The 54381-nt window shown below is 65.7% G+C and carries 61 protein-coding genes (2 of these 61 cut by a window edge); 40 read left to right on the plus strand and 21 right to left on the minus strand.

Going from position 1 to position 54381, the window contains the following annotated elements; translation table 11 throughout:
* Positions 1 to 891 carry the 3' portion of a Na+/H+ antiporter gene (locus tag J0A90_RS16125; RefSeq protein ID WP_035472653.1) on the plus strand. Its footprint begins 828 nt before the window's first position, so 891 of the gene's 1719 nt are visible here — the last part of the coding sequence; its start codon lies off the left edge, out of view; its stop codon occupies positions 889 to 891.
* Between the two features lie 136 nt (positions 892 to 1027).
* Positions 1028 to 1507, plus strand: coding sequence for a DUF302 domain-containing protein (locus J0A90_RS16130; protein ID WP_233076865.1), 480 nt, complete (start codon positions 1028 to 1030; stop codon positions 1505 to 1507).
* Positions 1508 to 1519: 12 nt separating this feature from the next.
* Here J0A90_RS16130 and J0A90_RS16135 read toward each other — a convergent pair whose 3' ends face one another.
* The 5 genes from J0A90_RS16135 to J0A90_RS16155 are packed head-to-tail and all read right to left on the minus strand — an operon-like array spanning position 1520 to position 6065.
* Positions 1520 to 2323 carry an SDR family NAD(P)-dependent oxidoreductase gene (locus tag J0A90_RS16135; RefSeq protein WP_207034382.1) on the minus strand — a complete coding sequence of 268 codons (804 nt, stop codon included), beginning with the start codon at positions 2321 to 2323 and terminating at the stop codon, positions 1520 to 1522.
* Positions 2320 to 2739: a PPC domain-containing DNA-binding protein gene (locus J0A90_RS16140; protein WP_233076867.1), complete on the minus strand. Its 420-nt coding sequence runs from the start codon at positions 2737 to 2739 to the stop codon at positions 2320 to 2322. Before J0A90_RS16140 ends, J0A90_RS16135 begins: the two co-directional genes overlap by 4 nt.
* Before the next feature lies 1 nt (position 2740).
* On the minus strand, positions 2741 to 3286 hold the full coding sequence (locus tag J0A90_RS16145) for a hypothetical protein (protein WP_233076869.1): 546 nt from the start codon (positions 3284 to 3286) through the stop codon (positions 2741 to 2743).
* On the minus strand, positions 3283 to 4899 hold the full coding sequence (locus J0A90_RS16150; protein WP_207034388.1) for an acyl-CoA synthetase: 1617 nt from the start codon (positions 4897 to 4899) through the stop codon (positions 3283 to 3285). Before J0A90_RS16150 ends, J0A90_RS16145 begins: the two co-directional genes overlap by 4 nt.
* Positions 4896 to 6065: an acetyl-CoA acetyltransferase gene (locus tag J0A90_RS16155; RefSeq protein ID WP_207034391.1), complete on the minus strand. Its 1170-nt coding sequence runs from the start codon at positions 6063 to 6065 to the stop codon at positions 4896 to 4898. Before J0A90_RS16155 ends, J0A90_RS16150 begins: the two co-directional genes overlap by 4 nt.
* A 139-nt stretch (positions 6066 to 6204) precedes the next feature.
* Between J0A90_RS16155 and J0A90_RS16160 the strand changes: the two genes are divergently transcribed.
* From J0A90_RS16160 to J0A90_RS16175, 4 genes are all read left to right on the plus strand, one after another.
* Complete coding sequence (locus tag J0A90_RS16160; RefSeq protein WP_207034394.1) at positions 6205 to 6990, plus strand: IclR family transcriptional regulator; 786 nt, start codon at positions 6205 to 6207, stop codon at positions 6988 to 6990.
* A 324-nt stretch (positions 6991 to 7314) separates the two neighbouring features.
* The gene (locus J0A90_RS16165) at positions 7315 to 8319 is read left to right on the plus strand and encodes a DctP family TRAP transporter solute-binding subunit (RefSeq protein ID WP_207034396.1); all 1005 of its coding nucleotides are present in this window, start codon (positions 7315 to 7317) and stop codon (positions 8317 to 8319) included.
* A gap of 30 nt (positions 8320 to 8349) precedes the next feature.
* Positions 8350 to 8826, plus strand: coding sequence for a TRAP transporter small permease (locus J0A90_RS16170; protein WP_207034399.1), 477 nt, complete (start codon positions 8350 to 8352; stop codon positions 8824 to 8826).
* Positions 8820 to 10148, plus strand: a complete 1329-nt coding sequence (locus J0A90_RS16175; protein ID WP_207034402.1) for a TRAP transporter large permease — start codon at positions 8820 to 8822, stop codon at positions 10146 to 10148. Before J0A90_RS16170 ends, J0A90_RS16175 begins: the two co-directional genes overlap by 7 nt.
* Before the next feature lie 130 nt (positions 10149 to 10278).
* On the opposite strand, the gene J0A90_RS16180 is transcribed toward J0A90_RS16175, so the two are convergent.
* The 3 genes from J0A90_RS16180 to J0A90_RS16190 are packed head-to-tail and all read right to left on the minus strand — an operon-like array spanning position 10279 to position 14217.
* A complete protein-coding gene (locus tag J0A90_RS16180; RefSeq protein ID WP_207034405.1) occupies positions 10279 to 12522 on the minus strand; it encodes a xanthine dehydrogenase family protein molybdopterin-binding subunit in 2244 nt (747 codons plus the stop codon).
* 22 nt (positions 12523 to 12544) lie between these two features.
* Positions 12545 to 13531 carry a xanthine dehydrogenase family protein subunit M gene (locus J0A90_RS16185; protein ID WP_207034407.1) on the minus strand — a complete coding sequence of 329 codons (987 nt, stop codon included), beginning with the start codon at positions 13529 to 13531 and terminating at the stop codon, positions 12545 to 12547.
* Positions 13528 to 14217: a (2Fe-2S)-binding protein gene (locus tag J0A90_RS16190; protein WP_233076870.1), complete on the minus strand. Its 690-nt coding sequence runs from the start codon at positions 14215 to 14217 to the stop codon at positions 13528 to 13530. The genes J0A90_RS16185 and J0A90_RS16190 overlap by 4 nt, the downstream gene beginning before the upstream one ends.
* 377 nt (positions 14218 to 14594) lie before the next feature.
* On the opposite strand from J0A90_RS16190, the gene J0A90_RS16195 reads away from it, so the two are divergent.
* The gene (locus tag J0A90_RS16195) at positions 14595 to 15365 is read left to right on the plus strand and encodes a MipA/OmpV family protein (protein WP_207034410.1); all 771 of its coding nucleotides are present in this window, start codon (positions 14595 to 14597) and stop codon (positions 15363 to 15365) included.
* 205 nt (positions 15366 to 15570) lie between these two features.
* On the opposite strand, the gene nadA is transcribed toward J0A90_RS16195, so the two are convergent.
* The 3 genes from nadA to polA form a co-directional block, all read right to left on the minus strand.
* Positions 15571 to 16620: a quinolinate synthase NadA gene (gene nadA / locus J0A90_RS16200; protein ID WP_207034413.1), complete on the minus strand. Its 1050-nt coding sequence runs from the start codon at positions 16618 to 16620 to the stop codon at positions 15571 to 15573.
* Positions 16621 to 16633: 13 nt separating this feature from the next.
* Positions 16634 to 18049, minus strand: coding sequence for an NADP-dependent phosphogluconate dehydrogenase (gndA, locus tag J0A90_RS16205; protein WP_207034416.1), 1416 nt, complete (start codon positions 18047 to 18049; stop codon positions 16634 to 16636).
* Positions 18050 to 18201: 152 nt separating this feature from the next.
* Positions 18202 to 20982: a DNA polymerase I gene (polA, locus tag J0A90_RS16210; RefSeq protein WP_207034420.1), complete on the minus strand. Its 2781-nt coding sequence runs from the start codon at positions 20980 to 20982 to the stop codon at positions 18202 to 18204.
* 222 nt (positions 20983 to 21204) lie between these two features.
* Here polA and J0A90_RS16215 point away from each other — a divergent pair, with 222 nt between their 5' ends.
* The 3 genes from J0A90_RS16215 to speA all read left to right on the plus strand — a co-directional run bounded on the left by J0A90_RS16215 (position 21205) and on the right by speA (position 24751).
* Entirely contained in the window at positions 21205 to 21537 is a 333-nt protein-coding gene (locus tag J0A90_RS16215; RefSeq protein ID WP_207034423.1) for a DUF2782 domain-containing protein, read from the plus strand.
* Positions 21538 to 21685: 148 nt separating this feature from the next.
* Complete coding sequence (locus tag J0A90_RS16220; RefSeq protein WP_207034426.1) at positions 21686 to 22633, plus strand: homoserine kinase; 948 nt, start codon at positions 21686 to 21688, stop codon at positions 22631 to 22633.
* Between the two features lie 210 nt (positions 22634 to 22843).
* Positions 22844 to 24751, plus strand: a complete 1908-nt coding sequence (gene speA / locus J0A90_RS16225; protein WP_035472623.1) for a biosynthetic arginine decarboxylase — start codon at positions 22844 to 22846, stop codon at positions 24749 to 24751.
* Positions 24752 to 24877: 126 nt separating this feature from the next.
* Here the strand turns inward: speA and J0A90_RS16230 are convergent, their stop codons facing one another.
* Positions 24878 to 25540 carry a fumarylacetoacetate hydrolase family protein gene (locus tag J0A90_RS16230; RefSeq protein ID WP_207034429.1) on the minus strand — a complete coding sequence of 221 codons (663 nt, stop codon included), beginning with the start codon at positions 25538 to 25540 and terminating at the stop codon, positions 24878 to 24880.
* 210 nt (positions 25541 to 25750) lie between these two features.
* On the minus strand, positions 25751 to 26698 hold the full coding sequence (gene thpD, locus J0A90_RS16235; RefSeq protein WP_207034432.1) for an ectoine hydroxylase: 948 nt from the start codon (positions 26696 to 26698) through the stop codon (positions 25751 to 25753).
* A 373-nt stretch (positions 26699 to 27071) separates the two neighbouring features.
* On the opposite strand from thpD, the gene J0A90_RS16240 reads away from it, so the two are divergent.
* The 13 genes from J0A90_RS16240 to J0A90_RS16300 all read left to right on the plus strand — a co-directional run bounded on the left by J0A90_RS16240 (position 27072) and on the right by J0A90_RS16300 (position 36271).
* Complete coding sequence (locus J0A90_RS16240) at positions 27072 to 27266, plus strand: hypothetical protein (RefSeq protein ID WP_035472617.1); 195 nt, start codon at positions 27072 to 27074, stop codon at positions 27264 to 27266.
* Positions 27267 to 28175: 909 nt separating this feature from the next.
* The gene (locus J0A90_RS16245; protein WP_207034434.1) at positions 28176 to 28385 is read left to right on the plus strand and encodes a tail protein X; all 210 of its coding nucleotides are present in this window, start codon (positions 28176 to 28178) and stop codon (positions 28383 to 28385) included.
* 82 nt (positions 28386 to 28467) lie between these two features.
* Positions 28468 to 28677 (plus strand): hypothetical protein, encoded by a 210-nt coding sequence (locus J0A90_RS16250; protein ID WP_035474355.1) that lies wholly within the window; start codon positions 28468 to 28470, stop codon positions 28675 to 28677.
* The gene (locus J0A90_RS16255) at positions 28674 to 29174 is read left to right on the plus strand and encodes a lysozyme (RefSeq protein ID WP_207034437.1); all 501 of its coding nucleotides are present in this window, start codon (positions 28674 to 28676) and stop codon (positions 29172 to 29174) included. Before J0A90_RS16250 ends, J0A90_RS16255 begins: the two co-directional genes overlap by 4 nt.
* Positions 29175 to 29191: 17 nt before the next feature.
* Positions 29192 to 29539: a hypothetical protein gene (locus tag J0A90_RS16260; protein WP_207034440.1), complete on the plus strand. Its 348-nt coding sequence runs from the start codon at positions 29192 to 29194 to the stop codon at positions 29537 to 29539.
* A complete protein-coding gene (locus J0A90_RS16265; protein ID WP_207034444.1) occupies positions 29532 to 29672 on the plus strand; it encodes a hypothetical protein in 141 nt (46 codons plus the stop codon). Before J0A90_RS16260 ends, J0A90_RS16265 begins: the two co-directional genes overlap by 8 nt.
* A complete protein-coding gene (locus tag J0A90_RS16270; protein ID WP_207034448.1) occupies positions 29647 to 30141 on the plus strand; it encodes a phage tail protein in 495 nt (164 codons plus the stop codon). Before J0A90_RS16265 ends, J0A90_RS16270 begins: the two co-directional genes overlap by 26 nt.
* Positions 30142 to 30368: 227 nt before the next feature.
* Positions 30369 to 31007 carry a phage baseplate assembly protein V gene (locus J0A90_RS16275; protein ID WP_207034450.1) on the plus strand — a complete coding sequence of 213 codons (639 nt, stop codon included), beginning with the start codon at positions 30369 to 30371 and terminating at the stop codon, positions 31005 to 31007.
* The gene (locus tag J0A90_RS16280; RefSeq protein ID WP_035474362.1) at positions 31007 to 31357 is read left to right on the plus strand and encodes a GPW/gp25 family protein; all 351 of its coding nucleotides are present in this window, start codon (positions 31007 to 31009) and stop codon (positions 31355 to 31357) included. The genes J0A90_RS16275 and J0A90_RS16280 overlap by 1 nt, the downstream gene beginning before the upstream one ends.
* Before the next feature lie 3 nt (positions 31358 to 31360).
* A complete protein-coding gene (locus J0A90_RS16285) occupies positions 31361 to 32260 on the plus strand; it encodes a baseplate J/gp47 family protein (RefSeq protein WP_207034453.1) in 900 nt (299 codons plus the stop codon).
* Positions 32253 to 32807: a phage tail protein I gene (locus J0A90_RS16290; protein ID WP_207034456.1), complete on the plus strand. Its 555-nt coding sequence runs from the start codon at positions 32253 to 32255 to the stop codon at positions 32805 to 32807. Before J0A90_RS16285 ends, J0A90_RS16290 begins: the two co-directional genes overlap by 8 nt.
* Before the next feature lie 10 nt (positions 32808 to 32817).
* Complete coding sequence (locus J0A90_RS16295) at positions 32818 to 35664, plus strand: hypothetical protein (RefSeq protein WP_207034458.1); 2847 nt, start codon at positions 32818 to 32820, stop codon at positions 35662 to 35664.
* Between the two features lies 1 nt (position 35665).
* Complete coding sequence (locus J0A90_RS16300) at positions 35666 to 36271, plus strand: DUF4376 domain-containing protein (RefSeq protein WP_207034461.1); 606 nt, start codon at positions 35666 to 35668, stop codon at positions 36269 to 36271.
* 126 nt (positions 36272 to 36397) lie between these two features.
* On the opposite strand, the gene J0A90_RS16305 is transcribed toward J0A90_RS16300, so the two are convergent.
* Positions 36398 to 37255: a hypothetical protein gene (locus tag J0A90_RS16305; protein ID WP_207034464.1), complete on the minus strand. Its 858-nt coding sequence runs from the start codon at positions 37253 to 37255 to the stop codon at positions 36398 to 36400.
* Between the two features lie 93 nt (positions 37256 to 37348).
* On the opposite strand from J0A90_RS16305, the gene J0A90_RS16310 reads away from it, so the two are divergent.
* The 9 genes from J0A90_RS16310 (at position 37349) to J0A90_RS16350 (ending at position 44274) form a co-directional block, all read left to right on the plus strand.
* Positions 37349 to 38533 (plus strand): phage tail sheath protein, encoded by a 1185-nt coding sequence (locus J0A90_RS16310; RefSeq protein ID WP_207034467.1) that lies wholly within the window; start codon positions 37349 to 37351, stop codon positions 38531 to 38533.
* Positions 38534 to 38573: 40 nt separating this feature from the next.
* The gene (locus J0A90_RS16315) at positions 38574 to 39086 is read left to right on the plus strand and encodes a phage major tail tube protein (protein ID WP_035474376.1); all 513 of its coding nucleotides are present in this window, start codon (positions 38574 to 38576) and stop codon (positions 39084 to 39086) included.
* 105 nt (positions 39087 to 39191) lie between these two features.
* Positions 39192 to 39551 carry a phage tail assembly protein gene (locus J0A90_RS16320; protein WP_207034470.1) on the plus strand — a complete coding sequence of 120 codons (360 nt, stop codon included), beginning with the start codon at positions 39192 to 39194 and terminating at the stop codon, positions 39549 to 39551.
* A 50-nt stretch (positions 39552 to 39601) separates the two neighbouring features.
* A complete protein-coding gene (locus tag J0A90_RS16325; RefSeq protein ID WP_207034473.1) occupies positions 39602 to 39766 on the plus strand; it encodes a GpE family phage tail protein in 165 nt (54 codons plus the stop codon).
* Entirely contained in the window at positions 39720 to 42098 is a 2379-nt protein-coding gene (locus tag J0A90_RS16330; RefSeq protein WP_207034475.1) for a phage tail tape measure protein, read from the plus strand. The genes J0A90_RS16325 and J0A90_RS16330 overlap by 47 nt, the downstream gene beginning before the upstream one ends.
* 27 nt (positions 42099 to 42125) lie before the next feature.
* Entirely contained in the window at positions 42126 to 42569 is a 444-nt protein-coding gene (locus J0A90_RS16335; protein ID WP_207034477.1) for a phage tail protein, read from the plus strand.
* Positions 42566 to 43567, plus strand: a complete 1002-nt coding sequence (locus J0A90_RS16340; RefSeq protein ID WP_207034479.1) for a contractile injection system protein, VgrG/Pvc8 family — start codon at positions 42566 to 42568, stop codon at positions 43565 to 43567. Before J0A90_RS16335 ends, J0A90_RS16340 begins: the two co-directional genes overlap by 4 nt.
* A gap of 84 nt (positions 43568 to 43651) precedes the next feature.
* Entirely contained in the window at positions 43652 to 43834 is a 183-nt protein-coding gene (locus J0A90_RS16345) for a type II toxin-antitoxin system HicA family toxin (RefSeq protein WP_207034570.1), read from the plus strand.
* Positions 43835 to 43854: 20 nt separating this feature from the next.
* Entirely contained in the window at positions 43855 to 44274 is a 420-nt protein-coding gene (locus tag J0A90_RS16350) for a type II toxin-antitoxin system HicB family antitoxin (protein WP_207034481.1), read from the plus strand.
* A 119-nt stretch (positions 44275 to 44393) separates the two neighbouring features.
* Here the strand turns inward: J0A90_RS16350 and J0A90_RS16355 are convergent, their stop codons facing one another.
* Positions 44394 to 45113, minus strand: a complete 720-nt coding sequence (locus J0A90_RS16355) for a hypothetical protein (RefSeq protein WP_233076871.1) — start codon at positions 45111 to 45113, stop codon at positions 44394 to 44396.
* 103 nt (positions 45114 to 45216) lie between these two features.
* On the opposite strand from J0A90_RS16355, the gene J0A90_RS18730 reads away from it, so the two are divergent.
* Genes J0A90_RS18730 through J0A90_RS16375 form a run of 3 tightly spaced genes read left to right on the plus strand, consistent with a single transcriptional unit; the run spans position 45217 to position 46928 of the window.
* Positions 45217 to 46299 carry an endonuclease gene (locus tag J0A90_RS18730; protein WP_207034483.1) on the plus strand — a complete coding sequence of 361 codons (1083 nt, stop codon included), beginning with the start codon at positions 45217 to 45219 and terminating at the stop codon, positions 46297 to 46299.
* A 44-nt stretch (positions 46300 to 46343) separates the two neighbouring features.
* A complete protein-coding gene (locus tag J0A90_RS16370) occupies positions 46344 to 46532 on the plus strand; it encodes a type II toxin-antitoxin system HicA family toxin (protein ID WP_207034485.1) in 189 nt (62 codons plus the stop codon).
* A gap of 3 nt (positions 46533 to 46535) precedes the next feature.
* Entirely contained in the window at positions 46536 to 46928 is a 393-nt protein-coding gene (locus tag J0A90_RS16375) for a type II toxin-antitoxin system HicB family antitoxin (RefSeq protein WP_207034487.1), read from the plus strand.
* A gap of 10 nt (positions 46929 to 46938) precedes the next feature.
* Here the strand turns inward: J0A90_RS16375 and J0A90_RS16380 are convergent, their stop codons facing one another.
* Complete coding sequence (locus J0A90_RS16380; protein WP_207034489.1) at positions 46939 to 47331, minus strand: LexA family transcriptional regulator; 393 nt, start codon at positions 47329 to 47331, stop codon at positions 46939 to 46941.
* 357 nt (positions 47332 to 47688) lie between these two features.
* Here J0A90_RS16380 and J0A90_RS16385 point away from each other — a divergent pair, with 357 nt between their 5' ends.
* Together J0A90_RS16385 and J0A90_RS16390 are read left to right on the plus strand one after the other, a co-directional pair.
* Positions 47689 to 48504 carry a transglutaminase family protein gene (locus tag J0A90_RS16385; RefSeq protein ID WP_207034491.1) on the plus strand — a complete coding sequence of 272 codons (816 nt, stop codon included), beginning with the start codon at positions 47689 to 47691 and terminating at the stop codon, positions 48502 to 48504.
* A gap of 935 nt (positions 48505 to 49439) precedes the next feature.
* Positions 49440 to 49601 (plus strand): hypothetical protein, encoded by a 162-nt coding sequence (locus J0A90_RS16390; RefSeq protein WP_207034493.1) that lies wholly within the window; start codon positions 49440 to 49442, stop codon positions 49599 to 49601.
* Here J0A90_RS16390 and J0A90_RS18785 read toward each other — a convergent pair.
* The gene (locus J0A90_RS18785; protein ID WP_370635805.1) at positions 49570 to 49710 is read right to left on the minus strand and encodes a hypothetical protein; all 141 of its coding nucleotides are present in this window, start codon (positions 49708 to 49710) and stop codon (positions 49570 to 49572) included. The genes J0A90_RS16390 and J0A90_RS18785 overlap by 32 nt on opposite strands.
* A gap of 165 nt (positions 49711 to 49875) precedes the next feature.
* On the opposite strand from J0A90_RS18785, the gene J0A90_RS16395 reads away from it, so the two are divergent.
* Positions 49876 to 50646, plus strand: a complete 771-nt coding sequence (locus tag J0A90_RS16395; protein WP_207034494.1) for a hypothetical protein — start codon at positions 49876 to 49878, stop codon at positions 50644 to 50646.
* Here J0A90_RS16395 and J0A90_RS16400 read toward each other — a convergent pair.
* From J0A90_RS16400 to J0A90_RS18790, 4 genes are all read right to left on the minus strand, one after another.
* Positions 50633 to 51661: a DUF4917 family protein gene (locus J0A90_RS16400; protein ID WP_207034497.1), complete on the minus strand. Its 1029-nt coding sequence runs from the start codon at positions 51659 to 51661 to the stop codon at positions 50633 to 50635. The genes J0A90_RS16395 and J0A90_RS16400 overlap by 14 nt on opposite strands.
* Before the next feature lie 349 nt (positions 51662 to 52010).
* Positions 52011 to 52352, minus strand: a complete 342-nt coding sequence (locus J0A90_RS16405; RefSeq protein WP_207034499.1) for a hypothetical protein — start codon at positions 52350 to 52352, stop codon at positions 52011 to 52013.
* A gap of 14 nt (positions 52353 to 52366) precedes the next feature.
* Positions 52367 to 52726: a hypothetical protein gene (locus J0A90_RS16410; protein ID WP_207034501.1), complete on the minus strand. Its 360-nt coding sequence runs from the start codon at positions 52724 to 52726 to the stop codon at positions 52367 to 52369.
* Between the two features lie 200 nt (positions 52727 to 52926).
* A complete protein-coding gene (locus J0A90_RS18790) occupies positions 52927 to 53679 on the minus strand; it encodes a LexA family transcriptional regulator (protein ID WP_207034503.1) in 753 nt (250 codons plus the stop codon).
* A gap of 135 nt (positions 53680 to 53814) precedes the next feature.
* On the opposite strand from J0A90_RS18790, the gene J0A90_RS16420 reads away from it, so the two are divergent.
* Positions 53815 to 54042 carry a hypothetical protein gene (locus J0A90_RS16420; RefSeq protein WP_207034505.1) on the plus strand — a complete coding sequence of 76 codons (228 nt, stop codon included), beginning with the start codon at positions 53815 to 53817 and terminating at the stop codon, positions 54040 to 54042.
* A 125-nt stretch (positions 54043 to 54167) separates the two neighbouring features.
* On the plus strand, positions 54168 to 54381 hold the start of the coding sequence (locus tag J0A90_RS16425) for an ogr/Delta-like zinc finger family protein (protein WP_207034507.1). 341 nt of this gene lie beyond the right edge of the window; 214 of the gene's 555 nt are visible here — the first part of the coding sequence; its start codon is at positions 54168 to 54170; its stop codon lies off the right edge, out of view.

Here is a 54381-nt window from a genome sequence, read left to right on the forward strand (position 1 = left end):
ATGCTGGAGTTCGTGCTCAACGCCCTGGTGTTCCTGCTGCTCGGCTTCCAGCTGCCGGCGATCATCAATGGCGCCCTCGACCACTCGCTGCACGACATCGGCGACTACGAGTTCCTGCGCCTGCTCGGCTACGTGGCGATCATCTCGCTGGCGCTGCTGCTGTCGCGCTTCCTGTGGATCTGGCTGGCCAGCGAGGTCGGGCTGGCGCTGACCCGGCTGCGCGGCCTGATCCATGGCCGCCCGCGGCTGCCGACGCCGGACGGCAATGGCCGCCTGTCCCTGCGCCTGATGCTGGCGGCGACTCTGGCGGGTATCCGCGGCACCATCACGCTGGCCGCAGCGCTGTCGCTGCCGCACCTGATGGAGAACGGCACCCCCTTCCCCAACCGTGAGCTGCTGATTTTCCTCGCCACTGGGGTGATCCTGTTCACCCTGATCACCGGCAGCATCGGCCTGCCACTGGTGCTGCGCAATCTGAAGCTGCCCCGCGATACTCGCGAGTTCGACGAGGAGCGCCGCGCGCGCATTGCCGGCGCCGAGGCGGCGATCTACCGTATCGAACGCTTCCACCACGACCGTACCGGCGAATTCGCGCGAGCCCAGACCAACGACGAAACGATCATCGCCTTCAACGACATCAGCTCACAGCTGATGGCCTACTATCGCGAGCGCATGGCGCTGCACTCCACCGAGACCGCCACCCCGCAGCTCGCCACCAGCCGTGAGCTTGAGCGCGAAACGCGGCTGGAAGCGCTGCGTGCCGAGCGCCGTGAGTACTACAAGCTTCGCCAGCGCCACCGAATCAACGACAATGTGCTCAGAAAGCTGGTGCGCGAGGTCGACCTCGCCGAGGCCGCGCTGACCAGCGACCAGGGCCAGCCGGCTCACTGAACCGCGACATGGGACCGCACCCGCCTTGCACGCCTGGGCGGCCGGCCCCAGATCGACTACCACCATGGCCAACTGTCGTTCACGCGCGTGAAGGCAGAGTGTTCGATACCGACAGGAGAGAGGGATGAGACGACCGATGTCACGCTGGATCACCGCCGCGAGCCTGGCGCTCGCGAGCCTTGCCACCGTCACCGCCGCCAGCGCCCAGGAGACGCAGGCAGCCGCGACGGTGCCGGGCTTGGTCGCCACCCCGGTCGAGGGCAGCGTGCACCAGGTGGCCGGCCGCTTCGCCGACAACGTGCGCACCAGCGGCATGACCATCTTCGCGCGCATCGATCATCGCCAGGGCGCAATGTCCCGCGACATGGCCATGCTGCCCAACGAAGTGATCGTGTTCGGCAACCCCAAGACCTCGACGCCCCTGATGCAGTGCGCAGCCACCGCCGGCATTGACCTGCCGATGAAGGCGCTGATCTGGCAGGACAGCGACGGCCAGACCTGGCTCGGCTACGACGACCCGCAGTGGATCGCCACCCGCCACGGCGTCGGCGACTGCCCCGCGGTCGCCCCGCTCAGCCGCGAAATGCAGGCGCTGGTCGAGGCGACCAAGTCGTGATGGCAGCGGGCGTCAGGCACGCAGCCCGGCGCTGCTGAAGCCACCGTCCACCGCGAGAACCTGGCCGGTCACGTAGGAGGCTTCGTCGGAGAGCAGGAAGGCGACCACGCTGGCGACCTCAGCGGGCTGGCCGTAGCGCCGGAGCGACACCCGCTCGTGCCACTGCGCGCGCACCTCGTCAGTATGAATGGCGCGCGCCAGCGGCGTATCGATCGGCCCGGGCGCCACCGCATTGACCCGGATCCCCTGAGCGCCCAGCTCGCAGGCCATGACCCGCGTCAGCGCATCCTGCCCCGCCTTGGAGGCGCCGTAGGCGCTGCGCCCCTTGTTGCCGCAGCTGCCGGAGATCGACGAGATATTGACCACACACCCCGGCAACCCGCGCTCGAGCCAGTAGCGCGCCAGCGTCCGCGAAACCACGAAGGAGCCGACCACGTTGACCTCGAGGATACGGCGAAACTCCGCCACCTCGGTGTCGATGGTGGCCTTGTCGATGCCGATCCCGGCACTGTTGACCAGCGCGGTAAGCCGATAATGCGCGGCCAGGGCGTCGACCGCCGCCGATACCGCGTCTTCGTCGGCCACGTCGCAGGCGCAGACGGCGTGGTCGGGCAGGTTGAGTTCGGCGCACGCCCTGGCCAGCCCCTCGGCCGAGCGATCCAGCAGGCAGACATCCCACCCGCGCGCCTTGAGCAGCGACGCGATCGCCAGGCCGATGCCCGATGCGCCACCGGTGATCACTGCCGCCCCGCCGGTCGCGGCCTGCGCTGGAGAGTTTACGGCACTCGTCGAGTTCATCTTACGCTCTTGGCTCATGCCGCTGTCTCCGCATCCGGTAACCACTCTTCCAGCGTCACCTCGAAGGTCACGCAGACCGGGTTCCAGCCCGCCAGAAAGGGGCCACCGTAGACATTGCCCTGCGTGTCGGCGACGATCCCTGCCAGCGCTGCTACCGGCGCGCCGTCCGGTCCCGAGCGGACCTCACCGGCAATACTCACCACCTCAACGGCGGGCCCGGAGACCTGCTGGTAACCACCGTCGCGTAGTCCGAGGCTGGCATCTATCAGACTCCCAAGGCCTCCGCGCACGAAGGCGTGGCGGAACCCCTCGGCGAGGCAGAGCTTCTCCACTCCCTGTACCAAATCCTCGTTGGGCGCGATGCGTGCGTAGGCGACCCGCCCCATGCGGCCGGTCTCGGTGGTCGCAACCCGTGTCGTATCTGCGTTGGCCATCTCAGGACTCCTTGAAGGGCTTCAACAGAGGGATATTGGTCTCGTCGTCGAGGGCCTGGCGCAGCTCGAAGCCCTCCAGCGCGGTCACCAGCACCGGAATCGGCTGTGCGCCGACGATCGAGGCCTGCGGCACGATGTGCCCACCCTTGACCTCGCCGCTCGCGACGCGCACCGACGCATGACAGTGCACCAGGGCCTTGCCCTGCATGTCTTTGCCCAGGGTGGCGTTGCCGAACACCAGATAGGCCGCTCCCGCGTCGATCGGCGGGGAGTAGGCGATGACCGCATGGCCGCTGGGATCAGGGGGTGCCACACAGTACTCGAGGCGCGCGAACTGGCCGCCGAGGATGGTGGTCGAGGCGCTGGTCACGCCGATATCCGCCAGCGGCCGCACCAAGGCGTCGTAGAGCGACAGCCCCGGCGTCAGCAGCAGCCGTATGTGGCGACCGCTCTGGTGATGCATGCTGTGAATGCGCACCGGGCTGAAACGCCCGACATGGCGCAGCATGCGCGGGCGGTGATAGCCGGCGTGACGCGACTGGGTCATGGGGTTGCCTCCCGGCGCTCTAACGCCTGCCGCACGAGCTGCTTGGTGATCTTGCCGTAACTGGACTTGGGCAGGCTGTCGAACAGGTGATAGCGCCGCGGCACCTTGTAACTCGCCACGTGCGCCTTGACCCAGCCTTCGAGCGCCGCGAGATCGAGCTCGGCCCCCTCCCGAGGGACCACCGCCGCCACGCCGATCTCGCCCCAGCGCGGGTCCGGCATGCCCACCACTGCGACCTCGCGGATATCCGGATGGGTGAGCATTTTCTCCTCGATCTCGCGCGGGTAGATATTGGAGCCGCCGGAGATGTACATGTCCGACGCCCGCCCGGTGATGTAGAGAAAGCCTTCGTCGTCGAGATGGCCCAGGTCCCCGGTCCGGAACCAGCCGTTGCGGAACGACTTGGCGTTGGCCTCCGGGTTGGCATAGTAGCCGGCGAAAACGCCGAGGCCGCAGACACAGATCTCGCCGCTCTCATGCGGCGGCAGTTCACGGCCGGTCTCGTCCTGGATAGAGACCTGCATCGCGGTACGGTCATAGCCACAGGTGCCCACCTTGAAGCAGGCGTCATCGGCGCTGTGCAGCTGCGGTGGCAGCACGGTGATATTGCCGGTTACTTCGCCCAGCCCGTAGTACTGCACCAGCACCGGCCCCAGGCGCGCCAGCGCACGCTGCTGATCGGCGCGGTACATCGGCGCACCAGCGTAGATCACGTAGCGCAGTGAAGCCGCCGAGTAACGCTCGGCCGCGGGGTCCTCCACCAGCAGCTTGACGATGGTGGGCACGGTGAACAGGTTGGTGATGCGATGGGCATCGATCAGCGCGAAGATCTCCTCGGCGTCGAACCCCGGCGCGCTCGGCAGTACGGTCTTCACGCCCCGCGCCAGCTGGGTCAGATAGTGGATCCCCGAGCCGTGGGAGAGCGGCGCCACCACCAGGCTGGCGTCACTCGCCTGATCGGTGCCCGGCATCAGATCGCACAGGTGGTTGGTGACGATGAAGCCCATCTGGCCGTGGGTGAGCACCGCCGCCTTGGACTTGCCGGTGGTGCCGGAGGTGAAGAAGAACCAGCACGGGTCGTCGTGCTCGACGTCGATGTTGGCGCAGGTCTGCCCCAGATGCGCCGCCACCAAGGCCTCGTAGTCGAGGTCGCCGCCCTCTGGCGCCTCGCCGAGACGGAGGGTCAGACGCAGCGCCGGGTCGGCTGCCGCCATGGCCTGCCGATGGGGCTCGAACTCTGGCCCCACCACCAGCATCTTCGCCTGGGTCAGTTCGGCGAGCCAGGCCGCCTCTTCCGGCGCGATACGGAAGTTGGCCGGCGCCCAGATCGCCCCCAGCCGAAAAGCGGCGAGCTGCGTCTCGATCATCTCGAAGCCGTTGCGGCTCTGCACCAGCAGGCGATCACCCTTTTCCAGCCCGTGTGCCCGCAGCCCCAGCGCCAAGGCGCTGACGCGTTGATCCAGCGCCCGCCAGGAGAGCGTCCTGTCACCCATCACCAGCGCCGGTGCCTCGGGGTAGCGCCGCGCCGCCTGGGTGAGAAAGTGCGCCAGATTCATCACCCGCCGGCTCACCGGCGCGAGACCGCCCAAGGGATGCTGCCGGGTATCGCTCATCGCACGCGCTCCAGGATGCTGACGTAGTTGGCCACCGCGGCGCCGCCCATGTTGAACACGCCGGCGAGGCCGGCCCCGGGAATCTGCATGTCAGCGGCCTCGTGCATCAGTTGCATGCAAGCCAGCACGTGCATCGACACGCCGGTCGCCCCTACCGGATGCCCCTTGGCCTTGAGCCCACCGGAAGGATTGACCGGCAGGCGCCCATCCTTGTGGGTCCAGCCCTCGCGGATCGCACGATACCCTTCGCCCCGCGGCGTCAGCCCCATGGCCTCGTACTCGATCAGCTCGGCGATGGTGAAGCAGTCGTGGGTCTCGACCAGATCGAGATCATTCAGGCCGAGTCCGGCCTGATCCAGCGCCCCCCGCCAGGCCCGCGCCGCCCCCTCGAAGGCGGTCGAATCGCGACGACTCAGCGCCAACACGTCGTTGGCCTGCACCCGAGCGCGAAAGCCGATCGCCCGGTGCAGCGCCTGCGCGGTCTGTGGATCCGCCAGCACCAGCGCGGCGGCGCCATCGGAGATCATCGAGCAGTCGGTACGCCGTAGCGGATCGGCCACCAGCGGATTGCCCTCATCGGCCCGGTTGCAACGTTCGAAGCCGAGATCGCGGCGCACATGGGCCAGCGGATTGGCGACGCCGTTGGCGTGATTCTTGGCCGCGATCATGGCCATCTCCTCGCGGCGGTCGCCGTAGCGTGCGAAGTAGTCGCTGGCGATGCGCGCGAAAACGCCGGGAAAGCCCCCCGGGGCCTGCTCCTCACGGCGGTAGCTGGCCCCCAGCAGGATCTCGCCTACCGCGGCCGAGGGCAGCGCCGTCATCTTTTCCGCACCGATCACCAGCGCGATCCTGCCACGGCCGGACTCGATAAAGTCCATGCCCGCATGAATCGCCGCGGAACCGGTGGCGCAGGCGTTCTCCAGCCGCGTGGCCGGGGTCGAGGCCAGTGCCGGCTCGCCCATGCCGACCAGCGCAGCCTGAAAATCCTGCGGCGAGAAGCCATTGTTCATGACGCCTACGAAGATGGCATCGACGGCCTCCGGGGTGATCCCGGCGTGCGCCAGGGCCTGGGGGGTAACCTGCGCCATCATGGCTTCGGTATCGGCCTCGGGGCGCTTGCCGAACGGCAGATGAGCCCAGCCGACAATCGTGGCTTGCGTTGACATGCTTTCTCCACGTTCCATAAAATGGAACAACAAATGGCGATATAAATTACGCTATTCGCTGATTAGAGGGCATTCAACCGAAAGATGGCCGTTATATACCAAATAATTAGGCCACATTATGGAACGATAGGAGCCAACCATGAACTCAGGCCATATCCAGGGTGCGCAGTCCACCTATCGCACCCTGCAGGTCCTGCGTGCCATTGCCGGAGAGCTGGGCAGCGGCGTGTCGCTGGCCTACATCACCCAGCGCACGGGACTCTCCAAGCCCACGGTTCACCGATTGCTACAGGCGCTCATGGCAGAGGGCATGGTCGAGAAGAGCGATGAAGAGGGTTATTTCCTGGGGCCGGAGTGTTACGCCCTGGGGGTGATCGCCAACCAGCGCTATGGCCTGAGGGAGATCGCGGCGACGCCGGTCGCGCGCATTGCCGCCGACACCGGCGATAGCGCCTTTTTCTGCCTGCGCAGCGAGTGGCACTCGCTCTGCCTCATCCGGGAAGATGGCAGCTACCCGATCAAGACCCACGTACTGCAGCCCGGCACGCGCCTGCCGCTGGGCGTGGGTGGTGCCGGCATCGCGATGCTGGCCGCGATGAGCGACGACGAGGTGGAGCAGTGTCTGGCCGCCAATGCCGAGGAGTGCGCGGCACACTTCCCCAACGACCAGCGCGCGGATCACCTGCCGCGTATCGCCGAGTGCCGCGCCCTGGGCTACGGCATCAATCGTGGCTCGGTGGTTGCGGGCTCCTGGGGCATCGGCGCCGCCGTGCGCGACCGCCACGGGCGTGTGCTCGGCGCGCTCTCGGTGGCGGCGATCGAGAGTCGCCTGCAGCCCCAGCGCCAGCGCGAGCTCGGCCCGCGCCTGATCGAGGCCGCCAGAACGCTGGAAGCCAAGATCCATCGCGCTCAGCGCATGCGCTGAGCGCTGACCTCACCCCCCCCCGAGAGCAGCGATCCGCTGGACCCGCAGCGACACATCCAGCCTGTGCCGACCCCTGTCGATAGCCACACCAAAATCCATAATATGGAATCAATAGGTAGACAGCCAATATCTAGCGATTACAAAGGCGACTCGAAATACGCCCATGAAAACCATTTATTATCTTTTAAAAACAATAGCTTTTTTAACATTCTCGGCATCTGAAAACACCTTTACAACCATCGTCCAATTCCCCACCACGGCCGGCTCGTCCACCCTGCCATCGACACGCAAAAATAATTCCATTCTACGGAACGCGAGAACCCCATGATCAAGCGCACGTTGATTCCGCTGGCCGTTGCCGCATGCACCATCCTGCTCTCGCTCTCGGCGCATGCCGAGACCTATCGCCTGACCCACAACACCTCCGACGCTACCTCCTGGCAGAAGGGCGCCGAGAAGTTCAACGAACTGCTCAAGCAGGCGTCCGACGGCGATATCGGCGTGCGTATCTTCCCCAATGCCGTACTCTCCGGCGGTGATCAGATGAAGCAGGCGGAGATGGTGGGCCGTGGCGATATCGACTTCGTGATCACCTCGGCGATCAACGTCACCCCGCTGATTCCCGAGATGGCGGTGTTCTCGCTGCCCTATCTGTTCTCCAACTATGCCCAGGTGGACAACGCCATTCAGGGCGCCCCGGGGGACGCGGTGAAGGAGATCGCCCGCGACAATGGCATCGAGATCCTCGCCTGGGGCGAGAACGGCTTTCGCGAGCTGACCAATAGCGTCAAGCCGGTCTCCTCGCCCGCAGACCTGCGTGGCATGAAGATCCGCGTGGCCGGTCCGATGTACATCGATGTGTTCGATGCCCTCGGTGCCAACCCGCAGCAGATCCAGTGGACCGAGACTTTCTCGGCACTACAGCAGGGCGTGGTCGATGGCCAGGAGAATCCGGTGGGCTCGATCATCGTGCCGCAGCGGCTCTATGAAGTGCAGAAGTATCTGACCGAGTGGCACTACTCCTACGACCCGATTTTCATCGGGGTCAGCGAGAAACGCTGGAACGGTTGGGACGCCAAGACTCAGGCGCTGGTGACCAAGGCCGCGCAGGAGGCCATGGCCTATCAGCGCGGCCTGGCGCGCGACCAGACCCGCAGCGGTGTCGAGACGCTCAAGCAGCACGGCATGACCATCACTACGCTCGACGCTGAACAACTGGCGGCATTCAAGCAGGCCACCAGCAAGGTTTATGACCAGTGGGCGGCACGTGTCGGCGAGGATCTGGTCACGCAGTTCGAACAAGCGGTCAACGATACCCCCAGCCAGTAACTCGACGATCAACACGGGAGCAAGACGCTGATGCGATCGGCCTGGCAGCATTTCGAGGAAGTGATCTGCGGCTGCGTGTTTCTCGGCATGACGCTGTTGGGCTTCGTCAATGTCGTGGTGCGCAATCTCACCAACTACTCGCTGGCGTCGACCCAGGAGCTGATCATCAACGGCATGGTGCTGCTGACGGTATTCGGCGCGGCGATCGCGGCCAAGCGCGGCCAGCATCTGGCGGTGACGGTGCTCTACGATATCGCCCCCGCCCGCTTCAAGCGCGTGCTGGTGGTGGTCTCGACCCTGCTGGTGCTGGTGACGCTGGTGCTGTGTACGCTCTTTACCGTGACCCTGCTCGATCACCAGTACACCAGCGGGGTGGTGTCCAGCGCCCTGCAGGTGCCGCAGTGGTACTACACGCTGATCCTACCGCTGGGCTTCGTCATGTTGATGATTCGCCAACTGGAGCTGGCGATCGCCGAGCTGCGCCGTCCGGGAGGTGTCGCATGCTAGACCTCTCCGCCGGTACCCAGATGATCATCCTGTTCTTCGTGCTGGTCCTGATCCGTGTGCCGGTGGCTTTCAGCCTGGCACTGTCAGCCATGGCGGCGATGTACGTCATGGGCTTCGGGCTCGACATGGTGGGCGACCTGATCGTTTCCGGCATCGCCAAGTACTCGCTGCTGGCGATTCCGTTCTTCATCCTCGCCGGCAACATCATGGGGATCACCGGTATCGCCGAGAAGATGATAAATTTCTTCCGCACCCTGGTCGGAGGGCTGCCCGGTGGCATGGGGTTGGTCGGCACCGTGGTGTGCCTGTTCTGGGGCGCGGTGAGCGGTTCGGGGCCGGCCTCGGTGGCGGCGATCGGGCCGCTGATCATCCGCGGCATGGTCGCCGACGGATACTCTCGCGCCTTTGCCGCAGGCCTGGTCTGCACCGGCGCGGCGCTGTCACTGATCATTCCGCCCTCGATCGGCCTGGTGATCTACGGCATCCTCGCCGGCACCTCGATCTCGGATCTGTTCCTGGCCGCGATCCTGCCGGGCCTGATGCTTGGGGTGCTGATGCTGTGCGCGCTGCCGTTCGCGCGGCTGAGCGCCACGCCGCCCTCGGCGAGCGAAAGCGCCAGCGCGGATGCCGCCTTTCTGCGCGCGGTAGGCGAAGGCAGCGGCCAGCCCTACGCCACGCGCTTGCTGCGCGCCTTCCGCGAGGCGTTCTGGGGTCTGCTGACGCCGGTGGTCATTCTGGGTGGCATCTATGGCGGTCTGTTCACCCCCACCGAAGCGGCGATCGTGGCCACCGTCTTCGCCATGTTCGTGGGCTTTTTCATCTATCGCACGCTCAGCCTGCGGGCGCTGTTCGCCTGCGTGGCGGCCTCGGCGGGGTCTTCCGCGGTGGTCATGCTGGTGGTGGCCTTCGCCAGTCTGTTCGGCTGGGTGGTGGTGGTCGATGGGCTGGTCGGCGACTACTCCGATGCGCTGCTGGGCATCAGCCAGAGCCCCTGGGTGATCGTGCTGATGATGCTGATCATTCTGCTGCTGGCGGGGATGTTCATGGATGCCATCACCATCATGTTCATCACCCTGCCGATCTTCATGCCTGTGGTGCAGCAGTTGGGGCTCGACCCGACCTGGTTCGGTGTGGCCTTGATGACGGCACTCTCCATCGGCCTGATCACCCCGCCTGTGGGCATCAACCTGTTCGTCGCCGCCAATATCACCGGCCTGCCGCTGGGCCAGATCGCGCGCGGCGTGGTGCCCTTCCTGATCGTGTCACTGATCGGGCTGCTGATCGTAGCTTATGTGCCGGCGATCTCGCTGATCGCACTCTAAGAGGGTGTCTACAAACTGCCTGCGCTCGGCAGCACGACTCCAGCGCACGGGCGTATCGACACCGACGACGACAAATACCAAGACAAAGACGCCGGCCCTATGGCCGGCGTCGATGCGTTCTGGATCTGACTCAGGCCGTACGCGCCTCGGGCACGTCATCCATCAGCTTGTCGAGGGTGATCGGCAGCTCGCGGATCCGCTTGCCGGTGGCGTGGTGAACCGCGTTGGCCACGGCGGCGGCAAGCCCGGTGATGCCGATCTCGCCGATGCCGCGGGCGCCGTATTCGTTGAAGCGGGTGTCGGGGTAGTCGAGCAGAATGACATCGACCTCGGGCTGGTCGGCGTGGACCGGCACCACGTACTCGGCATAGTCGTTGTTGACCGGACGGCCATTGCGGGCATCGTACTCGGTCGCCTCGAACAGCCCCATGCCGATACCCATGACGATCGCGCCTTCGACCTGATTGCGCGCAGTGGTTTCGTTGATCACCCGGCCGACATCGATGGCGCTGACCACGCGGGCCACGCGCAGATGCGAGATGCCCGGGTCCCAGCGCACCTCGACGAAGTGCGCGCCGAAGGAGCGGTAGGAGTACTGTGCATCAGCCCCCTCGGTGTGGGCTTCACCGTCGGCGCTGCCGTAGCGCGCGGCGCCAAGGATGTCGGCAAAGCTCACCTGTTTGCCAGCGGCGTTGCGCAGGCCGCCCTCGGCGACCTCGAGCTCGTCGCTGGCGACCCCGGCGAAGGCACCATTGGCGCCGGTGGCGTAGCGCTTGATCTCGTCCAGGGCGACCCGCGTGGCCTTGGCGATCGCCGGCAGCGTGGTCGCGGTGGCCCAGGAGCCACCGGAGACCGGGCCATCCGGGTAGGAGGAGTCCCCCAGTTCGACAGTGATCCGCTCCAGCGGCAGGCCGGTGAGATCGCTCACCGCCTGGGCAACGATGGTGTAGGTGCCGGTGCCGATGTCCTGGGTGGCGCAGGAGGCAAACGCTGTCCCGTCGGCACGCAGCGAGACCCGCGCGTCGCACGGGCGCTTGAGCGCCTCCCAGTTGCACGCCGCCATGCCGTAGCCGACGATCTCGCGACCCTGACGCATGCTGCCGATCTCGGGATTGCGCGCGGCCCAGCCGAAGCGCTCGGCGGCGCGCTGGGTCGCCTCGACGATATGGTTGCTGGAGAAGTCGAGGTCTTTGCTCTCGTCGCGCTCGGCGTAGTTGTCGAGGCGAAAATCGAGCGGGTCGACGCCGGCCGCGGCGGCCATCTCATCCACCGCCGACTCCAGCGCGAACAGCCCCGGCGCGGCACCTGGAGCGCGCATCGAGGTGGGCGTACCGCGATTCACCTGGGTCGTTGCATGACTGACCGTGAGATTGGGGCAGCTGTAGAGACTCTTGGTCACGCTGCCGCAGGTCTCGACGTACTGGTCGGTGAACGAGGTGGTGTTGATCGATTCGTGACGCAGCGAAACCAGCTTGCCGCTGCCATCGGTGGCCAGGCGCAGGCGCTGGCGCGTCTCCGGGCGGTGGCCGGTGGTGGTGAACATCTGCGCCCGCGGCACCATCAGCTGTACCGGGCGCCCCAGCTCACGCGCGGCGGCGGCGGTGGCCACGGCGTGGGGCCAGGTCCACAGCTTGCTGCCGAAACCGGAGCCGATATAGGGCGCGTGCACGGTGACCCGCTCCGGCGGGATGGCGAAAATCTTGGAGAGCGCGTTACGCGCCATCACCACGCCCTGGGAGGCATCGAAAATGGTGAGATGGTCGCGCTCCCACCACGCCGTGGAGGCGTGCATCTCCATCGGGTTGTGGGTCTCCACCGGGGTGCGGTAGGTCACGTCGATGTGCCGGGCAGCGCTGTCGAAGGCTGCCGCGGCATCGCCGCGCGAGTGATTGCCGCTGCCGCTTTGGGTGCCGTGGGCGGCGACGCCCTGTTCGAGATTGGCGAGTGCCGCGTCTTCGGCATAGCTGACGTCGACCTCACGCGCCGCCGCGCGGGCGTTCTCGAAGGTATCCGCCACCACCAGCGCCACGAACTGGCCGGCGTAGTAGATGCGCTCGTCCTCGAACGGCAGACGCGTCTCCTCGACCTTGTTGCCCTGGGCAAAGCTCGACGGCGAGCGGTAGAGCTTGGGGAAGTGCCCGTGGTGGAAGACCTCGATCACGCCGGGCATCCGACGCGCGCGTTCAACGCTCAGTTGGGTCACCTTGCCGCTGGCGATGGTGCTGAAAACCCCGTAGCCGTAGGTGAGACCGGCGGGCAGTTGATCGGCGGCGTAGTGGGCGCGCCCCGAGAGCTTGTCGGGGCCGTCGATACGCGGCACACCGGCACCGATGATCTTACTGAAGTGCGGGTCGCTGGGCTTGTCGTCACTCATCTGGATCTCTCCTCGCCGCGGCTCAGGCAGTGGTCAGGTCGGTCAGGTTGCGCACGATCGCCTGCTGGCCGAGGGGAATCTTGTAGGCGTTATGGGCATAGGCGGTGGCATGCGCGAAAGCGCGCTTGGCGGCATCGGCAAAGCGCTGCTCGCTCGCCGGCTGGCCCTTGAGCGCCGCCTCGACCTCCGGCACCCGCCACGGCTTGGTGCCGACGCCACCCAACGCCACCCGCGCTTCACCAATGGTGTCGCCGTCGAGCGTCACGATCACTGCGCTGGAGGCGAGCGCGAACTGATACGACTGGCGGTCGCGCAGCTTGAGATAAGCCGAGCGGCTGCCGGCGAGCGGCGCGTCGAGCACCACGTGGGTGATCAGCTCGCCGGGTGCCAGCGCATGTTCGCGCTGCGGCGTGTCGCCAGGCAGCAGATGGAAGTCGGCGAAGTCGATCTCGCGCCGGCCCTCCGGGCCCTCGACCTGCACCTTGGCGCCGATCGCCGCCATCGCCACGCACATGTCCGACGGATGCGCGGCGATGCAGCTGTCGCTGGTACCGAGCACCGCATGGACCGAGCGGTTGACGCCACCGATGGCGGCACAGCCGCTGCCCGGCTCGCGCTTGTTGCAGGCCGAGACGCCGTCGCGGAAATAGGGGCAGCGCACCCGCTGCATCAGGTTGCCGCCGGTGGTGGCCTTGTTGCGCAGCTGGGTCGAGGCGCCCGCCAGCAGCGCCTGAGACAGCACGGCGTAATCCGCGACGACACGCTGGTCGCGGGCCAGCGCGGTGTTGGTCACCATGGCGCCGATGCGCAGACGGCCGTCGTCCAGGCGCTCGATGCGGTCCAGCGCCACGCCGTTGATATCGACCAGCTTGCGCGGCTGCATCACGTCCAGCTTGACCAGATCGAGCAGCGTGGTGCCGCCGGCCAGAAAGGCCGCCTGGTCATCGCTGCCGTGTGCCGCGATCGCGGCCGCCGGGCTCTCCGCCCGGGCATAATCGAAGGCTCTCATGCCGGATCTCCTGCAAGCTTGCCACGCGCCGACTGGATCGCCGCGACGATGTTCTTGTAGGCGCCACAGCGGCAGATGTTGCCGCTCATCGCCTCGCGCACCTCGGCATCGCTGGTGCCGATCGCCGGGTCGTTGAGAATCGCCACCGCGCTCATCATCTGACCCGCGGTGCAGTAGCCACACTGGTAGGCATCGTGCTCGAGAAAGGCCTGCTGGATCGGGTGGCGCTGGCCGTTCTTCTCCAGCCCTTCGACCGTGGTGATCTCGTCGCCGTCGTGGCTGACCGCCAGGCTCAGGCAGGCGTTGATCGCGGTACCGTTGACCAGCAGCGTGCAGGCACCGCACTGGCCATGATCGCAGCCCTTCTTGGTGCCGGTGAGTCCCAGCCCGTGGCGCAGGGCGTCGAGCAGGATGACGTTGGGCGTCACGTCGAGCCGATGCGTCTGGCCGTTGACGCTCAGCGTGATGCGCTGCTTGCCCTCTGCAGGCGGGGCATCGGTCTGGGTCTGCGGCTGGTCCGGCGACCCGGCATAGCTGACCTGAGACAGCGCCGGTGCCGCCGCAATAGCGAGACCGGAGGCCCCCGCAGACTGCAGGAACCGCCGCCGCGCGGGAGAGCGAGGCTGGGTGTCGCCGCGGGGGTCGAAATGATCGACGCCCGGCGCGGTGCGCTCGTTGTCATCCATGTCTGAGATCCTCATCAAGGCTGTGCCGCTACCGGCATCTTTGTCTTTTCAGCGTGGCGTTCTGGATGGTCGTACCAACGTTTCTTGCCGCCACCGCCAGCCTGGCTTGACGCTGTCGGAGGCGACGGGGCTGCACCGGGCGTGTCAGGCACCGCAGCACAGCTGGTGTTGGTCGCATCGTCGGGAAAGCGGCAGGTAAAGGAGGCGTAGTGCTTCACTGAACTTAGGAAAAGTGCGGCAACAATGCCAAATCATTGGCGTAATTCGCGCGATTCGCGCAGAAATGGGCATCTTCCGCAGGCCCGCGACGCATCTGGCCTTTTGCTCGGGCCTGCCGTATGTTTTCGCCCAACTGCATCGTCACAGGGATCAGAGAGATGAGTGCTTCACTTCATGGTGTCCGTCTACTGGCGCTCGCCGTCGGCCTTTCCACCGCCGCCGCGGCCAACGCGGCCCAGCCGACCTGGGAAGGCAGCGTCGGCGCCGGGGCGATCTATGCCCCGGACTATCTGGGTAGCGACGACTACGAGTGGAACGCCTGGCCGTCGCTGGATGCGACCTACGGCGATACCTTCTTCGTCAGCGTGACCGACGGCATCGGCTGGAATCTGGTACGCGAGGGCAAGTGGCGGGTCGCGCCCTTCATCGGCTACACCTTCGGCCGCGACGACACCGGCGACATCCGCGCCCTGGATCAGGTCGACGGCGGCGCCACCGTCGGCCTGCGCGCCAGCTATCTCGACGACACCTGGCGCTACAGCGCCGCCGCCGAAACGCCGTTCACCGGTGACATCGACGGCTATCGGGTCAAGTTCGCGGCGACCCACGTCGCCCGCCTCGGCGAGCGCGCCGCCTTCATCGTCGGCCCGCGCTTCAGCTACACCAGCGCGGCCTGGACCGACGACCTGTTCGGCGTCTCGACGGGCGAAAGCGCGCGCTCGGGGATTCGTGCCTACGATCCGAACGATGGCTACTTCACCCTCGGCGCCGATGCCACTCTAAGCTACTACCTTACCCGCCAGTGGTCGATCACCGGCCTGGTCGGCGTGGCGCGCCTCACCGGCGACGCCGAGGACAGCCCGATCGTCGACGATCTCGGCGACGCCACCCAGTGGCGCGCGGGGGCTTTCATCAACTATCACTTCTAACGCCTAGCACGGGTGACAGAAAGTACTGGTGACAGAAAGCACGGGTGACACCGAGCACCGGTGACATCGCCAGGGGCGAGCCACGCCGCCCCATCGGCAAAAACGCCCGCCCCGGGGTAACCGGGGCGGGCGTTTTCGTCTTTCCAATGACAGCGCTGGGGTTAATGCCAAAAATCGGCGAGCGAAGTGCGTTCTCTTACCCAGCCTAACGGCGCTTCAACTCGGCACCGAACTCGAGCATCCGATTCAGCGGGATCAGCGCCTGGCGTGCGATCTCGGGGTCGACATGGATTTCCTGACCGCAGCCGTTGGCGTCTGCCAGCACCGCCAGGGTGTTCTCGAGACCGTTCATCGCCATCCACGGGCAGTTGGCGCAGCTTTTACAGGTGGCGCCATTACCCGCGGTGGGTGCGGCCATGAAGGTCTTGTCCGGCATCAGCTGCTGCATCTTGTAGAAGATGCCGCGATCGGTGGCAACGATGAAGCTGGGGTTGTCGAGCTTCTGAGCCGCGCTGATCAGCTGCGAGGTGGAGCCAACCACATCGGCGATCTCCACCACCGAGGCGGGTGATTCCGGGTGCACCAACACGGCGGCCTGCGGGTGCAGCGCCTTGAGATCGAGGATCCCCTTGGCCTTGAACTCATCATGGACGATGCACTCGCCCTCCCAGCAGAGCACGTCTGCCCCGGTTCGCTCGCGCACATAGTGGCCCAGATGACGATCCGGCGCCCACAGGATCTTTTCGCCCTGGCGGTCGAGGTGATCGATCAGCTCCACCGCGATCGACGAGGTCACTACCCAGTCGGCACGCGCCTTCACCGCCGCCGAAGTGTTGGCATAGACCACCACGGTGCGCTCCGGATGCTGATCGCAGAAGGCGGAGAAGGTATCCGCCGGACAGCCAATGTCCAGCGAGCAGGTCGCCTCCAGCGTAGGCATGAACACCCGCTTCTCGGGGCTCAGGATCTTGGCGGTCTCGCCCATGAAGCGCACCCCGGCAACGATTAGCGTGGTCGCCGGGTGATCCTTGCCGAAGCGCGCCATCTCCAGCGAGTCGGCGACGCAGCCACCGGTCGCTTCCGCCAGCGCCTGGATCTCGGGATCGGTGTAGTAGTGCGCGACCAGCACCGCGTTACGCGCCTTCAACTGCGCCGCGATACGCGCCCGATAGTGCGCCTTGGCCTCTTCGTCGAGCGCCGGCTGCGCCTGGCCCGCCAGATGCTCGCGAACGCGTTCCCGCTCCCGCTCCGCCATCGCTTCGTCTCCGTCAGTCCTGCAACCACTCGGTATGGAAGGTCCCTTCGCGATCGACACGCTTGTAGGTGTGAGCGCCGAAGAAGTCGCGCTGGGCCTGGATCAGATTGGCCGGCAGTTTCTCGCTGCGATAGCTGTCGTAGTAGGCGATCGCCGAGGAGAAGGTCGGCACCGGGATGCCATTCTGGACGGCATGAGCGATCACATCGCGCAGCGCCTGCTGGTAGTTGCCGGCGATTTCACCGAAGTACGGCGCCATCAGCAGGTTCTTGAGCTCGGGGTTCTCCTGATAGGCGTCGGTGATCTTCTGCAGGAAACGCGCGCGGATGATGCAGCCGGCGCGGAACAGCTTGGCCACCTCACCGTAGTTCAGGTCCCAGCCATGATCTTCGGAGGCGGCGCGCATCTGAGCGAAGCCCTGGGCGTAGGAGGCGATCTTGCTGAAGAAGAGCGCCTTTCGCACCTTCTCGATGAACTCGGCCTTGTCACCCTCGAAGGTCTTCTGCGCCGGGCCCTTGAGCACCTTGGACGCTGCGACACGCTCGTCCTTCAGCGCCGAGATGAAGCGCGCGAAGACCGACTCGGTGATCAGCGGCAGCGGCACGCCGAGATCCAGCGCGCTCTTGCTGGTCCACTTGCCGGTGCCCTTCTGCCCCGCCGAGTCGAGGATGATATCGACCACGTCGTGATCGCTCTGGTCATCCTGCTTGGTGAAGATCTTGGCGGTGATATCGATCAGGTAGCTGTCGAGTTCGCCTTCGTTCCACTCACTGAACACGTCGGCCAGCTCGGCATTGGAGAGCCCCAGCGAGCCCTTGAGGATCGCGTAGGCCTCGGCGATCAGCTGCATGTCGCCATATTCGATGCCGTTGTGAACCATCTTGACGTAGTGGCCGGCACCGTCCGGGCCGACATAGGCCACGCAGGGCTCGCCGTCGTCGGCACGCGCGGCGATCTTCTCGAGGATCGGCGCCACCATGTCGTAGGCTTCCTTCTGCCCCCCCGGCATGATCGACGGCCCTTTCAGCGCGCCCTCCTCGCCACCGGAGACGCCGGTGCCGATGAAGTTGAAGCCCGCTTCGGAAAGCTCCTTGTTGCGGCGGATGGTGTCCTCGAACGGGGTATTGCCGCCGTCGATCAGGATGTCACCCTGGTCGAGATGCGGCTTGAGCGACTCGATCGTCTTGTCGGTGGCATCGCCGGCCTTGACCATCAGCAGAATGCGCCGCGGGGTCTCCAGCGACGCCACGAACTCCTCGACGCTGTAGAACGGCTTGAGCTTGCTGTCGCCGTTCTCGGCCATCACCTCGTCGGTCTTCTCCGCCGAGCGATTGTAGATCGACACCGTATAGCCGCGACTCTCGATGTTGAGCGCCAGATTGCGCCCCATGACGGCCATGCCGACCACGCCGATTTGCTGTTTGGCCATGGAATTGATGCTCCTTGCAAAAATGAAGCCGCCACGCGGCGATGAACGTCACCCGCTGACGGATGCTCCCTATTGTAAGGCAGAGCGGGCGTTCCGCCGAATCGCCCGCTGCCCCGCCCGGCACCGCCGGCTGGAGACTAACCCGCCGGGGCTCAGTGCGCCTCGTCCCAGTTGGCGCCGCTATTGGCGTCGACGATCAGCGGCACCTTGAGTTCGGCGGCGCACTGCATACGCTGGCGCACCGCAGCGATGAAGTCGTCGCTCTGCGCCTCGGCGACCTCGAAGACCAGTTCGTCGTGCACCTGCATCACCATCCAGGCGTCGAATTCGGCCTGGCCCTTGGCCGGGTTGAGCCAGTGGTGCACGTCGATCATGGCGAGCTTGATGATGTCCGCCGCGGTGCCCTGCATCGGCGCGTTGATCGCGGTGCGTTCGGCGGCCTGGCGCCGGGCGTGATTCTGCGCCTTGATCTCCGGCAGGTAGAGCCGGCGCCCGAACACCGTCTCCACGAAGCCATCTTCCGCCGCCTGGGCGCGAATCCTGTCCATGAAGGTGGCGACGTTGGGGTAGCGATCGAAGTAGCGGTCGATATAGGTCTGCGCCTGACCGCGCTCGATGTGCAGCTGCTTGCCCAGGCCCCAGGCGCTCATGCCATAGATCAGCCCGAAGTTGATCGCCTTGGCACTGCGTCGCTGATCCACGGTGACCTTCTCCAGCGCCACGCCGAAGACCTCGGCGGCAGTGGCGGCGTGGATGTCCTGATCGTTGGCGAAGGCATCGAGCAGGCCCTTGTCATCGGAGAGGTGCGCCATGATGCGCAGCTCGATCTGCGAGTAGTCGGCGGCGACGATGCGGTAGCCGTCGCGGGCGACGAACGCCTGGCGGATCTTGCGCCCCTCTTCGGTGCGGATGGGGATGTTCTGCAGATTGGGGTCGGACGACGACAGACGCCCGGTGGCGGTGACCGCCTGGTGATAGCTGGTGTGCAGCCGCCCGGTAGCCGGGTTGACCAGCCGCGGCAGTTTGTCGGTGTAGGTCGACTTGAGCTTGGTCATGCCGCGGTGGGCCATGATCAGCTTGGGCAGCGGGTAGTCCAGTGCCAGTTCCTCGAGCACCGCTTCGGCGGTACTCGGTGCGCCCTTGGGCGTCTTCTTGATCACCGGGATCTTCTGTTCGTCGAACAGGATCTCGGCGAGCTGCTTGGGCGAGCCGAGGTTGAACTCCCGGCCCGCCAGTTCAAAGGCTTCGCTCTCGAGCTCGCGAATGCGGGTTTCCAGCGCCTGGCTCTGAGCATGCAGGCGCGCCGGGTCGAGGGCCACGCCGCCGCGCTCCATATGCGACAGCACCGGAATCAGCGGCCGCTCGATGCGATCGAGCACCTCGGCCAGGCGCCCTTCCGCTTCGAGCTTGGGCCGCAGCTCACGATGCAGGCGCAGGGTGATATCGACGTCCTCGCAGGCGTAGGGCACCGCCTCCTCGAGACCGATCTGATCGAAGGTGAGCTGCTTGGCACCCTTGCCGGCGATCTCTTCGAAGCTGATCGTCTTCTCTCCGAGGTACTTGAGCGCCAGCGAATCCATGTCGTGTCGCGTCGCGGTGGAGTTCAAGACGTAGGACTCGAGCATGGTGTCGATCAGCTCGCCGGCGACCCGGATGTCGTAGCGCGCCAGTACCGAGATGTCGTACTTGAGGTTCTGCCCGATCTTGGCAATGTCGGGGTTTTCGAGCAGCGGCTTGAGCGCCGCCAGCACTGCCTCGCGGTCGAGCTGGTCGGGGGCATCCAGATAGGTGTGGGCCACCGGAATGTAGGCCGCCTCGTGCGGCTCGAGCGCCAGCCCGATGCCGACGATGTCGGCCTCCATGTAGTTGAGGCTGGTGGTCTCGAGATCGAAGCAGAACGCCTCGCTTGCCGCCAGGCGCTCGACCCAGGCGTCGAACTCCGCCTGGGTGAGCAGGGTGTGATCCTCGCGCGAGGGGCTAGTTAGCGCCGGATCCTCGTCGACGCTGTCGCTCGCCACCGCACTGCCCGAGGCGACGTCGTCCACGCCCTCGTCCTTGCCGTCGAGCAGCTCGCCCAGCCAGTTCTTGAACTCGAGCCGGGTATACAGCGCCTTCAGGGCCTCGCGGTCGGGCTCGGCCAGGTGCAGCTCGTCGAGCCCCACCGGCAGCTCACAGTCGGTCTTGATCGTGGCCAGGCGATAGGAGAGAAAAGCCTGCTCGCGGTTGGCTTCGAGCTTCTTGGGCAGCGTCTTGGCACCGCGGAAATCGAGCGTGGTGACGCGCTCGAGATCGGCGTAGATGGTGTCGAGGCCGCCGCCCATGCCCTGGAGCAGGCCGAGCGCGGTCTTCTCGCCGACCCCGGGGACGCCGGGGATGTTGTCGACCTTGTCACCCATCAGCGCCAGATAGTCGATGATCAGTTCGGGCGGTATGCCGAACTTCGCCTCCACCCCGGCCACGTCGAGGGTTTCGTCCTTCATCGTGTTGACCAGGGTGATATGGGCGTTGACCAGTTGGGCCATGTCCTTATCGCCGGTGGAAATCACCGCATCGCGCCCGGATTCGGTAGCAAGCCGGGCCAGCGTGCCGATAACGTCGTCCGCCTCGACCCCCTCGATGCACAAAAGCGGCAGACCGAGCGCTCTGACACAGTCGTGCAGCGGCTCGACCTGGGGCCGCAGATCGTCCGGCATCGGCGGCCGGTGGGCCTTGTACTCGGCGTAGATCTCGTCGCGAAAGGTCTTGCCCTTGGCGTCGAACACCACCGCCATCGGGCTCAGCGGATACTGCTTGATCAGGCTCTTGAGCATCGCCAGCACCCCACGCACTGCACCGGTCGGCTGACCGTCGGAGGTCGACAGCGGCGGCAGGGCGTGAAAGGCGCGATAGAGATAGGAGGAACCGTCGACGAGGACGATGGGGGCATCTGCCATGAGCTGGGGCATCCGTGACTGGCTTTCGATGGTCTCATGATACGCAAGGCGCCGCTCGGCGTCAGGGCGCACCGCCGGCAATCGGGAATCCCCACCCGTGCCGGTGGTCGAAGCAGATGCGAAGAGCCGCGATCCAGCGCTAGACTGGGCCGCGCAGGCACCCGCTGCCGCCGGGAAGCACTTTCGCCGCCCGTGGTAGCCGCGCTATCGGAGGTCATTGCCATGCCCAAGACGACATTGCACACGCTGCTTCAGGCGCTGCGCCACCCGCTGCCGGGCGTGCTGCTGGCCGCTATGCTGGTCGCGACCACACTGGCTACGACCGCGCTGACACCCATGGCGCTGGCGCAGAACACGCCGACGCCCCAGGTCACCACCCACAGTGATGCCCAGCAGACGGTCTCGGAGTATCGGCTCAACGGCAAGCTCTACGCCATTCGTGTGGCACCCAAATCGGGGCAGGCCTACTTCCTCTACGACGCCGACGGCGACGGCAACTACCAGCGTCGCGATACCGATACCGTACCGGTGCCCGAGTGGGTGCAGCGCGAGTGAGGCTCGTAAGGCGTAGCGGCGACGCGCGCGTGGGCCGCCAACTGAATGAAGGCTACGATGCAAACGGTCGCAGCGACGCACGCGAGGTAGGAGCGCGCCGCCGCAACCGCTACAATGCGCGGTTTCCGCTCCCAGATCCGATATTGCCATGGCCGTATTCACTCCCCTCGACGATGCCCAGGTCGCTGACTTCCTCACGCGCTACACCGTCGGCGACTTTGTCGCGCTGAAAGGCGTCCCCCAGGGCACCGAGAACAGCACTTTCTTCGTGACCACCGACCAGGGTGAGTGGGTGCTGACGCTGTTCGAACAGGGCGAGTTTGAGGATCTGCCGTTCTTCGTCGATCTGCTCGACTATCTGGACGCCCAGGGCCTGCCGGTGCCGGGGCCGGTCCACGACCGCCAAGGGGTCGCCCTGCAGCGCCTCGCCGGCCGCCCGGCGCTGCTGTTTCCGCGTATGCCCGGCAGCCACCCCAGCGCCCCCAACCTGGCCCAGTGTGCCGCGCTCGGCGATGCGTTGGGGCGCATGCATCAGGTGTCGCAGCGCTTCACCGGCCAGCGCGACAATCCGCGCAACCTGGCCTGGCTGGAGCGCCGCCATCGCGAAGTGCTGCCCCATCTCGATAGCCGCGACCAAGCGCTGATGCGCGAAGAGATCACCGCCTACGCTGCGGCCTTCACCGATGCCGAGCTGCCGCGCGGCGCCATCCATGGCGACCTGTTCCGCGACAACACCCTCTACGACGGTGACCGCCTCGGCGGCATCATCGACTTCTACAACGGCTGCACCGGCGAGCTACTGTTCGATCTGGCGATTGTGATCAACGACTGGACCAGCGATGCCGCGGGCGAGATCGACCGCGCGCGTTACGACGCCATCCTCGGCGCCTATCTGGCTCACCGCCCGCTGAGCGCTGCCGAACGCGCGCTGTGGCCGCTGATGCTGCGCATGACCGCGCTGCGCTACTGGCTGTCGCGCCTGCTGGTGATCCACGTCGACCCGCCGGCGCACGACATCACCCCCCACGATCCGGCGCGCTTCCGCACCCTGCTGATGCGGCGGCTCGAGGGCGTAGTCCCGCCGCTGCCGGCGTGAGCGCCGGACGCGTTTTCGACTAGGCTAGTGTGGCGCCGTAACCGCGGCTCAGGCTGTGACGCGGCGCCGAATCCGCGCGGCCGCGCCGTGGCTTTTTTCCTGAAATTCATGGTTCCCGACACAGTGCAACGGCATAATGCGCGCCATCGTCGCCCGGCGCGCTAGCTGTCTTGTCGCCGGGATTTCACCGCCGGTCCACCGGAGAGCGTCATGCCGAATCCTTCTCCCGCCGCACAGGCCCGCCGCACCTACAATATCGATCAGTGGGGCAGTGGCTATTTCGACGTCGACGACCAGGGCCGCACGCTGGTCAGGCCGCTGGGCAGCGAAGTGCCCGGCCCCAGCATGGTGCTCGATACTCTGGTCGACAAGCTGCGCGACGCCGGCCTGCGCCTGCCAGTGCTGGTGCGCTTCATCGACATCCTGCACGACCGGGTCGAGCAGCTGTGCATGGCCTTCGATCAGGCGATGCAGGAAGAGCGCTACCAGGGCGGCTATACCGCGGTCTATCCGATCAAGGTCAACCAGCAGCGCCGCGTGGTCGAGGAGATCCTGGCCACCCAGGAGCGCGGTCACGGTCGAGTCGGTCTGGAAGCCGGCAGCAAGCCGGAGCTGATGGCGGTGCTGGCACTCTCCGGCGACGGCCCTTCGGTGATCATCTGCAACGGCTACAAGGATCGCGAATACATCCGCCTGGCGCTGATGGGCGAGAAGCTCGGCCACAAGGTCTACCTGGTGGTGGAGAAGTACTCCGAGCTGAGCCTGATCCTGGAGGAGGCGGAGAAGCTCCAGGTGCGGCCGCGTATCGGCGTGCGCGCGCGCCTCTCCTCGGTGGGCAAGGGCAAGTGGCAGGACACCGGCGGCGAGAAGTCGAAATTCGGTCTCACCGCGACCCAGATCCTGACCATCACCGAGCGCCTGCGCGACGCCGGTGCCCTCGCTAGCCTGCAACTGGTGCACTTCCACCTGGGCTCGCAGATCGCCAATATCCGCGACATCCAGCGCGGCCTGCGCGAGTGCGCGCGCTTCTATCACAGCCTGCGCGAACTCGGCGCGCCGATCGATACCGTCGACGTCGGCGGTGGGCTGGGCGTGGATTACGAAGGCACGCGTTCGCGCAGTTTCTGCTCGATCAACTACTCCATGCGCGAGTACGCCAGCAACGTGGTGTGGGCCTTCAGCCAGATCTGCAACACCCACGAGCTGCCGCATCCGCAGATCATCTCCGAGTCCGGACGCGCCCTGACCGCTCACCATGCGGTGCTGGTGACCAATGTCATCGGCGAAGAGCGCATGGGCCACATCGAACCGGAGCGCCGGGTCGGAGAGGACCCGCACGTCGACGAGCTGTGGCGGGTCTATGACCGGCTCGAAGGCATGCGCGAGCCGCGCGACCTAGTCGAGGCCTACCACGACGTGGTGCAGGCAGTGGGCGAGCTGCAGGATCGCTTCGTCATGGGGCTGGCCGATATCCAGGCCCGCGCCGAGGGCGAGTCGGTCTACTTCGCGGCCTGCCAGCGCCTGCGCGACCGGCTCGACGGCCGCAACCGCGCCCATCGCGACATCGCCGACGAGCTGGCCGAGAAGCTCGCCGACAAGCTGTTCGTCAACTTCTCGCTGTTCCAGTCGCTGCCGGACGTCTGGGGTATCGACCAGGTCTTCCCGGTGCTGCCGCTGACCGGACTCGACCACACGCCGACCCGGCGCGGCGTGATCCAGGACATCACCTGCGACTCCGACGGGCGGATAGATCTCTACGTCGACGGCCAGGGGCTCGAGAGCACGCTGCCGCTACCCGAATGGGACGATGACGACGACAAGCTGCTGGGGCTGTTCCTGGTCGGCGCCTATCAGGAGATCCTGGGCGATCTGCACAATCTGTTCGGCGATACCGACTCGGTCGACGTGGCGCTGGATGACAACGGCGAGTGGCGCCTCTCCCACGTGCAGCAGGGCGATACCGTGGCCGCGGTGCTGGGCTACGTCAACTTCGACGCCGAGGCGCTCAAGCAGCAGCTCACCGAGCAGTTGATCGCCAGCCCGCTGAGCGTCGAGGAACGCGAGCAGTTCGTCGAAGAACTCTCCGCCGGCCTGAGCGGCTACACCTATCTGGAGTGAGACGCCGACCCAGTCTCATGACAGATGCAAAAAACCGCGACGAGATCGCGGTTTTTTGTGCCCGGCAGTCTGCCGTGCCCGGCGGCTCTTGCGTCTGGCGTCAGTGCCCCGGCACCGGCAGACGCCTCAGCGGGTACGCGTGCCGATATCCAGCCCCAGCGACAGCGACAGGCCGAGCACCGCTTCCCGCGGCAGCTTGCCGACGCCGGCCGGGGTGCCGGTCAGCACCACATCGCCGGGTTCGAGGGTGAAGGTGCGGGTCATCTCTTCGAGCAGCGCGGGGACCGTGAACAGCATGTCGCTAAGCTTGCCGCTCTGCTGGCGCTGGCCGTTGATATCCAGATGGAAAGAGACACTGGCCCAATCGGTATCGGCATCCACCGGCACGAAGCGCGACAGCGGACAGGCACCATCGAACGCCTTGGCGCGCTCCCACGGGTGGCCTTTCTCCTTGAGCGCCGACTGCACGTCGCGCAGGGTGAGGTCCAGCGCCAGGCCGGCCCCGGCGATGCCGGCGAGCGCTTCCGCCGCACTCGCCGCGCTCAGACGCTCGCCGATCAGCAGCGCCAGTTCGGTCTCGAAGTGCACCTCACCATGGGTGAACTGCTGGGCGATCGGCGATTCGAGTTCCACCGCGCTGGTCGCCGGCTTCATGAACAGCAGCGGTGAACTGGGAACCGGGTTGTTGAGCTCGGCGGCGTGCTCGGCGTAATTGCGCCCCACGCACAGAATCTTGCCCAGTGGATACCCAGTTTCGCTGCCGTCGACGAAGCGCGTGGTGAAAGCCATGCTCTACTCCCCTGCCAGTGGTGGAACCGCAAGAAGTGCGCCGAAGGCAATACGAAAAACCGCCGTCGACGCAGACTCGACGAGTCTAGCCTCAACGGCGGTCGATGGCATCACGCCTGGCGGCGAGCCTGGCTCTCTATACTATCTATCGAAAAGCAGAACCGGGCAGCGGCGCACTATCGAAGAGCAGAGCCAGGCCGCGGCGCGTCGTCAGTGGGTCACGCCCTGGGGTGTCCACACCTCATCCGGCGCATGGGCCAGAAACGCCGGACGCGGCTGCTTGGCCCCGAACGGGCGCACGCAGGCGTTGTCGCGACGGTTGAAGACGAAGAAGGCGTTGCTGCGCGGGTCCGGCGACATATTGGCGTTGGAGCCATGCAGGGTGTTGCAGTCGAACAGCAGCAGCCCGCCGGCAGCGCCGGTCGGCGCCTGAATGCCATTGGCTTCGATCAGCTCGCGCAGGGCGTTCTGGCTCGGCACGCCGAACTCCTGCTGCTTGAGCGAGCGCTTGTGGTTGTCGTCCGGCGTCTCACCCAGGCAGTGCACGAACACCTTGTGCGAGCCCGGCACCAGCATCAACGGGCCGTTGAAGTGATGATTGTCGGTGAGCACGATCGAGGCGCTGACGGCGTGCATCTCGGGCATGCCGTCCTCGGCGTGCCAGGTCTCGAAGTCCGAGTGCCAGTTGAAGCCCTTGCCGTGAAAGCCAGGCTTGTAGTTGATCCGCGACTGATGCACGTAGACGTCGCCGCCCACGATCTGACGTGCTCGCCCGGTCAGGCGCGGGTCCGCCGCCAGCTGCGCGAAGCGCTGCGACAGAAAATGCACAGCGAACAGTGAGCGGATCTCCTGGCTGTCCGGCTCGGTAATGGCAAAGTCGCGGTCGCGAAAATCATCCCGCGCCAGCAGCGCGGCGAGCTCCTCGCACAGCGCAGCGACTTCGTCGTGGCCCAGGAAGTTGGGCTCGAACAGGAAGCCATCGCGCTCGAAGGCGTCCAGTTGGGTGGCGTCGAGTGGCCCGTCCAGATGGCGGCCCTTGATGACTGCTTCCTGACGCTCACGCCAGAGCGCTTCCTGCGACCGGCGCAAACGTGTCGGATAGCGATCCTGCTTCGTCCACGTGTCCTGCTTACGGGGGGATGCGGTCTGTACTGACATCCAATCACCTCCAAGTTTGTGATCAGGTTTCAGATCCAGTCCTCGGCAGTCGTGCCGATAGGTGGGTCGAGTGGAATTTCCTCATCTGACATCAAAAGGAACTCAAGCCTAGAAAAGTCGGCCAGAATTGCAACCGCCTGCCCGGGTCAGCCCCGGGCCGCTATCGGCGCTGCGCTTCTGCGACCGTTCCGGCCAGGCCACCGTGGCAGGCCCGCCCTGGGCCCGCGATAACGTAAAGCAAGAAAATGTCAGCTGGGTGCCCCGCGATCTGACGCAGGAACCGATAGATGGGGGCGGGGTCGTGCTCGACGTCATCAAGCTTTCATCCGGGGCAGCCACACTCCGCCCTGCCGTTTTCCGGGGGAGGTCAGCCATGATCTGCGTCACACTCGATATGCAGTGCTCGCTGTGCGGCAGCGACCGTTTCCACCTGCCGACGCAGCCCGGGGAGAGCCCCCATGTGCGCTGCGCCAACTGTACCGCCGTGAAGTGCCAGACGCTGGCGCTGGAGTCGACCTTGATGGCGTCTCGCCGCGAACAGACGCCGCCGCGTCATCGCGCAGCATGACAAATCTTTCAGCGTGCCAATGAGCCGACTATCAGCACACGCCCGCGGCACGACTGACGACCTGGCTGCCCACGGCGCCAGCGAGTTGTTACGGCACCGAATCACTCGACGACGGCGCCGCTTCGCGCTCGGGTGACTTCCCCCTCTCCCCGACGGGGCTGCCGTGCCCGGAAGCGCTCTCCCTTGACATCTCCCCAGCCCCGAGATCGCGATAGGGTCGCATCGGCCGCGGCGTAGGCTGGCCATAGAAGACATGAAAGGGCTCCGCGATCAGCGTTTCGGGAGGACGCGGCACGTCTCCAAAGCGGCAGCGGAATTCGGCACAATCACCGGCCAGCGCGGCTGCACTCTGTCCCACACAGCCGAGCACCAAGAGAACGGCAAGCGTCTTCATCCCACCTCCTGATTCGCGTTCATCGCCCACCTAGACGCGAGCGAGTATAGGCTCGTCGGCTCCCTCACGAAGGACGATAAACCTGCGACTCGGCGGCCGATCTCCCTCCCATACCGCCCCGCCACGAGCGGATTTTTCGCCTAGAAGCGGCAAGACCTACTGATTACAAGACAACGCCACTATTGATAGAAAACAAAGGCTTATCTTCTCCCCGACTACGCATGTCCCGTCGCTGCCGCGCGCTGGCGCGAAGAGTATGGGGGAAGTGTTCATCATCTTTCCCGCCCGCCTGGCGCGCTGTTCCCGTGCTCTGGTTCCCGCTCGTGATCGCGCTCCGCCCACCGCGTGGCACGCTGCTTTCGCTTGACTGGGTTGTCGCCGGGCGGTGGACGTTCGCGCTGGATTGAGGCCGGCGGGCGGGCGTCGCACTCTCGGGGGATCGTGAGGTGCCGGGGTGCCCGCGCCGCTCATCGGCACGGGCCCCGGGCGAGTCGAGTGCCAAGCCGGGAGTACGCATGCCGCGAACCGTGTCGAGTCTTCAGGGCGATACCGTCGATCGCCTGTGTCAGCGCCATTATGGGCGTACCGATCTGGTGGTGCAGGTGCTGACGCACAACCCCGGGCTGTGCGCGCTGGGCCCGCGGCTGCCGAGCGCCACGCCGGTGGTGCTGCCGGATATCGCTTCGCCGTCACCCACGCCGCGGGTGATCGAGCTGTGGCGCTGAGCCCGGCCCGATCAGCGCTTCTTTCATCCCGTCGCGGGCCGGTGTGAGCGTCATACCGGCCCGCGTCGACGCAGGAATCGGCATGGCCCATCAGTCGAATATCACCACCGAGGCAATCAAGACCACGCCGCCTGCGCTCGTCTCGCTGCTGCATGCCGGCGGCATGACGCCGTCGGATTGGGTCACGGTGCTGACCCTGGCCTATCTGGCGCTGCAGATCGGGCTGATCGTGCCCAAGTATCTCGGCAATCTGCGCGAGTGGTGGGCGCGTATCCGGCGGAGGCGTTCATGAACCACTGGAAACGCTGGCTCGGCGGCGCGGGCATCGGCGGCGCCTGCGGCCTGGCACTGTCGCTCTCGATCAATGTGGTCAAGCACTACGAAGGCACCGAGCTGCAGGCGTATCCCGACCCTGTCGGCATCCCGACGATCTGCACCGGCCACACCGGGCCGACGGTCGCGCTGAACCAGACCCGAACCACCCAGGAGTGCGAGGCGCTGCTGGCCGGCGACCTGGGCGCGGCGTTCGCGGCCATCGACCGCAACGTCGCCCCGGCGATCAACGCCACGCTGCCGCCAACCCGCCGGGCGGCGCTGGCCTCGTTCATCTTCAACGTCGGCGAGGGGGCGTTTCGCGACTCGACCCTGCTGGCCAGGCTGAACGCAGGCGACACGCGCGCCGCCTGCGATCAGCTTGCGCGCTGGGTCTATGCCGGTGGCCGCAAGCTGCCGGGGCTGGTCGAGCGCCGTGCGGCGGAGCGCGAGCTGTGCCTGGCGGGGCTGGAGTGACGGCGCGCACGCTCGTCATGCTCACCGTCCTGGCGATCGCCGCAGGCACAGGCTGGTTCAGCCGCGGCTGGTTCGAGGATGCCCAGCGTCTCACCGCCCTTGAAGCCGCCCAGGCGGCGACCGATCGGGCGCTGTCGCGGGAGTCCGTCATCGCCGGGGTGGTGGAAGCGCGGCTCTCGACCCTGGACGCCAATCAACGGGTCATCGACCGCGGAGTGATTCGTGAAATTCAGAAACCGATTTACCGCCGCGTCTGCCTTGAGCCTGACGCTGTGCGCCTGCTCAACGACGCCGCCGCCGGCCGCGCTCCCGATCCAGCAGACGCTGCTGACCCGCTGCCCGACGACGCTGCCGCCGTTGAGTGACGGCAGCGGCGCCAGCGTGGTGCTGACGCTGCGCGACTGGGCGGCGCAGTACCACGCCTGCGCGATTCGACATAACGGACTGGTGACCACCCTGGAGGAGACCCGACATGCAACTGCTGAACGCCCTGATTGAACATCTGCGGCGCACCGTGCCGGCGCTGCAGGAGATGCCGAACCGGCTCTCGGCGCAGGTGGACGAGGGGCGCATCCGGTTCGCCCCGGGGGCCTCGCTCTCCCACGGCTATGCGGTGACCGCTGAGCTGACGCTGCACGCCTATGACGATACCCTGGACGCGGTGATGCTGCCGCTGCTGGCGTGGCTGTCGCGCTATCAGCCCGAGCTAGGGCCGGAACCGGGCCTGCGCTTTGCCTGGGCCTTCGCCGGCGAGACGCCCGCCGACCTGCGCCTGTGGGTGCCGCTCGAGGAGCGCGTGGTGGCGCGCCACGACTGCGCCAGCGGCGAGATCATCCTCGACCATCGCCAACCCGCCTTCGCGCAAGAGACCTGCCCCGCCGAGCACTGGCAGCTGCTGCTGCGCGACGACAGCGCGGGTGACGAGGGGTATCGGTTGGTGGCCGAGTGGGATGGCCCACTGGCCTAGGCAATGTCTGACGCCCAGCCCCGTGGGCGATAAAAAGCCTAACGCCCGGCTCCGGGGGCGATAAAAAGCCTAACGCCCGGCTCCGGGGGCGATAAAAAGCCTGACGCTCGGATTCGGGGGCGATAGACAGCCCCCACGTCGAACCCCCGCCGACAACGCCCGCGGCTCGCCAGCCCGCCCCGCGCCGCGGACCATGAGCGCATGCCGTCTCCCGCCACCGGTGCGCCATGAACTCCGTCGAACTTGCCCGTCTGCTCCACAATCTGATCCGTGTCGGCCGTGTCGCCGCGATCGACCACGCCGCGGTGCGCGTGCGCGTCCAGAGCGGTGCGCTGCTCACCGACTGGCTGCCGTGGCTGACCGCCCGCGCCGGCCACACCCGAACCTGGAACCCACCGACCCTGGGCGAGCAGGTGCTGCTGCTGGCCCCCGGCGGCGAGCTGCGCGGCGCCCTGGTGCTCTCGGCGCTGAACTCGGACGCGGTGCCGGCGCCGAGCCATGATGCCAATCTAACCCTGATCGAACTGCCCGACGGCGCGCGGCTCCGCTACGACCACGCTGCCAGCCACCTGAGCGCCACCCTACCCGGCTCGGCCAGCCTCGACGCCCAGGGCGCGGTGAGCGTCACCACCGCCGCGACGCTCACCGCCACCGCCGCCGGCGGCGCCACCCTCAACGCCGACACCGTGATCAACGGCAATCTCACGCTCAACGGCAACTTTAGCCAGCCCAGCGGCCAGACCGCGACGATGGCCGGCGATACCCACTTCACCGGCGCGGTGACCAGCAACGGCCGCGACATCAGCTCGAGCCACACCCACGGCGGCGTGCAGCGCGGCGGCGCCCAGACGGATGGGGTGAACTGATGGCCGGCATGGATCGCACCAGCGGCGCGGCGCTGGCGGGCATCGCGCATATTCGCCAGTCCGTCACCGACATTCTCACCACGCCCATCGGCTCACGGGTGATGCGCCGCGACTACGGCTCGCTGCTGCCGGAGCTGATCGACCAGCCGCTGGATGGCGCCACCGCCCTGCGCGCCTACTCGGCCACGGTGGTGGCACTGATGCGCTGGGAGCCACGGATTCGCGTCAAGCAGATCACGCGCCACGTCTCTACCACGCGCCCCGGGCGGCTGACGCTCAGCGTGCACGCCGAACGGGTCGACGACGGCGCCGACCTCACCTTCGATATCCCCCTCGGACAGGAGACCTAAACCATGGCCGGAGGCTTCACCGCCGTCGATCTCTCGCGGCTGCCCGCGCCGGATATCGTCGAGCCGCTCGACTTCGAGACGATCTTCGCCGCCCTGCTCGCCGACCTGCGCGCGCGGGCCCCGGCATTCGATGTCAGCGTCGAGTCCGACCCCGCCTACAAGATCCTGCAGGCCGCCGCCTACCGCGAACTGCTGCTGCGCCAGCGGATCAACGAAGCCGCCCAGGGGGTGATGCTCGCCTACGCCCGCGGCGCCGATCTCGACCACCTCGGCGCGCTCTTCGGCGTCGCCCGCCAGACCCTGGATGCCGGCGACCCGGCAGCGGTGCCGCCGGTGCCGGCCACCTACGAGACGGACGCCGACTTTCGCCGGCGCATTCAGCTCTCGCTGGAGGGCTTCTCCACCGCCGGCCCCGAGGGCGCCTACGTCTTCCACGCGCTCTCCGCCGACGGCCAGGTGCTGGATGCCAGCGCCACCAGCCCGGCGCCAGGCGAGGTGGTAGTCACCGTGCTCGCCCGCGACGGCGACGGCAGCGCCCCGGCCGAGCTGCTCGCGCGCGTCGACGCCACGCTGTCTGCCGAGGATGTGCGCCCGCTCACCGATCACGTCAGCGTGCGCAGCGCCGAGATCGTCGACTACCGTATCGCCGCCACCCTCTACTTCTACGCCGGCCCCGACCGCGAAGTGGTGATGCGCGAAGCGCGCGCCGCCGCCGCCGTCTATGCCGAGCAGCAGCACCGTCTGGGCCTCGATGTCACCCTCTCCGGGCTCTACGCCGCGCTGCACCAGCCCGGCGTGCAGCGGGTCGAACTCACCGACCCCGCGGCGAGCCTGGTGATCGACCGCACCCAGGCGACCCACTGCAGCGAGATCGCGCTGCGCGACGGAGGTCTCGATGAGTGAGCCGCGCCCCCGCGCCAGCCTGCTGCCGCCCAATGCCAGCCCCCTGGAGCACGCCCTGGAGACCACCGCCGCCGGTGCCAGCGAGCTGCCGGTGCCGCTGCGCGCGCTGTGGAACCCGGACACCTGCCCCGCCGAGCTGCTGCCGTGGCTCGCCTGGGCGCTCTCGCTGGATGCCTGGCAGCCCTACTGGCCGGAGCGCATCAAGCGCCAGCGCCTGCGCAACGCGATCGAAATCCAGCGTCGCAAGGGCACCGCCAAGAGCGTGCGCGACGTGGTCCGCTCGTTCGGCTCCAGTCTGGCGCTGCGCGAGTGGTGGCAGAAAGCCGAGCCGGGCGCACCGCACACCTTCGACGTGGTGCTGACCCTGGGCGCGGAGGTGCCCAACAGCGCCGCCTTCCAGCAGGACATCGTCGACGAGATCACCCGCACCAAGCCGGTCCGCTCGCACTTCACCTTCACCGCCGGGCTCAGCGCCACGGGCGGTGTCGGCGTCGCCGGCGGCGCCCGAGCCTACGTCTACCGCCGCCTGGCGGCCACCGCCCACTAGAGGACCCCCGATGGCCATCGTCTTCACCATCACCGATGCCGGCCGCGCCGCGCTGATCGACGCCGACCACGACGGCACCACGGCCCTGACCCTCAGCGAGATCGGCTTCGGCCGCGGCCGCTACACCCCCAGCGCCGACCAGACCGCCCTGCGCGAACCGATCAAGCGCTTGGCCAGCATGGCCGGCCAGGCGGTCGCCGCCGACACCCTGCACGTCAGCGTGCAGGACGAGAGCAGCGACACCTACGCCGTCGGCGAGATCGGCCTGTTCACCGATGCCGGCGTACTCTTCGCGGTCTACTCGCAGAGCGAGTGGATCATCGAGAAGGCCGCCCCCTCGACCCTGCTGCTGGCCACCGACCTGGTGGTCGAGTCCCTCGACGTCTCCTCGATCACCTTCGGCGACGCCGCCTTTCTCAACCCGCCGGCCACCACCGAAGTCGCCGGGGTGCTCGAGCTCGCCACCCAGGCCGAGGTCGACGCCGGCAGCGACGCCCGCCGCGGGGTCGTCCCGCGCACACTCAAGGCGTTCATCGACAAGGTGCTCGCCGCCTACGCCACGCTGAAGCAGCTCAACGACCACGCCGCCAGTCGCAACCACCCCGCGGCCACCACCAACGCCCAGGGCATGGTCGAGCTGGCCACCTACGCCGAGACCAAGGAGGGCAGCGACAACGCCCGCGCGGTGACGCCGGCGGGCCTCAATGCGCGCACCGCGACGACGACCACCGCCGGCCTGGTGGAGAAAGCCACCGACGCCGAGGCCAAGGCGGGTACGGCTGGTGTCTACCCCGATGCGGCGGGGGTAGTAGCTGCCTTTCGGCAGTACGGCCTCGGTGTCACCACGCTGCCGAGCTGGCCCAACTCGAGCTTCAACGATGACCCGCTGAACGTACCGTCCGGGATGTATCGACTGACATCGACCACCGACGGCACGCCGCTCGGCTCCGGCTGTGTTCTGTGGATGCGCTACAACGACAACCAGTACGGCACGGCCCTTTTCATGCCCTACTCGGGGGTCGATATCTATACCCGCAGCTATCGCTGGGATACCCAGTGGTCGCCGTGGGTGAAAGGGTTCAACGAACAGAATCACCGCCCGGCAACGCGCAGCGAAGCCATCGCGGGCACCAGCGACACCGTCTGGGCGACACCGCGGGCGATGGCCGAACACGTTCACGCCATCGGCTGGGGTGGCAGCGCTCCCGACTGCAACGACCTGATGGGCAGCGACTTCGATATCTGGCTCACCCAGGATTTCGTCGGTACCACCTCGGGTAAGTGGCTGAATGGGCCCTATGGCGATGCCATCCATACCGGCTTGCTGATCAATCTGGCCCGCACCTACAACAATGGGGTGATTCAGACCTACTGGGACTCGACGACCGGCGAGCAGTTTCACCGGGTCAACGTAGACTCCGACTTCAGGGCCTGGGAAAAACAGCTGACGGACCGGCTGCTGAAACCCTCGACCCAATCACAGGTCGAAGCCGGGACCGATACCGCCTCATTTCTTAGTCCCCGTGGCGGTCACCAGCTGCTGAATCTGTTTGGTCTCGGCGCCCAGACCTGCCCCACCTGGCCGCTCGACGACCTGGACACCACGCCTACCGACGTGCCGTCAGGGCTCTATCGCATCACCTCGAACTTCAATCGCCCTGGCGGCTCCGCCACCGTGCTCTGGACCCGCTATAACAGCGGAAGTGGCTCTATGCTGCTGCTCGAGCATGACAAGCCCAGCGTCAGACTCCGTGGCTATGGCGGATCTGGCTGGTCAGGGTGGTTTACGTTCTGGAACGATCAAAACCAGGGCGCGGGTTCCGGGCTCGATGCCGATACTGTCGACGGCCTCCAAGCCGGTCAGTTTCTGCGCAGCGATGTCGGCAACTATCGCGTTCCCCTTGGGTCGACGAGCTCGACCAACTGGGACGGCCTGGTATACGACGACAGCACCGACACGCTGGCCTTCTTCGCCGATCAGGACCCCACCGCTCATACCCCGCGCGTGCTGCTCGGCCCCGGCTGGGTGGAAGCCGGTGGCGACCGATTACTGAAAGAGAAAGACTACGACAAGTCCGCTATCCACGGCAGCGGCGGCGCTCGGGTGTCCGTCTCCAGCGGTGGCAATCTCGATATGCACGATGGCGACGGCTACATCTTTCGGGTCAACGCCAGCGGGCGCCTGGATCGCGCGACCGGCGGCATCGACGCCTCGCTGCTGGATGGTCAGGCGGCGATCGATATCTCCGGCAGTGCCGATAAGGTCGACGGCAAGCACGCGAGCGACTTCATCTGGAATCGCGGTCAAGCGTCACAGCAGATCGTTGGCAGGCTGGAGTTGTGGGGCTCGGGCCACGCGCTGAACAATTCGTCAGAGGCCTATGGCATCACGCTCAACGCTTTCGCACCCGGCGTGGTATTCGAGGACCGCAGCACCGATGCCGGCAGTGGCGCACTGTGGTTCGATTTTGATCGCCTAACTTACAGCTACAGCGCCAGCGGCGGCGAAAACCCGGTGACCAATGCCGACGCAGAAGAGATGCTGCTGATTAGCCCTCGGGACCTGCGCTACAAGCAACAACGCATCTGGCACGACGGCGAAGCCGCCGCGAGCATCCGGACCAACGGCTATGCACGGCTACCCAACGGTTTATTGATTCAATGGGGCAGGGGCACCTCACGGCAGCACACCAACTTCCCGATCCAGTTCAATAATATCTATTCCGTGCAGGTCAATGGCAATAGATATACCGGGGACGGCGCCTGGTCGGTCGATGAATTCACGACGTCTTACTTTGTAGCAGGCGGCGAAGATATCGGTACCGGCCCTGTCTTATTTATTGCGATAGGAAACTAATATGGCCCTCTTTTTCAGCGCATCGGTTCTATCCTTTTTCGACTCGGCAATTCATCGCGAGATACCCGAGGATGCCGTCGAAGTCAGTCACGACGAACATCAGGCCATGCTCGAGGGGCAGACCAGCGGTCAACGATGGGCCGCCGACGACACCGGCCGCCCGATGCTGGTCGACCCGCCTCAACCGACCATGGCCGAACTCGCCAACCGCCAGCGCTTGGCGATCGAGACAGCCCTGGCCACCGCGCTGCGTGCCGGCATGCCCTACACACTGCCGGACGGTAGCGAGGATGTGATCCAGACCCGGCCGGACGAAGACGAAGCCAACTTGCTCGGCCTTGCCATCGAGGCCCGCGACCGCCGCGCCGCCGGCGACACCGACGCCAGCATGGCGCTGCGGGCACAGTCGAACACGGTCTATTCGCTCACACCCGAGCAGATGATCGCGCTGACCGACGCCGCCAAGGCGTTCAAGCAGGGGTTGCTGGCCAAGTCATGGCGGCTCAAGGACGCCATCACCGCCGCCGAGGCGGCCGGCGACCGCGAGGCGATAGAGGCGGTGAGATGGGAGCCCGCCGATAACACCGAGGCCGATACGGCCACGTGATGAACGGTTCCTCCATCGCCAAGCGCTGCGCGCCTCGGCTGGAGCTGTAGCGTTAAGGATTGGCGGAACGAGAAAGCCCGCCGGGTGGCGGGCTTACCAATTAATCAATAACAAGACATCCAACCTTCACTTGATCTCAAATCCTTCATTACTTAAATCTGGCAGAACCAACCCGTACTGTTCAAAACCCTTGAGTGCTACGGGATTGATTTGACCATTCACCGTTGCCTTGTGGAACAGACTAGCCAATTTGTCATCTGTGGCATCAAAATTAATAAAATAATTAACATACTTTTGATGACCACCCACAACAAAGGCCGCTGTTTCCCCTAGCCCCTCGGCGTCCTCGTGCGCAACTCTTGCCACCTCAAGAAGCGGTATATTTTGAGGAGCACGCGATTTGATGTTCTCAAAAGCATGCTTCCTAAGCTCCTCACCCCAAACCATTATTTCCCCATCGACTATAGTTTCCCAAATGGGGGCTCTATCGGCGTAAGGCTTACCACTCCAATAATTTTTAGCTATATCAGTTGCATCCCATCTCTGCTCGACCAGCTTTTCATAATAATGGAACCAATTGGAATCAACTCGGACTTCACTGATCGCGCTCACACCAACATCAGTTATAAAATCTTCGCAGAAGTGACACCCCCAAGGATCTTCATCCAAAATTCTTACAGCGCTTCCCATATCCTCAATTACAAAAAAACCGCGCATCCTAGACGGCGCGCCAGGGCGCTCCGCTTGTCTGACACGTTCAAACAACGACTCAATTTCAAACCGACGTCTATCTTTTAGCAAGAATGCCAACCAGCTAGACACAGCCAACCTCGTTGGCTTAGTCAGCCCCGCATCGGCCGAATGTATACAGCCAATATAGGTGTTCCACGCACATGCAAAGTTATCGATATTCAGAAATACGAAACCTTCGAAATTACGCATAGTTGCCGCCCCCACATAATCTGAACGATCTAAGATTGTCATCCGCCATCCTACACCGCCCCCCGCTCGCTCCAGACTACCATCCCCCACACCATGAGCCCCTGACAGCCCCGTTACCCTGATCAGGAACCCCTCATGGCACTCGACCAATACCATCACGGCGTGCGCGTCTCGGAAGTCAACGACGGCACCCGCACCCTGCGCACGATCTCCACCGCGGTGATCGGCATCGTCGCCACCGCCGCCGACGCCGATGCGACCGCCTTCCCCCTCGACCGCCCGGCGCTGGTCACCGATATCACCACCGCCATCGGCCAGGCCGGCAGCAGCGGCACCCTGAAAGGCGCCCTCAGCGCCATCGCCGAGCAGGCGCGCCCGATCGTGGTCGTGGTGCGCGTCGCCGAGGGTGCGGACGCCAGCGAAACCAGCGCCAACGTGATCGGCACCACCACCGACAGCGGCCAGCGCACCGGCCTGCAGGCGCTGATGAGCGCCAAGCAGAAGCTCGGCGTGACCCCGCGCCTGATCGGCTGCCCGGCACTCGATACCCCGGAAGTGACCACCGCCCTGGTGCCGCTGCTGCAGTCGCTGCGCGCCTTCGGCTACGCCTACGCCCACGGCTGCGAGACGCTGGCCGACGCCACCGCCTACCGCGACCAGTTCGGCGCCCGCGAGCTGATGCTGATCTGGCCGCAGTTCGAAGCCTTCGATGCCGCCACCGCCACCACCGCCCCGCGTAGCCCGGTGGCCGTGGCGCTGGGCCTGCGGGCCAAGCTCGACCAGGAGATCGGCTGGCACAAGACGCTCTCCAACGTGGTCGTCAACGGCGTCACCGGGATCGACCGCGACGTCTTCTGGGACCTGCAATCCGCCGCCACCGACGCCGGCCTGCTCAACGCCGCCGACGTCACCACCCTGGTCAACCAGGGCGGCTTCCGCTTCTGGGGCTCGCGCACCTGCGCCGGGCCGCAGTCGCTGTTCCCGTTCGAGAACTACACCCGCACCGCTCAGATCCTCGCCGACACCATCGCCGAGGCCCACCTGTGGGCGGTGGACAAGCCGCTGCACGCCTCGCTGGCCCGCGACATCATCGAAGGCATCAACGCCAAGTTCGCCGAGCTCAAGGCGCTGGGCCTGATCATCGACGGCCGCGCCTGGCTCAACGAGTCGCTCAACACCCGCGAGAGCCTCAAGGCCGGCAAGCTGCGCATCGACTACGACTACACCCCGGTGCCGCCGCTCGAGGACCTCGGCTTCCAGCAGCGCATCACCGACACCTATCTCGCCGACTTCGCCACCCGTGTCGCCGCGAGCGCCTGAGCGCCGGCTCGGCCCCGAGACCCTTTAGGAGCATTGATCGATGGCACTTCCCAAGAAACTCAAAGCGCTGAACCTGTTCGGCAACGGCGACAGCTACCAGGGCCAGATCCAGTCGGTCACCCTGCCCACCCTCACGCGCAAGATCGAGGAGTGGCGCGGCGGCGGCATGGACGGCAGCGTCGGCATCGACATGGGCATGGACGGCCTGATGACCTGCCAGTGGACCGTGGGCGGGCTGGTCGAGTCGATCTTCGACAACTTCGGCGCCTCGCGCCTCGACGCCGACCTGCTGCGCATGACCGGCAGCTACGAGCGTGACGACACCGATGAGGTGGTCGCGGTCGAGGTGGTGATGCGCGGCCGCCACACCGAGATCGACTTCGGCGACGCCCAGGACGGCGAGAACACCGAGCACAAGATCACCAGCACCCTGAGCTACTACAAGCTGGTGATCGGTGGCGTGACCAAGATCGAGATCGACCTGCCCAACTACGTGTTCAAGGTCAACGGCGACGACCGGCTGGCGCGCCGCCGCCAGGCGCTGGGTATCTAAGCCGCGCCCCGTCAGCGGTGGCCTCCCCACCGCTGACGCCGCCCGATGCGCCCCCTCATCCCACGACCACCCACGACCACCCACGATCACCAGCGAGAGACACCCATGAGCCAAGCCCAGAAAGCGACTACCGCCGCTGAAAAGACCGCTGATATCGATGCTGACAAGACCGTCGCCGACGGCACCCGCGCCACCATCGCCCTCGACACGCCGATCGTGCGCGGCGAGCAGCGTATCGACGAGATCGTGCTGCGCAAGCCGAGCGCCGGCGAGCTGCGCGGGGTCAACCTGGCCGACGTGCTGCAGATGCAGACCGACGCCCTGATCAAGCTGATCCCGCGGCTCTCCCAGCCCAGCCTGACCGAGCATGAAGCGCGCCAGATGGACCCGGCCGACCTGGTCCAGTGCGGCAGCGACATCGCCGGTTTTTTGCTCTCGAAGCGGGCGCGGGGCGAGACCGCCTGACGCCCCGCGGCGCGGCCGAGATCGCGCTGCCGGCCCAGGTGGAAGATGCGATGGCCGACCTGGCCATCGTCTTCCACTGGACCCCCACGGACTGCGCGGACTTCAGCCTGCGCGAACTGATGGAGTGGCGCGAGCGCGCCCGCCAACGCTCAATGAACGAGGCCCCCCATGGCGCGCAACCTCCCCCTCCCGGCGCTGCTCGCCGGCGTCGCTAAGCTCACCGCCCCGCTGACGCGTCTGTGTCGCGAATCGCCGGGTTTTGTCCGTCCGACGGCACCCGCCGGCGTGCCGTCGGACGCTACCGCCGTCGCTGGCCGCACCTGGCGGGATAGCGCCCGCCTGCGCGACGCCCTCGATCAGCTGCGCCAGACGATGGTGCGCCAGCAGCGTCTGCTGCCCGCCCCCGCCGCCGCCCCGGCCCTGCCACCGCCGGCAGCCCGGGCCGCCCAGGCCAGACGCGCGCTACCGCCGCCGGCGCCCACGGCAAGATCCGCGCCGTCTCTCGAGGCGACGACCGCGGCACGGGCTCGCCCGCGACCGCAGCCCGTCGAACTCCCCAGCGGCGGGCTGGGGTTCGGCAGTCTGATCCAGGGCGCCAAGACCCTGCTCGGCCCCGCGCTGGCGTTCCAGCGCGAGCAGCGCCACGTCCGCCGCGCCGGCGGCTTCACCCGCGACGACCCGCGCGCCCAGGCGCTGGCCCAGCAGGCCCGCGAACTCGGCACCCAATCCGGCTTCGGCGCCACCCAGATCGCCGCGGCCCAGGCCGCCCTGCTCCAACGCCAGGTCAGCCCGGCGGCGATCCAGGCCTCCCTCGGCGACATGGTACTGCTCGCCCAGGCCAACGGTGACGAGCTGGTCGCGAGCGTCTCCCGCACCAGCGCGCTGGCCCGCAACGCCGGGGTCGACCTCGCCGCCGACGGCGCCATGGCCCGCTTCGCCGATACCCTCACCGCCGAGCGGCTCAGCGCCGCCCGTCAGGCCAGCGCCTCGGCGCGCGCCGCCGGGCTCCCCGCCGCGAGCGAGCCGCGCCCGGCCCCGGCAGCCATCATCAACTCAGCAGCCATCACCAACCCGACGGCCAACGCCGCTCCGGCCGCCGCCGTGCCCGATCTCAGCGGCACCAACCTGCGCGCCGCCCGCCGCGAGGTGGACGACCTGAGCGGCGACCTCGACGCCCTGCAGGCGGCCTGGGAAGAGACCAGCATCGCCTTCGCTGCGGCCAACGACGGCGCCCTGCGCGATCTGATCAAGGGCATCGCCGAGATCACCCGCGGCATCGCCGGCTGGATCGACGACAACCCCGAGCTGACCACCCTGCTGGGCCAGTTCCTCGGCGTGCTCGGCGGCATCCTCGCCACCGTGGGCCTGCTCGCCAGCGGCATCGGCGCCGTGCTCGCCCCGCTCACCGCGCTCAGTGGCGTGCTCACGCTGCTCGGGTTCAACCCGGCCACGCTGACGATCCTCGCCATCGTCGCCGCGGTCGCCGCCCTCGGCGTCGCCGCCTACCAGATCTACCGCCACTGGGGCGAGATCAGCCAGTGGTTCAGCCAGCGCTGGCAGCAGGTCAAGGACGCCTTCGCCGGCGGCATCGGCAGCGTCATGCAGCTGCTCGCCAACTGGTCACCGCTGGGGCTGATCTACCAGGGCATCGTCGCCACCCTCGACAAGCTCGGCATCGAGGTGCCGGCCAGCATGAGCACCCTCTCGGACGCCATCGTCAACGGCCTCAAGAGCGCCTGGAAAGGCATCACCGAGCTCTGGAACTGGTTCGAGACGGCCCCCGGCCGCGCCATCGACGCGGTCGTCAAACTGGTCACCGACTGGGACCTGATGGGTCAGCTCAAGGAGAAGTGGGGCGCCGCCATCGGCTATCTCAAGTCGCTGCCCGGCAACCTCTGGGGCAGCGGCCAAGAGATGGCGGGCAAGGCCGCCGATCGCGTCACGTCGCTGGCCAGCGACGCCGGTGATGGCCTCAAATCGCTCAAGGATAAAGCGAGCGAAGGCGCCCGCGCCGTCGGCGATCGGCTGGTAGCGGGCAAGAACTACGTGGTCGAAGGCGCCAGCAGCCTGGCCCAGAGCGCCCTTACGAGCTTCAGCGACATCCTGGGTATCCAGTCGCCCTCCCGCGAGTTCGCCAAGCTCGGCGGGTATACCGTGGACGGCCTGACGCTGGGGATCGAGCGCCAGCGCGACGAGCCCATCCAGCGCATGATCGCGATCGCCCGCGATATCGTCCGCGCCGGTGCCGGGCTCACCCTGGCCGCCGCCGCCGTGCCCGCCAGCGCGCAGCCGCCGTTCGCCGCCGACTTCGCCCTGCCCGGCATGACCCCGATCACCCTGGATACCCGCGCCCCGCTCACCGCCGGCGGCACAGCCGCGGCCAGCGACAACCGCGTCCAGATCGGCGATATCCATATCCACGCCGCCCCCGGCATGGACGAAAACGCCCTGGCGCGCCAGGTCGCCCAGGAAGTGCAGCGCGCCCTCGAGCAGGCGCAGCGCGAGCGGGCCGCCTATCAACGTTCGTCGATGTGGGATCGAGACTAAGCCCCCACCGGATTAAAGGAGAGCACCATGCTCATGGCCCTCGGTATGTTCGTATTCGAAACGCGCTCGGTGCCCTACCAGCAGCTCCAGCGCACCAGCGCCTGGCGCCACGCCGCCCAGTCCCGGGTCGGCGCGCGCCCGGCCTATCAATATCTCGGCCCGGGCAGCGACACCTTGACCCTCAGCGGCACCCTGCTGCCCGAGTTCACCGGCGGCCGCCTCGAGCTCGACGCCCTGCGCCAGATGGCCAGCCAGGGCGACGCCTGGCCGCTGATCGAAGGCACCGGGCGCCAGTACGGGCTGTGGGTGATCACCCAGGTCGACGAGACCGCCAGCCAGTTCCACCGCGACGGCGCCGCCGGCAAGCTCGACTTCAGCCTCAGCCTGGAACGGGTCGACGACACCCGCCTCGACCTGCTCGGCAGCCTCACCGCCGAGAGCCTCTCGCGCCTCAACGGAGCCTACGCATGAGCGCCACGGTCAGCGGCGCCGCGCGCCCCGACTACCGCCTCAGCCTGGGTGGCGAAGACATCACCCCGCGGATCAATGGCCGGCTGATCACCCTTAACCTCACCCGCCAGCGCGGCGGCGAAGCGGATCAGCTCACCCTCACCCTCGCCGACCACGACGGCCGCCTGGCGCTGCCGCCGCATGGCGCCACCCTCGAACTCGCCCTCGGCTGGCACGACAGCGGCCTGGCCAGCCGCGGCACCTTCATCGTCGACGAAGTCGAACACAGCGGCGCGCCGGACCGCCTCCAGCTGCGCGCCCGCGCCGCCAACCTGCGCCAGCAGCTCCCCGGCAAGCGCTCGCAATCCTGGCACGATCTCACCCTGGCCCAGCTGATCGAGACCCTCGCCGCGCGCCACGACCTCACCCCGGTGGTCGGCGACACCCTCGCCGGCATCCGCCTCGAACACATCGACCAGACCGACGAATCCGACCTCAACTTCCTCACCCGGCTCGGCCAGCGCTTCGACGCCATCGCCACGATCAAGGCCGGCCACCTGCTCTTCACCCGCGCCGGCGAAGGGCTCAGCGCCAGCGGCCTGGCCCTCCCCGGCGTGGTGCTCACCCGCCGCGACGGCGATCGCCACCGCTTCACCCAGAGCGACCGCGACGACCACACCGGGGTGATCGCGCACTGGAACGACACCGCCGGCGCCGAGCGTCAGGCGGTCCAGGTCGGCGACGACACCAAGCCAAAGACCCTGCGCGACACCTACGCCAGCGCCGCCGACGCCCGCCACGCCGCCGAAGCCGAATGGCGCCGCCTGCAGCGCGGCCAGGCCAGCCTCGACCTCACCCTGGCCCACGGCCGCGCCGACATCAATCCCGAGACCCCGCTCACCCTGCGCGGCTTCAAGGCCGGGATCGACGAACGCGCCTGGCTGGTCACCCAGACCACCGAAAGCCTCGACGACAACGGCTACCTCACCCAGCTCAGCTGCGAACTGCGCGGGGGGTGAGGAGGCAAGCGGGTAACACAGGATGACGCCACCGCTTTTTCGGAGTTACTATAACCCCAAGCCCAATGATCAGGGGTGCTGAGTGTGGATAGCAGGGCCCTCATTCGGGAGCTTGAGCGTGATGGCTGGGCGCTAGTCAGAGTCAACGGCAGCCACCACCACTTCAGGCACCCTATCAAGCCCGGCACGGTCACGGTGCCCCACCCCAAGAAGAATCTGAAAACGGGGCTGGTCAAAGGCATCAGGAAAAGCGCAGGCCTCGACTGAGGCCCGTGAGGAGAGACGCCATGTTGTTTCCCATTGCCATCGAGCGCGGCGACGCACAGCACGCCTACGGTGTCGCCGTTCCCGACCTGCCTGGCTGCTTCTCGGCGGGTGACACCCTCGAGGAAGCCCTGGCCAACGTGCATAAAGCCATCGCCGGGTGGCTCGAGACGGCGGTCGACGTCGGCGACCCGATTCCGCAGGCGACGAGTCTCGAGCACCACCTCGACAACCCGGACTTCGCCGGCTGGATCTGGGCCGTGGTCGATATCGACGTGACGCCCTACCTGGGCAAGAGCCACAAGATCAACGTCACCCTGCCCGACCTGCTGGTCAAGCGCATCGACGAATTCGTCGCCACCCACGATGGCGACAAGACGCGTTCCGGCTTCCTCGCCCGCATCGCCCTACAGGAACTGACCAGAGCCCGTAAGGACGTCTGAACGCGTGAGGCCGATCCCCGAGAGAGGCGCCACAAAACGCGAGATGACACCGCCAACTAGACGTTCTCCCTGTCGGCTTCATCCAGTAACGCCCCTGCCGCCGTTCTCGGCATCGCGGTTTATGCCCTTCGCGCCGAGCGCCGCTGCAGCGCCAGCCCCACCAGCTCCGCCTGAAAGGCATAGCGCGTCGCCAGCCAGCGCTGCGCCATGGCGCCGAGGGAGAGCCCCAGCAGCAGGCAGACGGCGACCAGCGCGGCGAGCTGGAGCGCCCCCGCGCGGGTCCACGCGATGCCGGCCGGTGAGAGCGCCGAGAGCACGCCGACGCCGCCCAGCGCCTCGATGGCGCTGGAGGCCAGCAGAAACAGCGAGACGCCCGCCGTGGGCGAGCCGAAGAACAGCGTCACCCGGCGGTCCAGCCGCCGCACCTTGATCTCCAGCCACGGCTGCACCTCGGCCAGCGCCGCGGTGGAGAAGCCGGCGAGCCGATCGACCGCCGCCCGGTCGTGGCGAAACTCGCGAATCAGATCCTCCCGCGCGATCCGCCGCCAGCACACCAGCAGCCGCCCGGCGAGCAGGATCGGCACACACAGCGGCACCAGCGACACCAGCTGCGCCAGCAGCCCCAGCCCGAGCGCCACCCAGCGGAACGCCGCGGGCAGCGGGCCGAGGGTCAGATGCACGAGCACCAGCCCCCCGAGCAGCGCGAGCAGCACGCCCCCGGCCACCAGCGCCCAGGTCGCCCCACGATTCACGCGGCGCTCGAACGGCGCCTGATGCCCCGCCGGCCGATACTGCGCCAGCCGGTCCAACACCGTGAGCAGCTTGACTGCCTCCGCCATGCCACCTCCGTCGTCGTCTCGAGCCTATCCCCGCCCCCGCATGCATCGCCGCGGCTGGGCCTCTACAATGCGCGCCTTCTAAATAAAAGGATTCTAATCAAGCATGCGCGCTGTTTCCGCACTCTGTCTGTCGCCCGCACTCTGTCTTTTACCCAAGCTCCGCCTTTCACGCCGACGCGGCCTCTCCCTCGCCCTGATCGCGCTCTGCCTCCTGACCGCACTGGCCACGCCGGCGCAGGCCGCGCCGCCCAGCTCCTTCTCCGCCGCCAAGCGCCTGGCGGAAAGCGAGGTCTATGTCGATCAGGACCGCACCTTCTACTGCGACTGCGCCTTCGACTTCGACAAAGGCCCGGATCTCGCCAGCTGCGGCTACCAGGTACGCAAGCAGCCCAAGCGCGCCGCGCGCATCGAGTGGGAGCACGTCATGCCCGCCTACGACTTCGGCCGGCAGCGCCAGTGCTGGCAGGAAGGCGGCCGGCGCCACTGCCGCGCCAGCGACCCGGTGTTCCGCCAGGCCGAGGCCGATCTGGTCAACCTGGTGCCCTCGGTGGGCGAAGTGAACGGCGACCGCTCCAACATGCGCTACGGCATGGCCACCAGCGCCGGCGCCTACCAGTACGGCCAGTGCCCGGCCAAGGTCGACTTTCCCGAGCGCACCTTCGAACCGCCGGCGGCGGTGCGCGGCGATATCGCCCGCACCTACTGGTACATGCGCGACACTTACGGCATCCAGATCGGGCGGCAACAGCAGCAGCTCTTCCAGGCCTGGGCCAAGGCCGACCCGGTGAGCGCCTGGGAGCGCGAGCGCAACCGCCGCATAGCCAGGATTCAGGGCCACGGCAACCCCTATGTCGAGGGCGATACCTCAAACGGGAAGCGCGAGGGAAAGACGGAAGAGAAGACCGTGGAGAAGGGCGTAGAGAAGGGCGTAGAGAAGGGCGAAGGGAAGACCGAAGCGAAGACAGCAGAACGCAGCAGCGCCGAGGCGCCAGCCTGGACGAAGGGCCGGGATTCGCACCCGCTCGACCCCGAACGCGCAGCGGCCGCCGCCTTCAGCTGCACCCCACGCAAGACCTGCGGCAAGATGCGCTCCTGCGAAGAAGCGCGCTACCACCTGACCCAGTGCGGCAACGCCCGCCTGGATGGCGACGGCGACGGCACGCCCTGCGAAGCGCTCTGCAGATGAAAGCGCATTGACCCGGCGCAAAAAGTTGCGCAAAAATACACAACATGAAAAGCGCGGACGTGATCAAACGGTTAGAAGCCGAAGGCTGGCATCACGTCGGCGGCAAAGGCGATCATATGAAATTCAAACACCCTGACAAGCCGGGTCACGTCGTTGTCCCGCACCCGCGCAAGGATCTCGCCACCGGCACGCTGCGCAACATCTATCGTCAAGCCGGCTGGATCTGGAGGTAACGGATGCTCTACCCCGCCTACATTCACAAGGATCGCGACAGCGCCTACGGCGTGACCTTTCCCGACTTCCCCGGCTGCTTCTCGGCCGCGGACGAACTCTCAGAGCTACCGCGTCTGGCTCAAGAAGCGGTCGAGGTCTACTTCGACGGCGAAGACATGGCCATCCCGCCCCCGTCGACGCCGGAAACCTGGGCGGACCATGCGGATTTTCAGGATGGCTACTGGATGCTGATCGATATCGATCTGTCCAAGCTCAGTCACCGCGCCGTGCGCGTCAATATCAGCCTGCCCGAGTCGCTGGTGGCCAAGATCGATCACGCAGCCAAAGCGCGCCACCTCAGCCGCTCCGCCTTTCTGGCCATGGCGGCTCAGCATGAGATGAGCGAGCCGCGCTGAACACGCCCGCTCAACACACATAGCGCCGCGCCTGGCTGATCACCACCCCGCGCAGGACCTCACCGCTCACGAACAGCGACTCATGGCCCTGCAGCGGGATCAGCCGCACCCGGCCGCCGATCCGCCACACCCGGCCCAGCAAGTGCTCCCCCTCCAGCTTGGCCACGATCAGATCCTCATGGGTCGGCAGGCGATCCTCATCGACGATCAGCACGTCCCCCTCGATCAGCGGCCCCTCGCAGCCCGCCGCCGGGCCCAGCTCCACCGCATAGCAGCTCGGCGGAAAGCTATTGAGGTCATACCCTGTCAGCGCCGGATGGCCCAGCCCCAGCATCAGCGGCCCCAGATATTGCACCTGCATCGCGTCATCCACCTCGACCCAGTCATCGTTGTGCCATCGCACTCGCCACGCACCCGCCCGGCGGCCGACCGCTTGTCGTTTCGAATACTGTATACGCATACAGCACACCATGGAAAGCCGCACGCGACGCAACGGCGCGAAAAGGCATGCCCAAGCGCCAGCCGGCGAGTCCGCACAGACAACGCCCCTGCCGGGCCAGCAACCGACCGCCCATTCGCGGGAATCCCCCCGGTCAGCCATACTGCAGCGGTACCCCCCAAGACGACACGCACACCCCCTACCGCCACGCGCACGGCCGGCAGACCGTCAGCGACGCCAGACCGCAATGCCCCGTGGCGACCGACGCACCACACCGGCCGCCTCCCTGCCTGATCGACCCGCTCGTTCGGAGGCCCTACCGTGAGAATCCAGCTCGGCTGTGAAATGATCTTCCAATTCAACGGCCCCACGCCGATGATTGCGCTGCTCAATGTCCACCACTCGCGCTTTTCGCATCTCGAAGGGCCCGACCACCTGACCACCTCCCCCAGCGTGCCCATCGCCAGCTACCGCGACGGCTTCGGCAACTGGTGCAGCCGCCTGGTCGCCCCCGCCGGCACCTTCACCCTCGGCACCAACGCCGTGCTCCACGACGACGGCCAGCCCGACCCGATCGACACCAGCGCCACCCAGCACCCGGTGGAAACGCTGCCGGCGGACGTGCTGCCCTACCTGCTCGGCAGCCGCTACTGCGAGACCGACCTGCTCAGCAACATCGCCTGGGAACGCTTCCAGCACACCCCCGCCGGCTGGCAGCGGGTGCAAGCGATCTGCGACTTCGTGCACCAGCACCTCACCTTCGGCTACGAACACTCCCGGCCCACCCGCACCGCCGCCGAAGCCTACCGCGAGCAGCTCGGCGTCTGCCGCGACTACACCCACCTGGCGATCACCCTGTGCCGCTGCATGAACATCCCCGCGCGCTACTGCACCGGCTACGTCAGCGACATCGGCAAGCCGCCGCCCTACGCCAACATGGACTTCGCCGCCTGGATGGAGGTCTACCTCAGCGGCCGCTGGTGGACCTTCGACCCGCGCAACAACGCCCCCTGCCTCGGCCGCGTGCTGATCGCCCAGGGCCGCGACGCCACCGATGTCCCGCTCACCCACACCTTCGGCCCCAACGCCCTGGGCGGCTTCAGCGTCTGGATCTACGAACTGCCCGCCGCCTCCTGACCCGGCAGCGGCCGGCCGGCGTGAAGCCATGACAAACGCCCACGGGCCAACGACACGACGCGGGTGACGCGCGTGGCAGCCATCGGAGAAGCTAAGAAGAGCGGGGGAAAGAGATAGAAGAAAAGAGAGAGGGGTAGAGCGAGCGGCGCGACAAGCAGGCAATAAAAGAGGGCCGCCACGCAAGCGCAAGGGCCCCCAGTCAGTACGGCCTAAAGGTACTGGCTTCCGCGGCCCTTACGTTCCGCGCATCCGTGGCATCGGACACTCCATTTCCGGGTTCCTGTTCACATCCAATCCTTGGATGCCTGCAGCATAGACCCTAATCATGATTAGCGAAACTGATGTATGGAGATCCATAAAAGGGATTTGTTACAAAGAGTAACTGCCGACTGTTGCCAGTCGGCACATCCACGGCGAGCGTCATAAGTATCCCTACTTATCGTCCCGACTGCTCGCCACCTGTGGACACAGCTACATCCCTGAAGCGGTGGCGATTTTAGGGCTTGCGCCGGCAGTTTCCAGTATTAAATTCGCTTATTAGGAAATTCAATAACGGGCGCAAAAGTGGTAGTTAAGCGTGATGCTGCGTAACCCCGCCCCGGCAGCCCGACCCTGACCGCGAAGCCGCCACGCCCCGGCGCCACCCCAAACTGCAGACGAAAAAAAGCCCGCAGGGACGTGCGGGCACAAGAATCCAATCCAGGACGCCAACAAGCCAGCGGGACGCGCTTGAAGACTGTCTCAAACTATAATTCGCACCTCGGCATAACGCCACATACCGTAGCGGATTTTTGTCAGCGTTTTGCAACCCTCGGTTAAGGCATGGTGTGTGGGTTGCGCGGGGTGAGGCGGGCCCACCCTGGCGCCCGGCTGTGGGATCAAGCTGCCGCCTCCGCTGCCGATGATGACAAGGTTCATGATCCACAGGAAAAACGATGAGCAGCATCAACGGCATCGCGCTATCGTCGAAGAAATCGCCCCTCACCCACTGGGTCGTCGTCTGCGAGGAGTGGCGCGCCCTGGTCGACCGCTACTCCCGCGTACTGGGCGGCGAAGAGAACATCTTCAGAGCCGGCCCGCTTCCACCTGAGCATTGATTGGCGTCGGCGCCGTCTCTCCCGCCCACTTTGGCTGGTAGCCCCACCACACGCTATCGAAGGCCAGCTGCGGATCAGCGGCCCGGCGGCGAACGGCACCCACCCACATCCCCGGCGCCACGTTGTAGCGCGGGGTTCGCGGGTCATCGATGCGAAGCTCACCGACGCGATGAGCGAATTACGGGTAGGTGCTGTAAAGTGAGAAACGGCTGAAAATTCAGCAGTCCTCAGTTATCTTGGCCAAGAACTCATATCATTGTGAAGCAGTCATAAAATGGATAGCAAAGAAAACAAAGAGACTATGAAATTATCGCTATCAAAAACGCGACAGATCCACATCCAAGAACACACAGCAATAAAAAGCGTGTTAATAGTTGCGGCATCCGCAAATGTGACAGCTTATATCTATGCATTCATTTACTGGCACACACTAGGCATTGAACTACCTAGATTCGGAAGTATTACCCAAGCATTTGACATAGCAGGCGGCAACATAGTATTTTATGTTTTTCTCAATGGCCTATTTTTCTTGTCAGCAATTGCATCAAAAATAGAAGGGCTTTGGCCAAGACTGGAAGGAAAAATTGAAAAAAAGCAGGCAATAGTGTCGAGAATACTGGTGTACTCCCCATTTTTTGCTGCACCGCTGTTTTATATAACACAATTAAAAATTGACAACCCTACGTTGAGCTCAACTATAGCACATCCCTTTGCAGCCTCTTTAATAATGACTTGTCCTGCGATATATCTAAAGCTGGAAGAAAAAATTGACATTAAAGACAAAGCCACGCTATTTGTCGGGGTCACGGCGTTAGTGACAGGCTTTTATTTTTGCTTAGCCTTTCCAGTTGGAGAGGCAAAGAAAGATCTACGAGAGCCAAAAGGGACGTTGCAAACAATAGACGGGAGGAACTACTACCTCATCAACAGGGTTCAAGACTACAACATGGTACTAGCGAAGCCTGGGGACGATAAAATCATCGTAATTCCATCTCCGCAGGTAGCCCGGATAATCTATGACGTTAACAGATTCAAACAGGATTAGGCACGGGATGACTCCAACACCCGGGGCTGTCACTGTGAAAAAAATCAATTTCCACATCTAGAGAAACCCGCTGCCTTATTACGCGACTAATGCGCTCACAGTAATCTTCATCATTATTATAAACTGATACTGCGACACGATTAGGAGCCGCTTTCTTCAAGGCTTTCAAGATATGCAAGTCTTGGGAACCAAAGTCCCACCCATAGACCGTAAGCGAATCACATGGCTGAGTTAGAGCCTCGAAATATACTGTGGACAAATACTGACTTGAACGAATTGACTCCAACTTCTCTTCAGAGCGCCCTTCACTCACAAACACTGGGATCAAGCCAGCATCATTCCAACGATTTGTAATCTCATCCAACAGATTCAACTCATTGCGGACAGAAATTTTTATATCTAATCCCGAGTTTCCTTTTACAAGGGAAAGGCACCCATGAGGATAAAAAACTAGTGTCACATGGTTGTTGGCATCCCTATATGGAGCACGGTATTCTTCCCAATCGGAGTCAAATCTATTACCTTCGGCGGAACGAACTGTAAAGCAGTCTTTGACCTCATAGCCATCACGCAAATCTCTTCCATACATGACAGCCCAATAAACAATAAGGTCATAATTCAATGCCGCGACGGTTTTAAACTGTCGTATGAAGTTGTATACATTCCGTATCGTGTTTTGTTGATCAACTACGGCGTATTCGGGATGTACAGCTCTAACAGACCTAACTAACGCATCGCGTATCTGAGTATATGCATCTTGCACTCTGTGATGTTCTACTTCAAAAACCTCATTTACCAACGATGTTTGCCATAACTTTCTCAAAACGTACTCAAAATCCGCTGTTTCAAATCGATCGAATAAATCCTGATGCCCTCCATCGAAGATACCAATTTCAGCGGCTCGCTCTTTCAAATTGTTATACGCAAATCCGTTATTGATGGCCCTGCTTGCCCCATTCCCAAGAAGAAGCAAGTCGGAATATCGGCATTTGATCTCGTTCCACTGATAGATCATTATCACCCCCTCATTTATCCGCCCCCTTGCCCGCTAACAATTTATTCTCTTATTGCTTCGCCGCAAAGCCATAAAACTGTCCTTATATAAATGTAGACCACCAGGTTAGAAAATCCGCCCCACCTTGCGCCAGCACTGAGCGATGATCTCCACCGAGACGAGGCCGTCGGGCTTTATCAGCTTCCGCTCATACGCGGGTTATCGCTACGCCGATCATACGCAGCACGGGCCTCCCCCCTAACCACCAGTCCCTTATACAGCAACTGCTAACGCCACCACACCCACACCCCACCCGCTTTGGTCGTAGGCGATCACCCCAGCGGCCGGGCGGCCACCGGGGCGTGGGGCATCACTCGAAGTTGAACGACTGGCGGTTGTTCGCCGCGTTCGTCTCCATCTGCACACAGCCGTAAAGGGTGCTGTAGCTGCCACTTGGGGTGCCGACGTTGGCGATGTCGTTGCAACCCTGGCGCATGCTGGCCGGGAGCTTCGTCCACACGGGCTTGAGGTTGTTATAAGCGGACTGCTCCATCCGAATGCAGCCGTTATACGTCAGGTTGCTGAAGCTGCCGCCAACTTGCGCCACCTGGTTGCAGTAGGCTTCGACGTCATAGCGCGGCAGCTTGTCGGCATGGGCGGTGCCAGCCATCAGCGAGGCCAGCAGCAGGCCGCCCAGAGCAAGGCGTTTCATGGCACTTCCTTCTCTCAGCTCAGGGTCTGCACAGCGCTCTGGACGTAGCTCGGGGTGAGCTGGCCGTACTCGAACGAGGCCTTGGCGCTGTCGTCGTGGAAAGCGGCGCCGAGGATGCCCAGGCCGATGAAGTAGATCACCGGGGAGACGATCAAGCTGACGATGAGCTGGGTGATGCCCATGCCGGTGCGCCCGCGGGTGATCACCACGATGGCGACGATGAAGGCGACGAGGTTGAGCGGCCAGCCGACGAAGACGCCGAGGCCGGGGAGCGGCACCAGAAAGCAGAGCCAGGTGACGATCAGCAGCGCCCAGACAGCTTTGACAGGCGCGGATTTGCTGCCAGCGGCAGCGGGGGTGGTGGTGTCGGTCATGTAGTCGATTCCCTTGCGGTATGGCGCAGCTCTAGCGGCCGCTTGTTGCCGGTGTGCGGGCTTGATGCCCGTCGCTTCCGGTAGATCCTTGGTACAACTGTCGCGCTCATGTCCCAACCCTCGGGCGATGGGCGCGCGGAGAAGCCCACGTCGCCTACCGGCTATCCGTGGGCCACCCCTTCGGACGGCACCTCATGCCGTCAGAATACCCGCCCCACCTTCCTCCAGCACTGCCCGATGATCTCCACCGAGGCGAGGTCGTCGGGCTTGATCAGTTCGCGCTCGTAGGCCGGGTTGTCGCTGATCAGTATCCAGGCGCCGCCGGCGACGCGCTGCACCCGCTTGAGGCGTAGCTCGTCATCCATGCGCAGCAGGAAGACGCCATCCGGCGTGCGCTGGGCGCGGTTGACCAGCACCTGCTCGCGGTCGCGGATGGTGTCGCCCATGGAGTCGCCGCGGGCGGTGACGCCGACCACCTGGGCGGGGTCGACGCCGTCGGCCTCGAACAGCGCGGCGGGCAGGTAGAAGGTCGCTTCGATGCGCTCGGCGTCGAAGATGCGCCCCGCGCCGGCGGCGGCTTCGATGTCGTACATCGGCACCGGCAGCGTGCCGTTGGGGTGAAGATCAGCGCCGCTCGAAGCGCGGTCGCCGCTCAGATAATGAATCCCCGCCTCGCGCACGCCCTCGGGTGCCGCGGGGGGATTAGCCGCCCAGGCGGCATCCCCCGCCGCGCTCTGGCCCTGGCTCTGACCCGCCAAGACGATACCCGTCAAGACAAAGTGCACATCCACGCCGGCGCCGGCGGCGGCTTCGAGGTACTCCGCTCGCGGGCTGCGCTCGCCACTCTCGTAGCTCGCCTGGGCGCGCTTGGAGACGCCGCACAGCCGCGCCAGCTCTTCCTGCGACAGGGAAAGCCGGTGTCTCTCCTGCTTGAGGCGGTCAGAAACGTGCACTTTTCTCCCTCTCACCCTTTGACAATTGCACGTTCGCGCAATAGCCTCTCCTATTAGATGCACAAACGTGCACTCAGCACCGCCCCGGACCTCCCGGCGCCGACGTGCTCAAGATTCCACAAGGGAGAATATCACATGACGTCTCAGTCGCCCGTTAACCGCTCGCCCAACGGCTGCCGCTGCCAGGTGATGACCCAGCTCACCCCGGCGGAGCGCGACCGCTTCAAGGCGCTCGCCGCCGAGGAGGGGCGTTCGCTCTCGGCCACCGTGCGCCTGCTCGCGCTGCGCGGTCTGGCCCAGCAGGAAGCGGCACCGCTGGCCGCCCCCGGTGCCCGCCACGCCGACACCGCCGGTGCGTCCTAGGGCACAGGTCGAATGCATGAACGTGCCGGTGGGTGAACGTACCGACGCATGAACGTGCCTGTGCCGGTCGATCTCCCGGTGTCGCTTGTCTTCTCTCTTCTTCTCTCTTGGTGAGGTGAGCGCCGATGCGCAATCTCTGGACCTGCCCTGAATGCGGCGCGCCGAGCCGGCTGCGCCACTCCCGGCATCTGCCGGGCGGGCCCGATACGAGCTACCAACAGTGCACCGAGCCGGCCTGCGGCTGGTGCGGCCAGGCGCAGCACAGCGTGCGCAAGACCACCACGCCCTCGGCGCTCACCCCGGCGGCCCAGCTGGCCCGCCAGCAGGTGGTGGCGGCCA

Source organism: Salinicola sp. DM10, assembly GCF_017306975.2.
Lineage (GTDB): Bacteria > Pseudomonadota > Gammaproteobacteria > Pseudomonadales > Halomonadaceae > Salinicola.

What these genes read in the sequence shown, in the direction of transcription:
- J0A90_RS16395 (WP_207034494.1), top strand. Translation starts at nt 49,876, where the DNA reads ATGGATAGCAAAGAAAACAAAGAGACTATGAAATTATCGCTATCAAAA.
- J0A90_RS16315 (WP_035474376.1), top strand. Translation starts at nt 38,574, where the DNA reads ATGGCACTTCCCAAGAAACTCAAAGCGCTGAACCTGTTCGGCAACGGC.
- J0A90_RS16410 (WP_207034501.1), bottom strand. Translation starts at nt 52,726, where the DNA reads ATGACCGACACCACCACCCCCGCTGCCGCTGGCAGCAAATCCGCGCCT.
- J0A90_RS16375 (WP_207034487.1), top strand. Translation starts at nt 46,536, where the DNA reads ATGCTCTACCCCGCCTACATTCACAAGGATCGCGACAGCGCCTACGGC.
- thpD (WP_207034432.1), bottom strand. Translation starts at nt 26,698, where the DNA reads ATGTCAGTACAGACCGCATCCCCCCGTAAGCAGGACACGTGGACGAAG.
- J0A90_RS16245 (WP_207034434.1), top strand. Translation starts at nt 28,176, where the DNA reads ATGCCGCGAACCGTGTCGAGTCTTCAGGGCGATACCGTCGATCGCCTG.
- J0A90_RS16320 (WP_207034470.1), top strand. Translation starts at nt 39,192, where the DNA reads ATGAGCCAAGCCCAGAAAGCGACTACCGCCGCTGAAAAGACCGCTGAT.
- J0A90_RS16290 (WP_207034456.1), top strand. Translation starts at nt 32,253, where the DNA reads ATGAGTGAGCCGCGCCCCCGCGCCAGCCTGCTGCCGCCCAATGCCAGC.
- J0A90_RS16260 (WP_207034440.1), top strand. Translation starts at nt 29,192, where the DNA reads ATGCTCACCGTCCTGGCGATCGCCGCAGGCACAGGCTGGTTCAGCCGC.
- J0A90_RS18730 (WP_207034483.1), top strand. Translation starts at nt 45,217, where the DNA reads ATGCGCGCTGTTTCCGCACTCTGTCTGTCGCCCGCACTCTGTCTTTTA.
- J0A90_RS16190 (WP_233076870.1), bottom strand. Translation starts at nt 14,217, where the DNA reads ATGGATGACAACGAGCGCACCGCGCCGGGCGTCGATCATTTCGACCCC.
- nadA (WP_207034413.1), bottom strand. Translation starts at nt 16,620, where the DNA reads ATGGCGGAGCGGGAGCGGGAACGCGTTCGCGAGCATCTGGCGGGCCAG.
- J0A90_RS16400 (WP_207034497.1), bottom strand. Translation starts at nt 51,661, where the DNA reads ATGATCTATCAGTGGAACGAGATCAAATGCCGATATTCCGACTTGCTT.
- J0A90_RS16215 (WP_207034423.1), top strand. Translation starts at nt 21,205, where the DNA reads ATGCCCAAGACGACATTGCACACGCTGCTTCAGGCGCTGCGCCACCCG.
- J0A90_RS16370 (WP_207034485.1), top strand. Translation starts at nt 46,344, where the DNA reads ATGAAAAGCGCGGACGTGATCAAACGGTTAGAAGCCGAAGGCTGGCAT.
- J0A90_RS16275 (WP_207034450.1), top strand. Translation starts at nt 30,369, where the DNA reads ATGAACTCCGTCGAACTTGCCCGTCTGCTCCACAATCTGATCCGTGTC.
- J0A90_RS16355 (WP_233076871.1), bottom strand. Translation starts at nt 45,113, where the DNA reads ATGGCGGAGGCAGTCAAGCTGCTCACGGTGTTGGACCGGCTGGCGCAG.
- J0A90_RS16340 (WP_207034479.1), top strand. Translation starts at nt 42,566, where the DNA reads ATGAGCGCCACGGTCAGCGGCGCCGCGCGCCCCGACTACCGCCTCAGC.
- J0A90_RS16330 (WP_207034475.1), top strand. Translation starts at nt 39,720, where the DNA reads ATGGCGCGCAACCTCCCCCTCCCGGCGCTGCTCGCCGGCGTCGCTAAG.
- J0A90_RS16255 (WP_207034437.1), top strand. Translation starts at nt 28,674, where the DNA reads ATGAACCACTGGAAACGCTGGCTCGGCGGCGCGGGCATCGGCGGCGCC.
- speA (WP_035472623.1), top strand. Translation starts at nt 22,844, where the DNA reads ATGCCGAATCCTTCTCCCGCCGCACAGGCCCGCCGCACCTACAATATC.
- J0A90_RS16335 (WP_207034477.1), top strand. Translation starts at nt 42,126, where the DNA reads ATGCTCATGGCCCTCGGTATGTTCGTATTCGAAACGCGCTCGGTGCCC.
- J0A90_RS18785 (WP_370635805.1), bottom strand. Translation starts at nt 49,710, where the DNA reads ATGTGGGTGGGTGCCGTTCGCCGCCGGGCCGCTGATCCGCAGCTGGCC.
- J0A90_RS16350 (WP_207034481.1), top strand. Translation starts at nt 43,855, where the DNA reads ATGTTGTTTCCCATTGCCATCGAGCGCGGCGACGCACAGCACGCCTAC.
- J0A90_RS16180 (WP_207034405.1), bottom strand. Translation starts at nt 12,522, where the DNA reads ATGAGTGACGACAAGCCCAGCGACCCGCACTTCAGTAAGATCATCGGT.
- J0A90_RS16310 (WP_207034467.1), top strand. Translation starts at nt 37,349, where the DNA reads ATGGCACTCGACCAATACCATCACGGCGTGCGCGTCTCGGAAGTCAAC.
- J0A90_RS16285 (WP_207034453.1), top strand. Translation starts at nt 31,361, where the DNA reads ATGGCCGGAGGCTTCACCGCCGTCGATCTCTCGCGGCTGCCCGCGCCG.
- J0A90_RS16280 (WP_035474362.1), top strand. Translation starts at nt 31,007, where the DNA reads ATGGCCGGCATGGATCGCACCAGCGGCGCGGCGCTGGCGGGCATCGCG.
- J0A90_RS16170 (WP_207034399.1), top strand. Translation starts at nt 8,350, where the DNA reads ATGCGATCGGCCTGGCAGCATTTCGAGGAAGTGATCTGCGGCTGCGTG.
- J0A90_RS16325 (WP_207034473.1), top strand. Translation starts at nt 39,602, where the DNA reads ATGGCCGACCTGGCCATCGTCTTCCACTGGACCCCCACGGACTGCGCG.
- J0A90_RS16250 (WP_035474355.1), top strand. Translation starts at nt 28,468, where the DNA reads ATGGCCCATCAGTCGAATATCACCACCGAGGCAATCAAGACCACGCCG.
- J0A90_RS16185 (WP_207034407.1), bottom strand. Translation starts at nt 13,531, where the DNA reads ATGAGAGCCTTCGATTATGCCCGGGCGGAGAGCCCGGCGGCCGCGATC.
- J0A90_RS16390 (WP_207034493.1), top strand. Translation starts at nt 49,440, where the DNA reads ATGAGCAGCATCAACGGCATCGCGCTATCGTCGAAGAAATCGCCCCTC.
- J0A90_RS16135 (WP_207034382.1), bottom strand. Translation starts at nt 2,323, where the DNA reads ATGAGCCAAGAGCGTAAGATGAACTCGACGAGTGCCGTAAACTCTCCA.
- J0A90_RS16305 (WP_207034464.1), bottom strand. Translation starts at nt 37,255, where the DNA reads ATGACAATCTTAGATCGTTCAGATTATGTGGGGGCGGCAACTATGCGT.
- J0A90_RS16145 (WP_233076869.1), bottom strand. Translation starts at nt 3,286, where the DNA reads ATGACCCAGTCGCGTCACGCCGGCTATCACCGCCCGCGCATGCTGCGC.
- J0A90_RS16240 (WP_035472617.1), top strand. Translation starts at nt 27,072, where the DNA reads ATGATCTGCGTCACACTCGATATGCAGTGCTCGCTGTGCGGCAGCGAC.
- J0A90_RS16220 (WP_207034426.1), top strand. Translation starts at nt 21,686, where the DNA reads ATGGCCGTATTCACTCCCCTCGACGATGCCCAGGTCGCTGACTTCCTC.
- J0A90_RS16160 (WP_207034394.1), top strand. Translation starts at nt 6,205, where the DNA reads ATGAACTCAGGCCATATCCAGGGTGCGCAGTCCACCTATCGCACCCTG.
- J0A90_RS16195 (WP_207034410.1), top strand. Translation starts at nt 14,595, where the DNA reads ATGAGTGCTTCACTTCATGGTGTCCGTCTACTGGCGCTCGCCGTCGGC.
- J0A90_RS16230 (WP_207034429.1), bottom strand. Translation starts at nt 25,540, where the DNA reads ATGGCTTTCACCACGCGCTTCGTCGACGGCAGCGAAACTGGGTATCCA.
- J0A90_RS16300 (WP_207034461.1), top strand. Translation starts at nt 35,666, where the DNA reads ATGGCCCTCTTTTTCAGCGCATCGGTTCTATCCTTTTTCGACTCGGCA.
- J0A90_RS16270 (WP_207034448.1), top strand. Translation starts at nt 29,647, where the DNA reads ATGCAACTGCTGAACGCCCTGATTGAACATCTGCGGCGCACCGTGCCG.
- polA (WP_207034420.1), bottom strand. Translation starts at nt 20,982, where the DNA reads ATGGCAGATGCCCCCATCGTCCTCGTCGACGGTTCCTCCTATCTCTAT.
- gndA (WP_207034416.1), bottom strand. Translation starts at nt 18,049, where the DNA reads ATGGCCAAACAGCAAATCGGCGTGGTCGGCATGGCCGTCATGGGGCGC.
- J0A90_RS16155 (WP_207034391.1), bottom strand. Translation starts at nt 6,065, where the DNA reads ATGTCAACGCAAGCCACGATTGTCGGCTGGGCTCATCTGCCGTTCGGC.
- J0A90_RS16130 (WP_233076865.1), top strand. Translation starts at nt 1,028, where the DNA reads ATGTCACGCTGGATCACCGCCGCGAGCCTGGCGCTCGCGAGCCTTGCC.
- J0A90_RS16175 (WP_207034402.1), top strand. Translation starts at nt 8,820, where the DNA reads ATGCTAGACCTCTCCGCCGGTACCCAGATGATCATCCTGTTCTTCGTG.
- J0A90_RS16165 (WP_207034396.1), top strand. Translation starts at nt 7,315, where the DNA reads ATGATCAAGCGCACGTTGATTCCGCTGGCCGTTGCCGCATGCACCATC.
- J0A90_RS16405 (WP_207034499.1), bottom strand. Translation starts at nt 52,352, where the DNA reads ATGAAACGCCTTGCTCTGGGCGGCCTGCTGCTGGCCTCGCTGATGGCT.
- J0A90_RS16150 (WP_207034388.1), bottom strand. Translation starts at nt 4,899, where the DNA reads ATGAGCGATACCCGGCAGCATCCCTTGGGCGGTCTCGCGCCGGTGAGC.
- J0A90_RS16295 (WP_207034458.1), top strand. Translation starts at nt 32,818, where the DNA reads ATGGCCATCGTCTTCACCATCACCGATGCCGGCCGCGCCGCGCTGATC.
- J0A90_RS16140 (WP_233076867.1), bottom strand. Translation starts at nt 2,739, where the DNA reads ATGGCCAACGCAGATACGACACGGGTTGCGACCACCGAGACCGGCCGC.
- J0A90_RS16420 (WP_207034505.1), top strand. Translation starts at nt 53,815, where the DNA reads ATGACGTCTCAGTCGCCCGTTAACCGCTCGCCCAACGGCTGCCGCTGC.